Here is a 57,671-nt window from a genome sequence, read left to right on the forward strand (position 1 = left end):
CCACCTGCTCGTCCTCAAGGCCGTGCATGGCCACGCCTTCGCGGCCAATGGCGTACAGCACGGGAAATTCCAGCTGCTGTTCGTTGGCGTCCAGGTCGATGAACAGGTCGTAGATTTCGTTCAGCACTTCCTGCGGGCGGGCGTCCTTGCGGTCGATCTTGTTGACCACCACGACCACCTTCAGGCCTGCTTCCAGCGTCTTGCGCAGCACGAAGCGGGTCTGGGGCAGGGGGCCTTCCGAGGCGTCCACCAGCAGGATGGCGCCGCTGGCCATGGACAGGGCACGCTCCACCTCGCCGCCGAAGTCGGCGTGGCCGGGGGTGTCGATGATGTTGATCTTCACGCCCTGCCACGACACGGCGCAGTTCTTGGCGGCAATGGTGATGCCGCGCTCGCGTTCCAGGTCCATGCGGTCCATGACGCGGTCGTCCATCTGCTGGTCGGCGCGAAACACGCCGCTCTGGCGAAACAGGGCGTCCACGAGGGTGGTCTTGCCGTGGTCAACGTGGGCGATGATGGCGACGTTGCGCAACCTGTCGTTGTGCACTGCGGTGCTCAAGGGAGATTCTCCTGGCGGGATGGGCTTCGGCCACGGGCGGGGCAGGGCCTCTGGCCCGGCGCGGCTGGTGGCTTGTGGGGGAAGACGCGTTCCCGCATGCGGCGGGGAGGCGGGGCGGGGCGACAACGCGGTGCCCATGCGGCGGGCCCGGCGAGGGACAATGCCGGCCACGGCGTGTCGCGGACGGCATGCATACACCTACGCGGGCCGGGTGGCAAGCGTGTGTCGGGGGATCGGAATGATAAAGAAAAGCTGCGGCGAGGGGGGGCGGGACGTGACGCTGGAACGGTGGCGTAGGCGGTGAGGCGGCGATTCAGGGGGGAGACTCCCCGACCTTCTCATTACGCGAGAGGCCGTCTCCGGTTGGCATCAGGCATGGCTGTTTGCGGGGCAGCTGCCGTATTTTTTTTTGATTGCAGCAACACGTGCGAGCTACATCGTTTTGTTACGTCTGAACAACCCACGCGGATTGCGCCCGCCGCCGGAGATCGCCGCCGGAGGCCTTGCGAAGGGCGGAAGCTCCGGCGTAGCGGGTGCACCGCGAACCGACCGACGGTAAAGGCAGAACTCGGACCCTAGCCTGAACGACGAGAGCCGCGTGCGCATACGCATTGCGCCGGACAGATCACCCGAAGGCGCTTGCGCCGCAGGGAAGCTGTCCGGTGAAAATGCGGTGCAGGATACGCTGGGGGTCCAGGGGAGGCGAAGCCCCCCTGGAGCGCGGGGGTTGGCAGGGGGCCGCCGCTATGCGGCCCCTTGCCCCACGCCGGAGGCGACCCAAACTATGAATCAGTACAGCCTGTCATGAATGGCTAAACACCCGTATCACGACCACCAGCAAAGCGCACTCCCCTTACACCCTCTCCACCACAGCGGCCACCAGCCGGGTCAACTTGTCCCCGGCCTCCCCCGCAACGCGAATGACCTCTTCCAGCGGGGCTTCCTGCATGCAGTCGGGCAGGTTCTTGTTGGTCAGGCACGAAATGCCCAGCACCCGCAGCCCCATGTGGCGCGCGGCAATCACTTCCAGCACCGTGGACATGCCCACGGCGTCTGCGCCCATCTGGCGGTACATGCGGGTTTCCGCCGGGGTTTCCATCTGCGGGCCGGGCACGCCCACGTACACGCCGCGCTCCAGGCGCACGCCAAGGCGCGCCGCTTCTTCCATGGCGATGCGGCCCAGCGTGGCGTCATAGGGGGCGCTCATGTCGGGAAAGCGCGGCCCCCAGGCGTCGTGGTTGGGGCCGGTCAGGGGGCTGCGCCCGGTGAAATTGATGTGGTCGGTGATCAGCATCAGGTCGCCCGCGTCCCAGCGAGGGTTCAGCGCGCCCGCAGCGTTGGTGATGACCAGCATCTCCACGCCCAGGGCAGCCATGACCCGCACGCCCATGCACACGTCTTCCGGGGCGTAGCCCTCGTACAGGTGGCAGCGGCCCTGTTGCAGCACCACCTCTACCGTGCCGATGCGCCCGAACAGAAACCGTCCCTCGTGCGAGGCGACCGTGGATTGCGGAAAGCCCGGCACCCGCGAATAGGGCAGGGGGCGGGCGTCGGCCAGGGCATCGGCCAGGCCGCCCAGGCCGGTGCCGCACACCACGCCCACGCGGGGGCGGGGCGCGGGCCCGGTCTGTCCGGAGATTCCGGACAGGGCGGAAGTGATAACGGATGTCGCATTCTGGACATTTTCCGGGTTTTGCATAAGATCACCGACATTATTGATTGTGCGTGAACGGTGGGGGGGCCACCAGACCGGTCGTTCCGGTCCGCACTGCCCGCGCCCATGGGGGGGAACTGCGGGGCGAAGCACGGCGAACAGGCAGGATATTAGGCCGAACCTATGGATATAGCAACTTTTTTCGGGGTGCTCACGGGCTTCGGCCTGGTCATCAGCGCCATTCTCATGGGGCCGGAGCCGGGGAAATTCTTCGATATCCCCAGCGTGATGATCGTCTTCGGGGGCACCGCCGCATCCATCCTGGTCACCTTTCCGCTGGAGGAGGTGATGCAGGCGGTGCGGGGCGGCTGCAAGGCCTTTGGCACCAAGCGGGTGCAGGCGCAGGACGTGGTGAACACCATGGTCCGCATCGCCGAGATCAGCCGCCGCGAAGGGCTCATCGCCCTCGAGAACGTGCAGACCGAAAACGCCCTGATCAAGAAGGCCTGCCAACTCATTGCCGACAATGCCGACCCCGGCCTGATCCGCGGCACCGTGGCCATCGAGATTGCCTCCATGAAGCGGCGGCACAACGTGTCCATCGGCGTGTTCAACCGGCTGGCGGGGTATTCCCCGGCCTACGGCATGATCGGCACGCTCATCGGCCTCGTGCAGATGCTGGCCACGCTCAACGATCCCTCGTCCATCGGCCCGGCCATGGCCGTGGCCATCATCACCACCTTCTACGGGGCGCTGCTGTCCAACCTGCTGTTTCTGCCCATTGCCGGCAAACTGAAGGCGCGCAGCATGCAGGAGGAATTGCACCTGCTGGTCATCTTCGAGGGTGCGAAATGCATTCTTGAAAACAACAACCCCAGGCTGGTGTACGAGAAGCTTTCCTCGTTCCTGCCCCCCAAGGAGCGCAAGGATGGCAGATGACGACGACCTGGACATGGAATCCGAAGCCGACGAGCCGCCTCAGGAATGGCTGGCCACCCTTGCCGACGTTTCCATGCTGCTGCTGTGCTTCTTCATCCTGCTCTTTGCCCTGTCCACCATCGATAAGACCAAGATAACCGAAACGTTCGATTCGGTGCGCACGGTGTTCGGCGGCAAGGACAAGGAACTCTCCACGTCTGCCGTGCGCAGCGACGAATCCAGCGCGCTGCTGGAATCGGTGCGGCTGCAACGCCAGATCATCGAGGCCCAGCGCAACACCTATTCGGAAATGCGCACCTACCTCAACAAGACGGGGGTAGAGGGCATCATCGGTGCCGTGTTCGACGAAGGCGTCATAACCCTGCGTATTCCGGCGGAAGTCATGTTCGCCCCCGGCGAGACGGATTTGAGTCCCCAGGCCGAACGTTACCTGAAACCTCTGGCCGACCTGTTCGTGCGCAAGAAGGACCAGTCCATAAATATCCGGGGGTTTACGGATGACTCGCAACCTGGTCAAAACTCAAGATTCCGGGATAATTGGGAACTTTCTTCATTGCGCGCGGTGAGCGTATTACGCTATTTCCTGAAAGCGGGTATCGACTCCAAGCGGTTGACAGCCACCGGGCTTGGTGAGTTAGACCCCCTCTTCCCGAATACCACGGAAGAAAACCGGGCGCGCAACCGGCGCGTGGAATTCATGCTGGAACGCCGGGTGACAAAGTGACGTCGGCTGGCCAAGTGACGTCGGCTGGCCAAGTGACTCCGGACGTCCATGTGGCGCCGGACGGCCACGTGATGCGGGGGGGCCTGCACACAACCGGGGGGTGCCGGGGATGGCGATGACGACGCACGACGAATTCGACGATTTCAATTTCACGCTGCCCTCGGACGTAGAGGGCGAACGCCGGGCCTACCGCACGTCGGTGCCCGGCCTTGAAGCAAGCGTGGCGGGGAAGGACGGCACATTCCCCGTGGAAAACGTGAGCGCGGTGGGCATTGCCTTGCACGCCCCCGGCCACGCCTTTGCGGAAGGGGAGAACCTGCGGGTGGACCTGCTGATCATGGGCAGGTCCTACATCACCGAACTGCCCGCCAAGGTGGCGCGGTTGGGTGAAGGCGGCCTTGTCGGGTGCGAATTCGCCTCGCCGGACTTCTGGCAGGAAGCGCGCCTGGACAAGCTGGTGCTCGAGGTTCAGAAGCGGATGATCGCCCGGCGCAAGGCGGAATCCGAAAAACGTGATGCGCAGGCCGCAGGGCAGCGCCGCGAGGGCGGGGCTGCTTCCGACGCGTCTTCCGACGCGCCCGCAGGCGCGGGAGGCTCCACCGGGTTCACGGTGGACAGCGCCGCCGGGACGGGACTGGACGTCTGACGGCCCTGCGCGGGCATGAGGGTGCCCGTGCAGAGCCAGCGACGGTCCGTCGTCGCGGTGGCGTCGTGCGGCCCATGAAAATGTAACAACCATATCGAGGGACATTGGTGCAGACGAAAGACCATAAGGTGCTGGTGGCGAACAGAGGGGAAATCGCCATTCGCATCGTTCAGGCCTGCCGCAAGCTGGGCCTGGCTTTCACGTGCGTGTACACGGCGGAGGACGCCGCGTCGGGCCATGTGCGCATTGCCCGCGAACTGGGCGGCGACAAGAGCCTCTGCCGCGTCTCCTCCTATCATGATGCCAACGAACTCATGGCCGTAGCAGACGATGCGGGCGCCACCGCCGTGCATCCGGGCTACGGCTTTTTCGCCGAAGACTACCGCTTTGCCCGCCGCGTTTCCCAGCGTGACCGCAAGCTCATCTTCATCGGCCCTTCGTGGCGGGTAATCCGCGAACTGGGCGACAAGATCAATACCAAGCGCCTTGCGCGCAGCCTGGGCGTGCCCACCGTGCCCGGTTCCGACCGGCCCATCTACGACGAGATGGAAGCGGAAAAGGTGGCCCAGAGCCTGTTCGAATTCCAGGAACAGCAGGGCATCCGCAAGCCGCTGGTGCTGGTCAAGGCATCGGCGGGCGGCGGCGGCATGGGCATCGAAGAGGTGTACGACATCGACCTCTTCCGCTCCGTGTACCGGCGCATCCGCAACTATGCCCTGCGCCAGTTCAAGGACGAGGGCGTGCTCATCGAGCAGCGCATCCGCGACTTCAACCACCTGGAAGTGCAGGTGGTGTCCGACCGCAGCGGGCGCAACCCCGTGCATTTCGGCACCCGCAACTGCTCCATCCAGTCCACCGGCCTGCAGAAGCGCATCGAGATCGCTCCCGGTTTCGATCCTTCGTCCATCGAATACGGTTTCGACGCCGCCCAGGTGCTGCGCGACATCACCCAGCACTCGCTGACCATGGCCCGCAAGGTGGGCTACGACAACGTGGGTACCTGGGAATGGATCGTCACCCGCGACGGCCGTCCCTTCCTGATGGAAGTGAACACCCGCATCCAGGTGGAGAACGGCGTGTCGGCCACCATCGCCCGCGTGCGCGGGCAGAAGGGCGTGGACCTCATCGCCGAGCAGATCCGCATCGGCCTTGGCGAGCCGCTGGGCTACGGGCAGGAGGACGTCACCTTCGAAGGCGTGGGCATCGAATACCGCCTCATCGCCGAAGACCCGGACAACCGCTTCACCCCGTGGGTGGGCCGCGTGGACGGCTTCGGCTGGCCCGAGCGCCCCTGGCTGGCCATGCACACCCACGTGCCCAGCGACGACCCCTACGACATTCCCACCGAATTCGACCCCAACCTGGCGCTGGCCATCATCTGGGGCAAGGATCTTGCGGAAGCCAGGGAACGCGGCGTCGAATTCCTCGACACGCTGGTGCTGGAAGGCGCCAACAACGCGGGCGAGCCGCTGCGTTCCAACGTCCGGTTCCTGCGGGACAACACCGGGCGCATCCTCAAGTTCTAGGGGCTGCCCTTCCGTGGGCCTTTCGCCCGTCGGCATCGTGCCAACGACCGAAAGTCCCGCTTTGGAAACAGCCCCCAAGGCACGTTCTGCACGGTCAGTTCTGCCGGATGCACCCCCGGCCATCGCCGTCCGCCACCCACACCGGCGGACATGCGGCAGCCTTCGTCCGCCACGGCACCGGCGCACGGATGTCCGCCGCCAAGCATGCTACCCGAACCCGCCGGAACTGCGGGGAAGCGACATATGGATACCGAAAAGAGAACGCAGCACCTGGCCGAACGTCTGGGCTACATCCGCGACGTGTTCGGCGGAAAGCACAACGAGAACATCGCGCTCCTCGATTCCAAGTTGCAGGAATTCAACCTGCGGCTGTCCGAGGGCTCCATCAGCGACGAGAACGCCGCGCTGACCACCCTTGAAGACCTGTTCGACTTCGTGGAGCGCAAGCTGGAAGCCGAACTGACGCCCATGGACAAGGTGCGCATCGTGCGGCACCCGCAGCGCATCTGCCTGCGCGACATCCTGGAAAACGTCTACGACAACTACACCGAAATCGGCGGCAAGGACGAACACTCCATCGATCCTTCCATGCTCATCGCCCGCGCCTACATCACCCGGCGCAGCGGCAAGAGGACCATCAACCAGCCGGTTCTGGTCATCGGGCAGGAAAAGGGCCACGGAGAGGAATTCCGCAACGGCGGTTCGGTGAAGCCGTGGGGCAACGCCAAGGCCCTTCAGTACATGAAGGTTGCCGAAACCGAAGGCATTCCCATCCACACCTACGTCTTCACGCCCGGTTCCTACCCGGTGGAGGACTACCCCGGCGCGGCCCAGCAGATTGCCCGCAACCTGTACGAAATGGCGGGCCTGCGCGTGCCGGTCATTGCCGTGTTCTCGGAAGGCGGCTCCGGCGGGGCAGAGGCCATCGGCCTTTCCGACCGGCGCCTGATGCTTTCGCACGGGTACTATTCGGTCATCTCGCCCGAAGGGGCGGCGGCCATCGAAGGCCGCCTGCGCCACGGGCAGCGCGCCGCGCCCGAGCTGATCGAAAAGTGCGCCCAGCAGTTGCGCATCACGGCGGAAGACAACCTGCGCATGGGCTACATCGACCATGTGGTCACGGAACCGCCGCTCGGCGCGCGCCCGTACCATTACGACTTCTTCCGGGGCCTGCGGCAGGAGATCATCCGCGCCACGGACGAGGTGATCCTGGGCGTGAAGGGCTTTGCCCCGTTCCGGGCCATGGTGCTGCGTCGCCGCCGCGGCAAGGCCGAAACCATGGACCTCGACAACATGTACGTGCGCTGGAGCCTGTCGTCGTCCGCCAAGGACCGGCTGGTCAACCGTCGCCATCGCAAGTTCAACCGCCTGGCCCGCAACGCCGCGCGCGACAGGCGCCCCGTGCTGCGCAAGCTGTCCAACATGGGCTGGGACGCCTGGTGGGACATCTACTCCTACTTCAAGTACGACCTGCTGCGTAAGCACCAGCAGAAGATCGCCTACCTCATGGAAGAGGTGGAGGCCGAAGCACAGGTGCTCATGGAAAAGGTGGCCGCCCCGTGGCGCAAGATCACCTGCGCGCTGCCCGGCGGCGCGTGCCAGAGCAGCGAGCAGACCGAGCGCGAACTGACCACCCTGTCCGACTGGGACGAGGAAGGCCAGCGCAGCGGCAACTGGAGCTATGTCAGCCCCCGCGCCAAGGAAGACCGCGCCATCACCTGCCCCAACGCGGGCAGCCACGGCTGCCTCGACCTGTGGGCACCCGACCTGTTCGGCGAATTCGCCGGGGTGTGCACCTACTGCGGGCACCATTTTCCCATGGAATACCAGTGGTACCTGCACAACGTGTTCGATGAAGGCTCCATCTTCGAGTTCAACGCCGAGATCGAAGCGGGCAACCCGCTTGGTTTCGAAGGCTTCGACGTCAAGCTGGAGCAGGCCAAGAAGCAGACCGGCCTGAAGAGCGGCTGCGTCACCTTCGAGGCGCGCATCGACAACGTGAAGCTGGTGGTGGCCATGCTGGTTGCCCCGTTCCGGGGCGGCTCCGTGGGTGCGGCAGAGGGCGAAAAGTTCGTCCAGGCCGCCGAGCGCGCCAAGAAGAAGCGCTACCCCTTCCTGGCCTACGTGCACGGCACCGCGGGCATCCGCATCCAGGAAGGCACCAACGGCGTCATCCAGATGCCCCGCTGCACCATGGCCGTGCGCCGCTACATCGAGGCCGGTGGCCTGTACCTCGTGCTGTACGACACCAACTCGTACGCCGGGCCGCTGGCCAGCTTCCTCGGCTGCTCGCCCTACCAGTTCTCCATCCGTTCGGCCAACATCGGCTTCGCCGGGCCGGGCGTCATCAAGGAGACCACGGGCGTGGACATCCCGCCGGACTACCACCGGGCCTATCGCGCCCTGTCGCGCGGGCACATCCAGGGCATCTGGGACCGCCGCGACGCGCGCATGAACCTGAAGCAGGCCCTTCTGACCATGGGCGGCCGCAACCTCTACTACCGGTAGCCCGCGCCACGGCAAGGAACAGGTGAGACAGTGTTCGACATCACGCAATTGCTGGATGAGATAAAGGCGTCTCCCTACGAGGAGATCGTCGTCACCGCGCCGCATACCGGCGTGGTCACGTTCGCCGACGTGCGCGAAGGCACCCGGGTCATCGGGCCTTCCGGCACGTGGAAGGAAAAGAAGGGCACGCTGCTCGCCACCATCGAGCGCGAGCGCAACCAGAAGCCCATCCACGCCGTGGAAAAGGGCGAGGTCAAGGAAGTGCTGCGGCACCTGGAAGGCGCCTTCGTCGAGGCGGGCACCCCCCTCGTGCGGCTGCGCCACTTCCTGTCCAAGGACGAGGTGCTGGCCATCATCCTCAAGAAGGCCCTGCACCTCTTTGTCGCGCCGGAACGCGCCAAGTACTACTTCGCGCCCGACGTGGACAAGAAGGTCAAGGCCTCCGGCGCCAGCTCCGTCTCGCTGCACGAGGGCATGGACCTGTTCATCATGTCGCGCATGAAGCGCGAGGCCTCGCTGGCCTATTCCGGCCCCAGCGGCGTCATCTACGCCGTGTACTTCCAGCACAACGAAAACGTGGATGCGGGCCAGCCCCTCATCGGCGTGTGCCCGCCGGACCAGCTGTCGCTCATCGAGGACGTGGTTGCCCGCGTGCAGACCGAGTGGGAAGAACGGGAGTAAGCCATGGGCAAGGTGTTGCAGGTGCGCGTGTGGGCTTCCACCTACCGCGACGAGGACGTGGAAAAGGCCTGGCCGCTGCTGGTGGCCCTTGTCTGGCCCGAACCCTTTGTCCGGCCCGTGGCCGGACAGATGCTGGGCCCCGCAGACCGGCGCGGCGTGCTGGAACTGGTGCAGGCCCTTGACGACGGGCTGCGCTTTGCCGGGTGGGATGCCCCCGTGCGCGATGCCCTGGCCGACCGCGTGCCCGCCATCGTGGCCCTGCGCGACAAGCTGGACGCCGCCCTTGCCGAATGGGACGCCCGCACCGCCAACCGCATCACCGATGAACTGGAAGAAGCCCTGGACCAGGCCGAAAAGGCGCTGGTGAAGGCGAAGTAGAGATAGGGCCGCCACCTTTTGAAGAGGAAAGGCGGAAGAGATAACGGGGGAAGGGGAGGACACTTTGAAAAGTGTCCTCCCCTTCCCCCGACCCCTTCCCCTCCCACAAACTTTTTGGTTGGGGGTAGGGGACAGGCAGGGGAGAGTCGCAAGCATTCAGGCTGGTGTGCGGCCCCGCTCGGGCAGGGCAGATGATGACCAAGGCCCGCCTTCGCCGCGCATCACGGTTGCGACAAAATGCATCCCACGGTATCACCCCATAGGGATGGCGAACGCCGTCCCACCCCCACGCATACAAAGCAGACCATCGCAAGGAAATACGCATGCTCAACAAGGTCATGATCATAGGACGTCTCGGCCGCGACCCCGAACTGCGCTACGCCCAGAACGGCACCCCCATCGCCAACCTGCGCATCGCCACCGACGAATCGTACACCGACCGCGACGGCAACAAGGTCGACCGCGTGGAGTGGCACACCGTGGTGGTTTTTCAGCGCGCGGCGGAAAACTGCGCCAACTACCTCGGCAAGGGCAGCCTTGTCTTTGTCGAAGGCAGCCTGCAAACCCGCAAGTGGCAGGACCAGAACGGCCAGGACCGCTACTCCACCGAAATCAAGGCCCAGCGCGTCCAGTTCCTTGACCGGCGCGGCGAAGGCGCGGGCGCCCAGCCCGCCGAAGGCGGCGGCGCTCCCCGCCGGTCCTACCAGCAGCCCTCGGGTGGGCAGGGCGGCGGTCAGGGTGGTCAAGGTGGTCAGGGCGGGCAGGGCGGCCAGCGCCGTCAGGCCCCGCAGGGCGATCCCTACGGCGGCATGGACGACGACCTCGGACCGGCCTTCCCTTCCGAAGCCAGCGGCATGGACGACGTGCCGTTCTAGGCGCGACGGTATCTGGCCCGCAGCATCGAGTTTCCGGGGTCGCCTTGCGGCGGCCCCTTCGCATTTCCTTCCCCGGCGGCTCCCTGGAGCCTCCGGGATTTTTTGTGGTTTCGCGCCAACGTCGTGGAAGCATTCGAAAACAAGAGTGGGTGCACTTGCGGGGCGTTGGCGTGGTGTGTGTTACCATTTGGAAAAGCATGAGATTTTATCTCTTGCTTCAAAAAAATACTGTGCGTCGTTCCAAGATTTTTGTTGCCATGCCGCAGAAAGGTGACATATGTACGTTCTGTGAACAAAAGTGCCGGGCAGGCCGCGCGCCATGACGCAAGCCGGTGTTTCGCACCGCTTGCGGGCCAGCAACAGGGAACGCGCGCATGGTTTGCGGTACCACCTTCCGTCGCCGTGCGCGGCAGGAGACGCAGATGATGCACGACCCCATGGAACGCGCGCTGCTCAGCCGTATTGCGTGGGCCTATTACGTCGAGGGCATGACCCAGTCCGACGTGGCCGACTGGCTGGGCATCAGCCGGGTACGCGTCAACAGGCTGCTTCAGGTCTGCCGCGACGAAGGCTACGTGCAGATTCTGGTCAACGCCGACCGGGCCGTCTGCTACGAGCACGAGCGCCGCATGGAGGCCACCTTCGGCCTGCGCCGCGCCGTGGTCATACCCACTCCACCTTCGCAGAAATCGCTCAACCGCAATCTTGGCCACGCCGCCGCCCAGTACCTTTCCGGGGTGCTGCGCGACGGTTCGTCGCTGGGCCTCGGTTGGGGCACCACCGTTGCCGCCGCCGCCACCGCCGTGCCGCGCAAGCCCGCGCAGGGGCTTACCGTGGTTTCGCTGTACGGCGGCCTGCCCTACAGCGTGGTGATCAATCCGTATGAAATCGTGGCAACGTTCGCGCGGCGCCTGTGCGCCTCGCAGACCTACTACATTGCCGCGCCCATGTTCGCCCCCAGCCCGGAATCGTGCCGCCTGCTGAAGTCGCAGGAGCTGTTCCGCTCCGTGTACGCGCGGGCGGTGCGGGTGGACGTGGCGCTCATCGGCATTGGCCAGCTTGCCACCGACGCCACCAACGTGGTGCTCGGCGCCATAACCCAGGATGACGTGCGCTCGTTGCAGCGCACCACGGCCGTCGGCGAGGTGTTCGGCACCTTCGTCGACGCTTCGGGCGTGCCCGTCGAACACCCCATGAACGCCTGCTTCATGGGGCCAAGCCTCGACGAGGTGCGCTCCATACCGATGACCATCGCCGCCGCCGGCGGCGAGAACAAGACTGCGATCATAAGGGCGGCGCTTACCGGCGGCTTCGTCAACGTGCTGGTCACGGACGAAAGCACTGCGGTGCGCCTGCTCGATCGGGAACATGGAGGAGATGCATGAACAGGTCAGGGTTGCTGGAACGACTGAAGTCCGGTCGCGAATTCGATCTACTGGTGATCGGCGGCGGGGCTACCGGTTGCGGCGTGGCCGTGGATGCGGCAACGCGCGGGCTGGACGTCGCGCTGGTCGATCGGGCCGATTTCGCGCAGGGCACCAGCAGCCGCAGCACCAAACTGGTGCACGGCGGGGTGCGCTACCTGGAAAAGGCGGTGCTGCAATGCGACCGCGAACAGTTCGGCCTGGTGCGTGAAGGCCTGCGCGAACGCGGCTTTCTGCTGGCCAACGCCCCCCATCTGGCCCATGCGGTGCGCCTGCTGACGCCCGTGCCCACCTGGAAGGACGCGGGTTACATGTTTGCCGGGCTTACCCTGTACGACCTGCTGGCCGGGCGCCTTGGCCTCGGCCACAGCAAGTTCGTGGGCAAGCGGGCGGCGGAACGCATGTTCCCCACCCTGCGCATGGGTGACTACAAGGCCGCCGTCACTTACTGGGACGGCCAGTTCAACGATGCGCGCATGGCCGTGGCCCTGGCCCGCACCGCCAACGCCCACGGTGCCACCTGCTGCAACCACGTGGAAGTCACCCACCTGATCAAGGAAGGCGGGCGGCTGCGCGGCGCGGAACTGCGCGACATGCTGACCGGCGAAACGTGGACCCTGCGCGCCAGGGGCATCATCAACGCCACCGGCCCCATGGCCGACACCGTGCGTCGCATGGACGACCCCGGCGCGGATGAAATCCTCAAGGTCAGCTCGGGCATCCACATCGTGCTTGAGGCGGGCTTCACCCCGCCGGACCTTTCGCTGATGATTCCCAAGACCGAAGACGGTCGCGTGCTGTTCATGATTCCGTGGCAGAACCACGTGGTCTTCGGCACCACCGACGAGCACGCCAACCCCGAGCACGACCCCGTGCCCGACGTGGCCGACATCGACTACCTGCTGCGTTACGCCAGCAAGTACCTGTCGCGCCCCGTCACGCGCGGCGACGTGCGCGCGGTGTGGAGCGGGCTGCGGCCGCTGGTGTTCGCGCCCGGCAAGGGCAGTACCCAGGAACTGGCCCGCACCCACGTCATCGAGGTTTCGCCCGCCGGGCTGCTGACCATCGCGGGCGGCAAGTGGACCAGCTACCGCATGATGGCCCAGGACACCGTGGACCGCGCCGACGTGGCCTTCGGCCTGAACCTGACGCGCCCCTGCGTGACCCGCCATCTGAAGGTTGTCGGCGCGCGCGGGTTCATCCCCGGCGGGTACACCGAAATCGCGCGCGAATACGGCGTGCCGGTGGAACTGGCCAAGGCGCTGCACGGTACCTACGGCGACGAGACGGGGCAGGTGCTGACCATCGCCCGCGACGAGAACCTGGGCGACCGCGTGCACCCCGACCACACGCACATCATGGCAGAGGTTGCCTTCATCGTGCGCAACGAAATGGCCATGCGCCTGGTGGACGTGCTGGTGCGCCGCCTGCCCATGGGCCTGCTGGACGTGGAGCACACGCTTCAGGCCGCGCCGGGCGTTGCCCGGATCATGGCCGCCGAACTCGGCTGGGATGCAGCCCGGACCGACGCGGAACTGCAATACCTCGAAACGTATCTTTCGGGGTGGCGCGCGCCCAGGGATTAAGGTTTGCCACGCGGGGCGGGAGAAGGGATGAACCCTGCCCGCCCCGCGCTTCGGTTGATGCGTGCGGCGCACGGGTCGCCACGGGACAGTCACCGTGCCATGCCAGGCGGAATTTCCGGGCGGTTGTCCGGAACATGGCACGAGGGGCCCGCCCCGCCGCGCAAGCGGGATTTGAACCGTCAACGGATTCACCGGGTTGGTGCAGACCCGGCGTGTCGCAAGGAGGGACGCAACTCCCAGGCCCCCAACTCGCCCGACATCCTCGACATCGGACTTCACGGATGGACGAGGCGGGATGCGCACCCGCAAGGGTGCCGATCACCGCGCGGAGAACGCAGGGTGCTCCGCGCATCCAAGAGAGGGTGTACCATCAGGAGGATTCTATGAAGGAACTTTCGCTGGGACGGGAAATGGTGTCCGAATTCATGGGTACCATGGTCCTTATCATCTTCGGTGCTGGCAACGTGGCCATGACCGTGCTTTTCGGCAAGGGCCTGAACATTACCTGGGACAACATCACCTTCGGCTGGGGTCTCGCCGTGCTGCTGGGCATCATGGCCGGCCTGCCCTCGGGCGCGCACATCAACCCCGCCGTCACCGTGGCGCTGGCGGCCACCGGTCGCTTCCCCTGGAAAAAGGTGCTGCCGTACTCCGCCGCGCAGGTGGCGGGCGGCTTTGCCGGGGCGGCCATCGTGTTCATCGACTTCCACGCCAAGTGGGTCGGCGTCGATCCGCAACTGGCCAGCACCGCAGGCATCTTCTGCACCTTCCCGGCCATCACCACCTCCTACCTGCCGGGCTTCATCGACCAGATCATCGGCACCGCGGCGCTGATGTTCGGCATCCTCGCCATCGGCGACTTCGCGAGCAAGAACAACATCGGCTGGATCGGCGGCATCCTGGTGGCGCTGCTGGTGGTGGCCATCGGCATGAGCCTTGGCGCCATGCACGGGTACGCCATCAACCCCGCGCGCGATTTCGGTCCGCGCTTCTTCGCCCTGGTGGCGGGCTTCACCCAGCCCAACCTGATGGAACCCGGCATCGTGCTGGTGCCCATCGTCGGCCCGCTCATCGGCGGCCCGCTTGGCGCGTTCATCTACGATTGGACCACGGGCGCAGTGCACAAGGCCCAGTCTGCCTGATGGTGGTGCAAGCCGTCTTTTTTGCGCATGCCAGACAGTTGCCTTGCAGGCGGACAAAAAAACCGGTTTGCATTCGTTGAAAGTGTTCCCGGCGGGCGGCCGGGACGCATTCCCGCCGCCCGTGCCGCAATCCCCCAACCCAGGGAGTAGCACGACATGACCAAGTACGTTCTCGCACTTGACCAGGGCACCACCAGTTCTCGCGCCATCCTCTTCTCGCGCGAAGGCGACATCATCCAGATTTCCCAGAAGGAATTCACCCAGATCTACCCGCAGCCGGGCTGGGTGGAACATAACGCCAACGAGATATTCGACACCGAATCGTGGGTCATGCGCGACTGCCTGAAGCAGGCGGGCATTGATGGTTCTCAGGTGGTGGCCGCGGGCATCACCAACCAGCGCGAAACCACGGTGGTCTGGGACAAGGCCAGCGGCGCGCCGGTGTACAACGCCATCGTGTGGCAGGACCGCCGCACGGCGGGCTTCTGCGACGAACTGAAGGCGCGCGGCCTGGCCGACACCTTCCGCCAGAAGACCGGCCTTGTGCTTGACGCCTACTTCTCCGGCACCAAGGTGCGCTGGATCCTTGAAAACGTGCCCGGCGCCCGCGCCAAGGCCGAAAAGGGCGAACTGCTGTTCGGCACCATCGACACCTGGCTCATCTGGAACCTGACCAAGGGCAAGGTGCACGCCACCGACGAATCCAACGCCAGCCGCACCCTGCTGTTCAACATCAACACCGGCCAGTGGGACGACGAACTGCTGGGCATCCTGGGCGTGCCGCGCTCCATGCTGCCCACGGTGACCCGCTCGTCCGAAGTGGTGGGCGACATCCATCCGGAGTTCCTGGGCAAGGCCATTCCCATTGCCGGCAACGCGGGCGACCAGCAGGCCGCCACCTACGGCAACGCCTGCCTGAAGCCGGGCATGGCCAAGAACACCTACGGCACCGGCTGCTTCATGCTCATGAACACCGGCAAGGAAGTGCACGCCAGCAAGAACAACCTGCTGACCACCATGGCCTGGGCCACGCCTTCGGGGCGCTACTTCGCCCTTGAAGGCAGCGTATTCATCGCCGGTGCGGTGGTGCAGTGGCTGCGCGACGGCCTTGGCATCATCAAGGACGCCCCCGAGGTGGAACAGCTGGCCCTGAGCGTGCCGGACAACGGCGGCGTGTACCTGGTGCCCGCCTTTGCTGGCCTTGGCGCGCCCCATTGGGACCAGTACGCGCGCGGTACCATGGTGGGCATCACCCGCGGCTCCACCAAGGCCCACATCGCGCGCGCCGCGCTGGAATCCATCGCCCTGCAAACCCTGGACATCATGGATTGCATGCAGAAGGACGCGGGCATCAAGCTGGCGGCCCTGCGCGCCGACGGCGGCGCCACCCGCAACAACCTGCTGATGCAGTTCCAGGCCGACGTGCTGGGCGTGCCGGTGGAACGTCCCAAGGTGACGGAAACCACGGCGCTTGGCGCGGCGTACCTTGCCGGTCTGGCCGTGGGCTTCTGGAAGAGCGAAGAGGAAATCGAGGCCATGTGGCAGCTTGACCGCCGCTTTGAACCCAACATGTCCGCTGAAACCCGCGAAAAGCTGGTGTACGACTGGCAGCGGGCGGTTGAGCGGGCCAAGGCCTGGGCGCAGGACTAGGTGCAACACTCGGTCTGTTCGTTGCCCGGCTGCACATAGCCGGAAAAAAATGAACAGACGGTCATCTCACAACACATCCGATACAGGGCGGCGGGACAACCTGCCGCCCTGTCCTGTTTGCAGAAAACCCGAACTGTGCGCGGGGCGGGATGGGGCGTCCCGTCGTGCGGGTTCTTGCGTCGCGTCCAGCCGACTGTTAGCAAAAGCCCTGAATCCATCCTGCTGCTTGTCGTTGTCCGGGGCGGTTTTTCTTTTGGTCTCAACGTGGGCTTTTTCCAAGGGAAACGAATGTTGCCTGTTCTTGAGTGCGCCGACGGCGTGCGCCGTGCGCTGTCGCCCCGCATCGCCCCGGCGCGAAAATCTGCCCTGGGGCAGTTCATGACGCCCCAGAGCGTGGCCCGTTTCATGGCCTCGCTGTTTCCTGCCGCTGGTGGGGGCTGCCGTCTGCTTGATGCTGGGGCCGGGGTGGGGGCGTTGTCATGCGCTTTTCTGGACCGCTGGGTAGCGGGCGGGTTTGACTTTACCTCCGTGGCCGTCACGGCCTACGAGATTGACGCCACGCTGCGCTACCACCTTGCCCAGCACCTTGGGGCCTATGCCGCGCGCGGCGTTACCGCCGAAGTGCTCGCCGCCGACTTCATCGCCCAGGCCTCCGCCAAATGCCAGAACGGGGCGGGGGCCTTCACGCATGCCATCCTCAATCCGCCGTACAAGAAGATCAACAGCAACTCCCCGCACCGTCAGGCACTACGCCGTGTCGGTGTGGAGACGGTCAACCAGTACTCTGCGTTCGTTGCCCTGTCGTTGGAGTTGATGGCCCCCGGCGGGCACTTGGTGGCCATTCTGCCCCGCAGCTTCTGCAACGGCCCCTACTACCGGCCATTCCGCGAATTTCTGCTGTCGCGCGCGGCGCTGAAGCGCATGCACCTGTTCGAGTCGCGCAACCGGGCTTTCAAGGACGACGAGGTGCTGCAGGAGAACATCATCATCCTGCTGGAACGGGCCGGGGAGCAGGGGGATGTCGTGGTGTCCACTTCGACGGACGCCAGCTTCGCAGACCTTGTTGAACACGCGTACCCCTTTGCGGAGATCGTGCAGTCCGGCGACCCGGAGCGTTTCATACATGTGCCCACGGCCCCTGGCCCCAGTGCGCTGGAAGAGATGGGCGCGATCCGGTTCTCGCTGAAGGATCTGGGCATCGGCGTTTCAACAGGCCCCGTGGTCGATTTCCGCCTTGCGGCACATCTGCGCGAAAAGCCAGGCGAGGGCACGGTGCCGCTGCTTTACCCCGTGCATTTCAGGGAAGGCCGCCTGGAATGGCCGAAAGAAGGCAGCAAGAAGCCCAACGCCATTCTGCGCAACGGCGAGACGGAAAAGTGGCTGTACCCCAACGGGTTCTACTGCGTGGTCCGCCGCTTTTCGTCCAAGGAAGAGCGGCGGCGCATCATGGCCAGCGTGGTCAGGCCCGATGCGTTTCCCGGTGCGGAAGTGCTGGGTCTTGAAAACCACCTGAACGTGTACCACGAGGATAAGCGGGGCCTGCCGCCGGAGCTTGCCCACGGGCTTGCGGTCTACCTGAATTCCACGGCGGTTGATGAAAATTTTCGCCGGTCAAGCGGGCACACGCAGGTGAACGCCACAGACCTGAAGCGCATGCAATACCCCAGCCGGGCCGCGCTGTCGGCGCTGGGCACGTGGGCGATGGGGCGCGGCGAACTGACGCAGGAAATGATCGACACGCAACTGGAGGCGTTGACCCATGCCGAGTAAAGAAGAGCACCTGGCCGCAGCCGGTCGGATACTGATCGACCTCGGCTTTCCCCGTGCTCAACAGAACGAACGCTCCGCGCTGTGCCTGTTGGCTCTTCTGAACCTTACCCCGGCCAAAGGCTGGGCTGATGCGGAAAGCCCGCTCATGGGCATTACGCCGATCATGGATTGGGCGCGGACTTACTATGACAGGGACTACGCCCCCAATACCCGCGAGACGTTCCGCCGTCAGACCATGCACCAGTTTGTGGAAGCCGGGCTTGCGCTTTACAACCCGGATAACCCCGCCCGCCCTGTGAACAGCCCCCATGCTGTCTATCAGATATCCCCCGAGGCGCTGAGTCTGCTTCAAGCCCACGGAACGAGCGCGTGGGGCGAGGCGCTGAATGCGTATCTGGCGACCCATGGGACGTTGGCGGCGAAGTATGCCAAGGAGCGTGACCAAGCGCTGATTCCGCTGAAGATTGCCGAGGGGCAGGAGATTGCGTTGAGCCCAGGTGACCATAGCGCATTGATCCGCGACATCGTGGAGCAGTTCGCGCCGCGCTTCGCACCCGGCAGTGAACTGGTCTACGCCGGAGACACCGGCGATAAGTGGGGGTATTTCAATCAGGAGTTGCTGGAACGGCTGGGCGTTGCCGTGGATTCGCACGGCAAGATGCCCGACGTGGTGTTGTACTATGGCAAGAAGGGGTGGCTTCTGCTGGTAGAGGCCGTCACGAGCCACGGCCCCGTGGATGGTAAGCGCCATGCCGAGTTGGCGGCGCTGTTTAAAGACGCCGACGCAGGCTTGGTGTACGTGACGGCGTTCCCTGACCGAGCAACAATGGGGCGGTATCTTGGTGAGATAGCGTGGGAGACGGAGGTATGGGTTGCCGATGCCCCGTCCCATCTTATCCATTTTAACGGTGAAAGATTCCTCGGGCCGTATGAAGGCGCGGAGGAAGGGTAGCTTGGCCGGGGTGGTGCCAAGGTTTCGCGCGCATTGTGCTTGTGACGACCGGCATGGTGCCGGACTGCGCTGAGGCGCGTTGGCCTGAACAGGCTTGGCAGGAGAAGGGCAGTACGTGAAGCGGCCCGCATCTCGTGAGGAGTGCGGGCCGGTTTGCGAGCAAGCGCAAGGCCGTCGGGAAAGGGCAACTGCTCCCGACAGGTTCGCGTAGTCAGGATGGAGCGGGGAGGGACCTGCGGGACAAGGGACCTGCGAGACAGGAGACCTGCGAGACAGGGGACATGTGAGAAAAGAGGGCGGGCGCGACTATTCCCGCGCCGCAGGGCTGAAGAATTCCCCCGGTGTACGTCCCATCAACTGGCGAAAGGCGGCGATGAAGGCAGAGGTGGAGTCATAGCCCATCTCCAGCGCCACGGCGGTAACCCCGTGCCCGCGCTCCAGTTCCGGCAGGGCGGCCAGCATGCGCGCCCGCTGGCGCCATTCGCGCAGCGAAAGTCCCGTTTCGGCCCGGAACAACCTGGTCAGGGTGCGGTCGCTCATGCCCGCCCGCGCGGCCAGGCGCGGCAGCGAATGGTCTTCGCCGGGGGCGTCCAGCATGGCCTCGCACAGGGCGGCCAGCCGGGCATCGGCGGGTAGCGGCAACGACAGCCCGGCCTCCTGCAGGGCCACCAGTTCATCCAGCAGCACCCCCACCAGCCGCCCTTGCGCGCCGTGCTCGTCATAATCCCTGGGCAGTTGCGTGAAGGCCAGAACCAGTTCGCGGGCCAGCGGCGTCACCTCCACCACCCGGCAACGGGTGGGCGCGGTGCCCCACAGCGGGGCCAGCGCGGCTGGGTCGATGTACAGGCTGCGCTGCTGGGCAGGCCCGCTGGTCATCACCTCGTGCGGCAGTCCTGCCGGTATCCAGATGGCCCGCTGCGGCGGGGCCATGTGGCTGCCCTGGCGGGCGCGTATTTCCAGCACCCCGCGCACGGCGTAGCTGAACTGCACCCAGTCGTGGCTGTGCGGATGCGTCCATGATCCGGCGGACAGCGATTCCGCCCTGGCGAACACGGGGCGGGGCAAGGCGGCAATGTCCGGTATGGCGCGGGGGATGGTCATGCGGTGGTCCTCCGTCGGTACCGGTCGGTTGGGTCGGTTCCCGGTCGGCCTGGAGTCTGTCTGGTGATGGTTTGAGGCCAGTGCGCGTCCGGACTGTCGACACTAGGGCAGTCGGCCAGTCGGGCAGTCGGCAGTCCATGCGGACAGGCATAGTCGGTACGGGAATACCACGGTTTGGCGTATTCTCGATATATCTTGTCTCCATGTCGTTAGCAGGAAGGCGCGCGGGTGGCTAGATGTCTGGTGCGGGCGGCGCACTGGCCGCCCACCGACCCCCAGACTTCATGGAGAGACGACCATGTTTGCAAAGTACGCACGACGGATGGCCAAGGACTGGTTTCTGGCCGGCATGCTGGGCGCCGTGGCCCTGGCCACGCTGTTGCCCGGCCTGGGGGCCAGCGGCGGCACCCTGCATGCCGACATGCTGGGCAACGCGGGCATCTTCCTGATCTTCCTGTTCCACGGCGCGGGCATATCGCCCGAAAGCATGCGCCACGGCATGTCCCGCTGGAAGCTGCACAGCATGGTGCAGCTGACCACCTTCGTGGTGTTTCCGGTGCTGTGGTTCGGCTTCCGCTTTGCCTTCGACGACCTGGTCCCGGCGGACCTGATGCTGGGCTTCCTGTACCTGTGCGCGCTGCCGTCCACCATTTCCTCATCGGTGGCCATGACCGCCATCGCCCACGGCAACGTGCCGGGGGCCATCTTCAACGCCACCCTGTCCAGCCTGCTGGGCATCTTCCTGACGCCGGTCATCATCGCCCTTGCCGCCGGAACGCAGGGCGGGGCGCTGTCGCTTACCGACGCCATGATCAACATCGCCGGGCTGCTGTTCCTGCCCTTCGTGCTGGGCCAGTTGGCCCGCCCCTGGCTGGGCGCCTTCATCGCCCGTCACAAGAAGAAGGTGAACTCCTTCGACAAGGTGGCCATCCTGATCCTGGTGTACAACTCGTTCTGCGATTCTGTGCTGGGCGGCCTGTGGCGCGACCACGGCATGGATCTGCTGGCCCTGACCATCGGCGGTGCGGCCCTGTTCCTGCTGGTGGTGCTGGTGCTGAACACCGTGGTGGCGCGGGCGCTGGGCTTCGACAAGGCCGACGAGATCGCCGCCGTGTTCTGCGGTTCCAAGAAGACCCTGGCTTCCGGCGTGCCCATGGCCCGGCTGCTGTTCGGCGCGCATCCCGCGCTGGGGGTCATCGTGCTGCCCATCATGTTCTACCACCAGTTGCAGTTGTTCGTGTGCTCCATTCTGGCCGAACGCTACGCCCGCACCATGCAGCAACTGGAACGGGAGGGGCGCGACGCTGCGGCGGTGCAGGCGGAAGAGGGCGAGGCTGCTGCCCCCGCCGCAATGGAAGCCGTCAGCCGGTAGCAGAATACGTTCACGGACATTTGCCGGGGCCGTCTGGTTCCGGCACGGGGCGGGCTCGGGGAGAACCGCGCACAGCATCCTTGCGCGGCGTAGCCCGCCCCAACTTCACCGGCCTCGACAACCGGTGGCCATCGGCCCGTCGGTTACCCTGCCGCAACAGGCCGATGCTCCCTGCCTTCTCCCTCTGCCTCATCCCCTTGCAGTCCCTCCGCGTGCCCGCACGCGGAGGGACTTGCGTTTCCGCGCCGTCTGCCGCACAGCAGGAGTATGTGCGCCCGCCCCGCCATATCCGATGCCCCGCCCCGCACCCCGCAGGGCGATGCGGCCCCGAAGGAAGATGTATCCTGGATGGCCGCCTCGCGCCTGCCGGGGCTGGACCTGCTGCGCGCCCGCTACACGCGGCAGGTGTTCGCCCGGCACTTTCACGAGGGGTACGCGCTGGGCGTCATCAAGGGCGGGGCCTTGCGCTTCCGCTATCTGGGGCGCGACCACGTGGCCGTGCCCGGCGCGGTGAACCTGGTGGCCCCCGGAGAGACGCACGACGGACACGGCGTCGGCGATGCGGGCTGGGCCTATCGGATGTTCTACCTCGACCCGGACATCGTGCGCATGGCCGGTGAAGAGGCGGGCCTGCCGCACGGCGCGCTGCCCGATTTCGCCAGCGGCGTGCTGGACGACCCGGAACTGGCGGCGGCCATCGACGCCCTGCACCGCGACATGGAACGCGCCGGGCCGTGCATGCCCACGCTGGCGCAGGAGACGCGCCTTTCCGCCGTGCTCGCCCGCTGGATAACCCGCCACGCGGCCCAGCGCGCACCCGCCGCCCGTCCGCTGCGCACAGGGGGAGAACCGGCTGCGGTGCGCCGCGCCCGCGACTATCTGGACGCCCACTGTGCCGACGACGTGCGGCTGGCGGACCTGGCCGGGGTGGCCTGCCTCAGCCCGTTCCACCTTGCCCGCGCCTTTGCCGCCGCCGTGGGGCTGCCCCCGCACGCCTATCTGGTGCAGACGCGGGTGCGCCGGGCCCGGCAACTGCTGTCAGCGGGCGCCACCCCCGCCGAGGCGGCGGCAGCGGCGGGGTTTGCCGACCAGAGCCATCTTACCCGCGCCTTTCGGGCGCAGGTGGGCGTGACTCCGGCCAGATTCCGCAAGATGCTTCAAGACGCGCGCGGCACCTGGGCCGTAGCCTTTGTGGAAAACAGGATTTCCACGGAGGATTCCCATGACCACGCACGCACCGCGCCGGATGGCCGGGCAGGCGCAAACGTCTGCCGCCCGACTGGCGGAACTGGCGGAACTGGCGGCGATGGCGGAGATGGCGGAGATGGCGGAGGCAGTGCCACCCGCCGCTGAGTGCCCGACTGCGGACGCCGTCTCTTCCGGCGCCGTATCTTTGGGCGCCGCCTCGTCAGGCGCCGAATCGTCTGGCTTCCCCTTGTCTGGTGCCCCCCTGTCCGGTGTTCCCCAGTCTGGCTCTTCCCGGGCTGGTTCTCCCTTGCCCGGGACCGCGCCGCTTGCGACGCCCGAAGCCGTCGGGCCGGGCATGCCCCCGCATGCAGCGCCATCGGCCCCCACTCCCGCGGCCCCGCCCCGCGTCACCGTGCGCCTGCCGCAGCCCGCTGCCGGAACGCCACATGGTCCCGCATGGCGCGCGTATCTCGACCTTGCCGCCGCCATGGTCATCGTGGGGTCGTCGGTGGCGGCGGCGCGCTTCGTCTCGCTGACGCTGCCGTCCCACCTGGTGCAGGAACTGCGCTTTCTGGTGGCCGCATGCATCGCCGTGCCGCTGCTGTACCGGCGCGAAGGCGGCCTGCCGCGCCTGCCCGCGCGCGACTGGGGCGTGCTGTTCCTGCAGGCCGCCGCCGGAGCGCTGCTGTTCAATGTGCTGCTGCTGGCCGGGGTGGCCCGGCTGGATGCGGCGGCGGCGGGGGTGGTGACCAGCACCACCCCGGCGGTGATGGTCCTGGCCTCGCTGGTGCTGCTGCGCGAACGCCCCGGCCCGCGCACGCTGGCGGGCATAGCCTGTTGCGTGGCCGGGGTGCTGGTGTTGCGGCTTGCGCCCGTTCCGGGCGCTGCGGGCGGCGATGCCGCGCTTTCCCTTACGGCATCGGGTGTTGACGGCGTGGGCCTGTTGCTGGTGCTGGGCGCGGTATGCTGCGAAACCCTGTTCCTGCTGCTGGGGCGCACCTTGCGCACGCCCGTGTCGCCGCTGGCCGCATCCACGGTGTGCACCCTGTTCGGCGCGGTGCAGTTTCTGCCGCTGGCCCTGCCGCAGGCGCACCGCGTGGCCGAACTGGACGTCACCGGCTGGCTGCTGGTGGGCTACTACGGCGCGGTGATCACCGTGGCCGCGTACATTTTCTGGTTTCGGGGCGTGGCCCGCGTGAGCGCCGGGACGGCAGGGGCCTTCACCGCCGTGCTGCCGGTGAGCGCACTGGCCTTTTCCGCGCTGCTGCTGGGCGAACCGGTGGGCTGGGCACACCTGGCCGGGGTGGCCTGCGTGCTGTGCGGCATCTGGTGCGTGACGCGGCGTTGAGCCAGTGGAGGAGGGGGCGGCCCATGCGTCCCCATGCGCCGCTGATCCGCCTCATATCCTTTCCTGATCCGCCCCTGACGCCGTCCCCCCATGCGGCCCGATCCGCCTCCGATGCGGCCCCGATGCGGCCCCGACGCGGCCCCGATGCGGCCCCGATGCGGGCAGACGCAGTGCTGATGCGTTGTGCCGTGGCCAACGGCGAAGGATGCGGCCCGGCCCCGTCCATCCTTCGCCGCCGTCACCCGTGCCGCTCCGGCGTCGGCGTGCGCCGGTCTCTTGCGGAAAGATGGCGGCACGGCACGAAAATCCATTGCCGCTGGCGCCATCACGTCGTATAGAAAGAATAGGGAGAGTGCCTGCTTTCCCCCTGCGTCCGCGCCTGTTCCCTTTGTCACGAAGTCGGCCTGTCCTCTCCCGTGATTTCTCCTTCGCTGCTCTTTCCCGCCGACGCCCGCTCTGCCTGACGCTTCACGGACGCTTCCTCCGCTGCCACGCGTGCCGCCCGCTGGGGTGCGGCCCGCTTTGCCCGGAACGCCGGAACACCGGAAAGGAGGAGCCATGAAGATTCTCGTTGCCGTCGATTCGTCGCAGTTTTCCGAAAAGGCCCTGGCCAAGGCGGTGGAGCTTGCCCAGAAGGGCGGCGCGGAACTGATCGCCCTTGCCGTGGCCGAACAGCCTCTGGACATGGGCGAAATTGCCGTCCCCGTCGACCTTTCCACCCACTACAAGGCCGTGGCCTCCAAGGCGCTGGACAAGGCCGCCGAAATCGCCAAGGCCAAGGGCGTGACCCTGCGCCCGGTGCTGGAAGGTGGCAGTTCGCCCGCCGACAACATCATCGAACTGGCCAAGAAGGAAGGCGTGGACCTGATCGTCACCGGCAGCCGTGGCCGCACGGGGCTTGAAAAGTTCCTGCTGGGCAGCGTGGCCTCCAAGGTGGTGTCGCACGCCGTCTGCTCGGTTCTGGTCGTGCGCTGACGCGCATCCCCGGATCGGCACTGATGGTGCGCTGACGCGCACTTGCGTCAACCGTTTCGCATCGCCTCGGGGCGCGGGCAACACCGCGCCCCGTTCGCGTTTTGCGGCGGCAGGGGCGGGGCCGGGGCGCCTTTGCCACATCAGGCAATCCGGCACGCTGCCGTTGCCGTTCCGTCGTCATGCCGCGGTGTTGCCGGAACATGGTTTCGGACCGGGGCGCCATGCCCGCATCGGCGCTTGCCAAAAACGCCGCCGAAGCGTACCCGCGCAGTGGGGCCGTGCGCCGTGGCCCCGAAACCGCCGCAACAAGGGCAGGGCGCATGGCACAGCAACGCATTTTCGCCTCCGCGACCCGGCAGGAAGAACCCACCCGCTGGCTGGACGTGTTCGGCCTGCTGTTCGTGGCCGGGGCACTGGGCCTGGGCATCTGGTTTGCCCTCGCGCATCGCCATGCCGCGGCAGGGCCGGACATTTCCCTCGCCCCGGCCATGCTGCCGCGCTACGCCGCGTACTCGGTGGGCCGCATGTTCATGGCCTACCTGCTCTCCATGCTCTTTTCGCTGGGCTACGGCACGCTGGCCGCGCGTTCGCGCCGGGCCGGGCCGGTGCTGCTGGCCGTGCTGGACATCCTGCAAAGCGTGCCCATCCTGTCCTTCCTGCCCGTGGTGCTGCTGAGCCTTTCCGCCGTGCTGCCCCAGGCCGTGGCGGTGGAAGCGGCATCCGTGGTGCTCATCTTCACCAGCCAGGCCTGGAACATCACCTTTGCCTGGTATCAGGCCCAGACCACCCTGCCCGGCGACCTGCGCGAGGCCGTGTCGGGCTACCGCATGGGCGCGTGGCAGCGCTTTCGCACCCTGGACCTGCCCTTTGCCGGGGTGAGCCTGCTGTGGAACAGCATCATGAGCTGGGCGGGCGGCTGGTTCTTTCTCATGGCGGCGGAAATGTTCACCGTGGGCAGCCGCGACTTCCGCCTGCCGGGCCTTGGCTCCTACCTTCAGGAGGCCGCCGCCCGCGAGGACACCCCCGCCATCCTCATGGGCCTCGGCACCATGATGGTGGTCATCGTCACGCTGGACCAGCTGGTGTGGCGGCCCTTGCTGGCCTGGGGCGAGCGCTTCAAGCTGACCATGGTGGCCGAGGACGAGCAGCCTGAATCGTGGTTTCTCGACCTGCTGCGGGCCGCCCGCCGCATGGCCCCGGTGCGCGCGCTGCTGGAGCGGGTGCTGGCCCCGGCGGCGGAAGCCGTGGACGCGTGGCTGATCCGCCGCTTTCCCCCGTCGGGAGAGAGCATGGACGTGGTCCGCCACGATCCGTGGGCGGGCCGTCTGTTCGGGGTGTTGCTGTTCGGCTGCGTGGCCTTCGGCCTGTGGAAGGGCAGCGGCCTGCTGCTTCAGGTGGCCCCGGAAAGCTGGCGCGACATCGTCATCGGCATTGCCGCCACCTTTTTGCGGGTCATGGCGGCCATGGCCGTGGCCCTGGCCTGGACCCTGCCGGTGGGCGTGCTCATCGGCACCAATGCCCGCCTTGCGCGGGTGTTGCAGCCTGTGGTCCAGATCGCCGCGTCCATCCCGGCCACGGCGCTGTTTCCGGTGTTCCTGATGGTGCTGGTGGACGTGACCCACGGCCTGAACGCGGCGGCGGTGCTGCTGATGCTGCTGGGCACCCAGTGGTACCTGCTGTTCAACATCATTGCCGGGGCGTCTTCCATCCCGCGCGACCTCAAGGACACCGCCGCGCTCATCGGCCTTTCGCGCGCGCAGCAGTGGCGCACCCTGATCCTGCCCGCGCTGTTCCCGTACATCGTCACCGGGGCCATCACGGCCAGCGGCGGGGCGTGGAACGCCAGCATCGTTTCCGAGTACGTGTCCTTCGGGGGGCGCACGCTCAGCGCCACGGGCATCGGGGCCATCATCGCCCGCGCCACGGCCGAGGGCGACTTTCCCCTGCTGTTCGCGGGCACGCTGAGCATGATCGTCACCGTGGTGGGCTTCAACCGGCTGGTGTGGCGGCGCCTGTACCGCCTGGCCGAAGAACGTTTTCGCATGGAGTAGGGCATGCACGCACCTCTCGTCACCCTGCGCGGCCTTGGCAAGGCATACGGCAGCGGCGCGCGCCGCTTCACCGCCGTGTCCGGCGTCAACCTGGAAATCGCCGAGGGCGAATTCGTGGCGCTGCTGGGGCCGTCCGGCTGCGGCAAGTCCACCCTTTTGCGTATGATCACCGGCCTCATCGCCCCCACCGAGGGCGAGGTGCTGTACCGGGGCGGGCGGCTGGAAGGGGTGAACCCCCACGCCACCATCGTGTTCCAGACCTTTGCCCTGTTTCCGTGGCTGACCGTGCAGGAAAACGTGGAAGTGGTGCTGAAGGCGCGCGGCGTGCCCCCGCGCGTGCGCGCCCGGCGCGCCCTGGACCTGCTGGACAGGGTGGGGCTGGCGGGCTTCGACAACGCCTACCCGCGCGAGCTTTCCGGCGGCATGCGCCAGAAGGTGGGCTTTGCCCGGGCCATGGCCGTGGAACCGGAACTGCTGTGCCTGGACGAGCCGTTTTCCGCCCTGGACGTGCTGTCGGCGGAAACGCTGCGCGGCGAACTGCTGGAACTGTGGACCAGCGGCAAGATTCCCACCCGGGCCATCCTGATGGTGTCGCACAATATCGACGAGGCGGTGTTCATGGCCGACCGCATCGTGATCATGGACAAGGACCCCGGCCACATCGTGCGCGTGATGCCCGTGGACCTGCCCCACCCGCGCCAGCGCAAGTCGCCGGAGTATCTGGCCTTCGTGGACCGGGTATACGCCCTGCTGGCGGGCCAGACCCTGACCGAGGACGAGGAACTGGGCACCGCCCCCGGCCAGCCCGGCCACACCCGCCGCCTGCCGGACCTGACCATCAACGAGATCGCCGGCCTTGTGGAGCGCATGGCCGACCAGCCCTCCCACGGCGCGGACATCTACCGCCTGACCGAGGAACTGCACGTGTCGTCCGACTACCTGCTGAAGGTCATCGAGGCGGCGGAACTGCTGGGCTTCGTCACCATCCGCGCGGGTGACATGGAACTGACCCCGCTGGGCGAAACCTTTGCCGAGGCGTCCATCCTGGCCCGCAAGGAGATATTCGGTTCGCGCCTGCGCCGCCTGCCGCTGGTGGTCTGGCTGCTGGACCTGCTGCGGGCCAGCGGCAACCGCCAGATCAAGTTCGAGGTGGCGGAGACGGCCCTGTCGCTGGAATTTCCCCGGGCAGAGGCGGCTCGCCAGGTGGAGACCATGATCAACTGGGGCCGCTACGCCGAAATCTTGTCGTACGACGACAACAGCGAGGTCATCCTGCTGGAGCCGGAGGGCGGGGTGCATCTGGAATGACGACTGCCGCCGATTAACGCTTTACATCCCCCAGTGCCGGGGGTATTGATCGCTTATTCAGCTAGGGGAGCCCGTAGGGCTGAGAGTGGAGCACGCCTCCAGACCCTCTGAACCTGAAGCAGTTCACACTGCCGTAGGGAAGCTGAGCGTACCGCGCCCGAAATGCCGGAAACGCCCGTCCACCCTGCGACGGGCGTTTTTTTGTTCGCCCGCCGCAAGGATGCATGACAGGCCGCACGGCGGGCGCGCCATAACGCGAAGCTGGGGGAGCCCGCACGGGCTGAGAGGGAAGGGCAACCTTCCGACCCCGAGAACCTGATGCAGGTCATCCTGCCGTAGGGAAGCTTCCTCGCCTTCGGGCCATCAAAGGGGAGCTTGCCATTCGCAGGCTCCCTTCGCTTTCTCGAACGTCGCGGCAGCGGAGATTACGGCAATGACGATACGCGTGAACGGACAGCAGATGGAATGCGAAACCGGCACGACGCTGCTCCAGTTGCTGGAGCAGATGGCCCTGCGGCCCGAGGCCGTGGTGGTCGAGCGCAACCGCGCCATCGTGAAGTCCGGGGAGTACGGGGCCACCCGGCTCGATCAGGGAGACGAACTCGAACTACTGCACTTCGTGGGAGGGGGCTAGTGACGCACGACACGCACGACAATGACGCGCTGGTGATCGGAGGGACGGCCCTGACGAGCCGCCTCTTCATCGGCACCGGCAAGTACGGCACCGACTCCCTCATCCCTGACGTGGCCGGGGCCTCGGGCTCCCAGGTCATCACCGTGGCGCTGCGGCGCGTGGACCTGGCCAACCCCAGGTCCAACGTGCTGGCCCACATTCCGCCGCACATGCGGCTGCTGCCGAACACCTCCGGCGCGCGGACGGCCGAAGAGGCCGTCCGCATCGCCCGGCTGGCGCAGGCCGCCGGGTGCGGCAACTGGATCAAGATCGAGGTCATTTCCGACAGCCGTTTCCTGCTGCCGGACGGCTACGCCACGGCCCGCGCCACGGAAGCGCTGGCCAAGGAGGGCTTCGTGGTGCTGCCGTACATGAACCCCGACCTGTACGTTGCGCGCGACCTGGTCAACGCCGGGGCCGCCGCCGTCATGCCGCTGGGCGCGCCCATCGGCACCAACCGGGGGCTGCGCACGGCAGAGATGATCGGCGTGCTCATCGAGGAAGTCGACCTGCCGGTCATCGTGGACGCGGGCATCGGCAAGCCCTCGCAGGCCTGCGAGGCCATGGAGATGGGTGCCGCCGCGTGCCTGGTGAACACGGCCATCGCCACGGCGGGCAATCCGGTGGCCATGGCCCGCGCCTTTGGAGAGGCGGTGCGCGCCGGACGCGCGGCATACCTTTCGGGCGCGGGGCCGGTGGTCACGGCGACTGTAGACGGTGCCAGCGCCTCGTCGCCGCTGACGGGCTTTCTGGGGGAATAGCGGCGAAGGGGCGGGCATCGCGGCGGGGCGGCGACCAATACGGCCCCCGGGCTGCCAGTCGGACTGCCCGATCAGGCGGATTTGGCCGGACCTGCCGGACCTGGCGGACCTAGCGGACCTGCCCGGCCAGCCTGTCTGGCCTGCCTGTCCGGTCTGCCGGGCCTGTCTGCCTGACCCGTCTGTCTGGCCGTTTTGTTTGTTCCGTCTGTCCGGCCAGTCTGGTCGCCTTTATCCCGCGTTCGCTTTATTCCCGCACAAGGAGCAGGACATGAGCATGTACGACGTGGTCCGCGAATGGACCCCCCGCGTGGCGGACGCACCCCTGCGCGCCTTCATGGACGCCGCCACGCCGGACGACGTGGCCCGCGTGCTGCGCAAGGAACGCCTTTCCCCGCACGACCTGCTGACCCTGCTTTCCCCGGCGGCGTCCACCCGACTGGAGGCCATGGCCCTTCGCGCCCGAGATCTGACGGTGCGCCACTTCGGGCGCACCATCCAGCTGTTCACCCCGCTGTACCTTTCCAACCACTGCACCAACCAGTGCCGGTACTGCGGCTTCAACGCGCGCAACCACATCCCCCGCCAGCGCCTGACGGACGAGGAAATCCTGGCCGAGGGCCGGGCCATTGCCGCCACCGGGCTGCGCCACCTGCTGCTGCTTACCGGCGATGCGCGCCACGTTTCCGGGCCGGACTACATCGCCCACGCCGCACGCCTGCTGGCCCCGCTGTTCCCTTCGCAGTCGGTGGAGGTCTATTCGCTGTCGGACGAGGAATACGCGCTGCTGGTGGACGCGGGCATCGACGGCATGACCATGTTCCAGGAAACCTACAACGAGGCCCTGTACCCGGAACTGCACCCCGCAGGCCCCAAGCGCGACTATCATTTCCGACTGGACGCGCCGGAGCGCGCCGCCCGCGCGGGCATGCGCGGCGTGGGGCTTGGCGCGCTGCTGGGGCTGGACGACTGGCGGCGCGACGCCTTCTTCACCGCGCTGCACGGCCACTGGCTGCAACGCCGGTATCCCCATGTGGACGCAAGCTTTTCCGTGCCGCGCCTGCGTCCGCACGCCGGGGCCTTCCAGCCAGCGCACGCGGTATCCGACCGCGACCTGGTGCAGGTCATTCTGGCGTATCGCATCTTCATGCCCAGCGCGGGCATTACCGTTTCCACCCGCGAGCGGGCGGGCCTGCGCGACAACCTGATCCCCCTCGGGGTCACCCGCATGTCCGCCGGGGTGAGCACCGCTGTCGGTGGTCACGCCGGACATAAGGATACGGAAGGACAGGGAGATGGGGACGGCGCCACCCCGCAGTTCGAGATTTCCGACCCGCGCAGTGCCGACGAAATGGCCGCCGCCATTGCCGCGCACGGCTACCAGCCGGTGTACAAGGACTGGGAATCGGTGCTGGACGGCGGGTATGGGTGTGGGATAGCGTGCGCCGCGCGACGCACCCCGTCCGGTGAACCTGTTGGGGCACCTGCCCCGGCAGCCCCCCGCGCCACGGCCTGACGCCTTCCTTATAAGGCAGGGAGTGCGCACGGGACGGAAAAGACGGGGCATCCGCGCCGCAATCCCCCCTCTTCAGGAGCTTTCGTGAGCATTCTTTCCGATGGTCTCGCCCGGTATCTCGAACATGACCACCTTGAACGCCTGGCCGCGGCCCGCGTGGGCATTGCCGGGGCAGGGGGCCTGGGCTCCAACTGCGCCGCCATGCTGGTGCGCAGCGGCCTGCGCCGTCTGGTGGTGGCCGACCGCGACGTGGTCGAACCCTCAAATCTCAATCGCCAGCAGTACCAGCCGTTCCATCTCGGCAAGTCCAAGGTGGACGCGCTTGCCGAAAGCCTGCGCGTCATAGAGCCGCGTCTGGTGGTCACCGCCCGGCGTGTGGACCTGACCCCCACCAACGTGGCCGACGTGTTCGCGGGCTGCGACATCCTGGTGGAAGCCCTGGACGACCCGGAGGCCAAGCGCATGTTCGTGGAGGCCGCGCTGGAAATGGGCGCCTTCGTGGTGTCCGCCTCCGGCATGGGCGGCTGGGGCGGCCCGGCCATGCAGATGCGCCGCATGGGCGACCGCATGGTGCTGGTGGGCGACTTCACCAGCGAGGTGGGCCACGACCTGCCCCCGCTGGCCCCGCGCGTGACCATGGCGGCGGCCATGCAGGCGGATGCGGTACTGCACCACATACTCGGCCCCTGCCCCGGTTTTGTGTAATCGGCGTCAGGGCGGGCATATGCTGCGTCAAACAGGCTTTCCGCGCGGGTCACGTACCGAAGACGTACGCTCCCCTTGCGGAAAGCCTGTTTTCCTTGCCTCTACCCACCCTGACGCCGATTACAGGCGGGGTGCCGGTTCGCGGTGGGGCCATATGCAGCGTCAAGCCGACTTTCCCTGCCGCTGACCCCGCCGCGCGCGTTACGCAGGTTGCGCAGGGGCGGTAGGGGCAGGTGTTTTATGGACTTATAACTGGCTTTGATGACTTGGTATTCTGCGGAGCCCGAAAGCTCAGTTCTTCCCCAAAAAAGGAGCATCCCATGCCGCGCATCCTTCCCGGCAGCACGCCGGAAGCCGACATCTACTGCCTGACCGATGACGGGCTGTCGCGGGGGCGGTCCGCCGTGGACGTGGTGGACGCCATGCTGCGCGGCGGCGCGCGCATCGTGCAGTACCGCGAGAAGGACAAGCACGCCGGTGAGATGCTGCGCGAGTGCATGGAACTGCGCCGCATGACCCGCGAGGCCGGGGCCTGTTTCATCGTCAACGACCACGTGGACATCGCCATGCTGTGCGATGCCGACGGGGTGCACGTGGGGCAGGAGGACCTGCCCGTGCAGGCGGTGCGGCAACTGGTGGGGCCGGGGCGCATCATCGGGCTGTCCACCCATTCGCCGGAGCAGGCCCGCGCCGCCGTTGCAAGCGGGGCGGACTACATCGGCGTGGGGCCCATTTTCGCCACCAGGACCAAGAAGGACGTCTGCGCGCCCGTTGGCTTCGAATACCTGGACTGGGTGGTGGCCAACATTGCGCTGCCGTTCGTGGCCATTGGCGGCATCAAGCTGCACAACGTCGGGCAGGTGGCCGCGCACGGCGCGCGGTGCTGCGCGCTGGTCTCGGAAATCGTGGGCGCGGACAATGTTGCCGCCCGCTTCGCGGAAGCCCGTGCGGCCATGGGTGCGGCGCGGGGGTAGTCTGTCCCGACGCTCCGGCAGCCGCGCCGGGGCAGCCCGTTTCCTTCGGCACCCTGCGCTCCGGCATGTTTGCGTACCGTCTTGCCAAGGTCGTGCACCCTGCGCATTCTGGGCGTCCTGCTCAGCCTGCGGAGTGCCTCCTTCGTTTTTTCCTTCTTTTCGTATCCGCAATGCACGCAAAAACGCGGCGCTCCCGAAAGGGCAGCGCCGCGTTGTTCATTGCGTGCAGCAACGGTGCGGTGGCCACGACGGACAGGAAGCCCGCCGTCAGGTGACTTCCTCTTAGGCGATTTCTTCCAGCAGGCCGGAGACGCCAGCGGACGTGCTTGTCGCATCCGCAGTGGCGAACAGGCTGGCGAAGTCGAAGCCGCCCGCGCTGCCGTAGGCGTTCATGGCCCGACGCAGTTCGGCGGTGGAAGTGTCGGACCCGTTCTCGCCGCGCGCCAGGCGCAAGGCATCGGCGTAACCGGGGATGGCGGCGGCCAGTTCCTCGGTGGAAATCATGCCGTCCTTGTTGGTGTCCAGCTCGTCGTAGTCCTCGTCCTCGTCGTCCCCCGCATCCGAGCCCGTGCCCGACGCGCCGCTTGCGGCACCCCCCGAAAGAACGCCGGAGGCGGAGCCGGAGCCTTGCGCCGTCAGGCTGGAGTCCGTGGAGGACGTGGAGCCGCCCTTTAGCGCCGTGGTCAGTTCATCGCCGCTGATCACCCCGTCGCCGTCCAGATCGAACTGGTTGAAGGTGTCCTCTTCCAGCCCGGTTTCCTCGGCGGTCAGGCCACCACTCTTGTCGGTGTCGGCAAGGCCCATGATCATGGCCGAAAGCGAGGCATAGGCCTGCGCGGCGGCGTCGGACGCGGCAGTTGTGTCCACCGAAAGCGTGCCGTCGTCGCCGATGCTGGCCACGCCCGACTTCAGGGCGGCTTCAAGCTCGAAGCCGGTCACGGTGCCGTCGCCGTCGGTGTCCAGGGCGTTGAACGAATCCTGCTCCAGCCCCGATTCCTTCAGCGAAAGTCCGCCGTTGACGTCCTTGTCCAGTTGGCCCAGCAGCGATGCTGTCTGCGCGAAGGCAGTGCCCTGATCGCCCTCTTTCATCATGGCGATGAGCTTGTCGCGGTTGCTGAACAGCCCGCTTGCCTGGGTGGTGCCTTCATCGTCGTCCGACCCGCCGAACAGGCTGGCCAGTGACGATGTGGCGCTTTGGGTAATCTGCGACGTCTGGTCGCTGCCCCAGGACGCCAGCAATTCCTGTAGCGTGGAACTGCTGGAACTTATTCCCGATATGCTCATGAGTACCTCCTATCGTACCTCATGTGCGCAGCGCCGTGCTCGCCCGCAGCCCGAGGGCAGGAAAAGCGTGCCGCACCATGCGGCACGGCGCTGAAAAAGCAAGAATCGCACCAACGGCAAGGCTTGCCGGGCGGTGCGAAGGGCGCTGCGAAGGGCGGTGCGAAGGGCGCTGCGGGTAATGCCGGGCATGGCGGGCCAGCAAGCGCACCGGGCTAGATGGGCGTCTGTTCGCAAGGCTGGCCGGGGGCATGGCGTGATGGGCCGCAACAAGCCCCCGGCAAGCGATGTGTGTGCGAGGTGGCTGGCCAGTGCTAGGCGTTTCCTGCTGCCCCCGTGGCTGCCTGGGCCGCTTCGGTGGCGGCTGCGTCCGCCAGCACGTCTGCGATGTCGCCAACAGTGGAACTGTCCGCCGTGGCGGTGCCTGCGTCGCCCGATGCGGAACCGCCAGTTGCCGCAACGGCACCAGAGGTGTCGGTGGTGGTGCCCGTGCTGCCGGTGGGGGCGGTTTCGAACAGGGCGGTCATCAGGCCGCCCATGTTGCCCTCGTACCGTTCCACGGCTTCGCGCGCGGCCATGCCGTAGGCCTTGCGCCCGTAGTTGCTGCGCGCCACGGAACTCAGCGCGTGCAGGGCGCCCATGACGTCCAGCATCTGTTGCAGCGACCCGCCGAATTCATTGGCGGTGACGCTGCCGTCGCCGTCGGTGTCGAGCTGCGCAAAGCGGTTCTGGTCAAGGCCGGATTCCGACTGCGACAGGCTGCCGTTGTCGTCGGCGTCCAGGCGCTCCACGATGCGCAGGGCAATGCGCGAGGCCATGGCCCCCACCGTGCCCGCCTGGGTGGACGCGGTGTCGGCGGCTGCTGCCCCGGCGGCGGTGGTTGCCGTGGTGTCCGTGCCGCCATCGGTCGTGTCGGCGGTGCCGGTGCCCTGCAGGGTGGCGGGGGCCGTCAGGCGCACGGCCAGTTTGCCGTCCAGGGTGGCGGCGATGGCGCCCGCCAGCGCTGCGGTGGAAAGCTCGCCGGAAGAGAGCAGTCCGTCGCCGTCGGTGTCCAGGCTGGTGAACACGTCGCCCGCAAGGCCGGTTTCCGCGGCGGAGAGTGCGCCGTCGCCGTCGGCATCGCCCTTTTCGATGAGCAGCCCGGCCACCGCTGACGCCTGTTCCGCCGTTGGTCCTGTTGTCGCGGTGGGCGCGGGCGTCTCGCCCGTGCCGGTTTCGGTGCCGGTGTCCGACCGCATCAGGTCTATCAGTTCATCGCGCTTGCTGCGCAGCCCTGCGCGCAACTCGCGACTGCTGACCGCGCCGTCGCCGTTCTTGTCCAGGGCGGCGAATGCCGACTCGGACAGTTGCGACTCTGTGGCGGAAAGGCTGCCGTCGTCGTCGGCATCCAGTTCCTCCATCATGGCGCTGGCCAGGCGGGCTGTGGTCCTGCCCACCCCCCTGCCCCTGCCGTGCCACGGGTCCCACCCGCTGCTGGAGATTCCTCCGTGGTTCTCGATGTTCATGCGTCCTCCGTCTGCCCTCCCAGGTCTGCCCGGGGCATGGCCCCGGGTATCAAGCCGCAACACGAACGGCGGCGGAAGGTTTTGCCCGTTTTCCGGGCTGCGCGGCACAACGCAAGTTCTGTTCCGGGGGCGTTATTTTCCGTCCCGGGACAACGGCAGGCCCGTCGCGTCGCGCTGGTGGGCGCCTGCCGCGCGAATTGGCGGGAGAAGGGCGAAAGGGGCAGAAGGGCAACTGCCCGCGCATGCCACAGGGGCAATCCCGCCGGGTAGGCGGAGAGATGCATGTGCCGTTCAGCAGTCGTCGGATTCGTCCTCCGGCGTTGCGGCAGCCAGGCGCAGAGGAGTGCTGGCGGCGTGGTCGGGGAAGGCCCTGCCGATGAGTCTGCCCGGCGGCATTCCCATGGCCTCGGCAATGGCAAGGATGTTCAGCAGGCAGAGATTGCGCTCGCCTCGTTCCACACCGCCGATGTATGTGCGGTGCAACTCCACTCTTTCGGCCAACTGTTCCTGTGACCAGCCAAGTGATTCCCGAATCTGGCGAATTGTCGTTCCCAGTGCCATAAGTTGTTGTTTTTCTAGGGTAGAGTATCCTGGCATGGCTTCCTCCGTTGGCTGAAAGAATCCATTCAGGTTCTGCGTTGACGACTATAAGTCTACAGACTATAAGTATCACACACCGTCTTTGATTCATAAGGCCATGTATTCAAAATTCTATTGCAGTGGAGAGAGCGGAGCATTGATTTGTGCGCTCTGTCTGTAAGCATGTGTTTTTTGGATGATGCGTCCTGTGTATCTTTATCATTGGTTGTATGAAATTTTTTGTTGCGTGCGCAATATCCATGCACAAGTAGCAATGCGGCAAGGAATACTCATTTTTTTAGTGTTGATTAAGGATTCTGTGTATTTTTTTGATGCATGAAATTGTGCGTATACTTGATATCTATTTTATTTATAGGGATCGGACTAATTCAAAATATCTTTATGATCAAACGTGTTTTTGAATTTTTGCATGACATCGTATTGTTTGCTGCCAAAATGTATAATTAGGTGTTAGGGGCGTAGAAGGAGTGTGTTGGAAGACGTTTGGGAGTGTATCATGACGTTGAAGGGAAAGTTGATTTCAAGCTTTGCTGTTTTGATTGTTCTTATTGCTGGTGTTGGCGGGTATTCTTCTGTGCAATTACGTGAAATTTTTGGAGATGTTGTAGAGCTTACGCAAAACTGGATGCCCAGTATAAAGATTGTCGGAGATATCCGCGTCAACCTGAACGAAGTTCGGCGTCAGCAGTTGCAGCACGTCATTGCGCAGGATGACTCCGTCATGGAGGACATCGAGCGTAACCTGAAGGCCATCAATGGCCGGCGGCTGGCCAACAGCAGCATGTACGAGAAGCTGATCTCTTCGCCCGAGGAACGTGCGGCTTTTCGGGAGTACAACGCGAATTTCGAGCAGTACCTGTCCGGGTTGGACAAGATGATGGCCCTTTCGCGCCAGAAGCGTACGGAAGAGGCCATGGCCCTGGATGTGAAGGAATTGCGGCCCGCCTATGAAGCCGCCGCTGCCGCCCTGCGCCGTTGTGTGGAAATGAACGACAAGGGGTCCAAGGATTCCGGCGATGCCGCAGGCAACCGTGTTTCAACCACCCAGCAGGTCAGCATCGCCCTGGTTGCCGTTGCCCTGCTGATTGGCGTTGGGGCCGCCGTGTTCCTGATCCGCTCCACCCTCAACCAGCTTGGGGAAGACCCCGGCTACTTGCAGGGTGTTTCGACAGAGATCGCCGCAGGCAACCTGAACGTGAGCTTCCGTTCCGAACGGCACTTGTCCGGGGTGTATCAGGCCATGCAGGCCATGGTGGCCACCCTCAAGGGCAAGATTGCCGAGGCCGACGAGAAGACCGTGTTGGCCGAGGCCAAGGAACGCGAGGCCATGGTCGCCACCGCCGCGGCGGAAGAAGCCCGCAAGCAGGCGGAAAACGCCAAGCGCGAAGGCATGATCCAGGCCGCCCAGAAGCTGGAAGGCGTGGTGGAGGTGGTGTCCTCTGCCTCCGAAGAGCTTTCCGCCCAGATCGAACAGTCTGACCGGGGCGCGGAAGAGCAGTCCAAGCGCGTGGCCGAAACCGCCACGTCCATGGAAGAAATGAACGCCTCGGTGCTGGAAGTGGCCCGCAATGCGGGCACCGCCGCCACCTCGTCCGAAAACGCCCGCAACAAGGCCGAATCGGGCGCGGACATCGTGAACAGCGTGGTGCGCGAAATCTCGCAGGTGCAGCAGCAGTCCATGGACCTGAAGCGCGACATGGAAGACCTGGGCCGCCAGGCTGAGGCCATCGGCCAGATCATGAACGTCATCAGCGACATTGCCGACCAGACCAACCTGCTGGCGCTGAACGCCGCCATCGAGGCTGCCCGCGCCGGTGACGCCGGGCGCGGATTCGCCGTCGTCGCCGACGAGGTGCGCAAACTGGCCGAAAAGACCATGCAGGCCACCAGCGAGGTGGGCAGCGCCATCCGGGGCATCCAGCAGGGCGCCCAGAAGAACATGGACAACGTGGACCGCTCTGTGCGCGCCATCGAGGAAACCACCCGCCTGGCCCAGGACTCGGGCGCATCGCTGAAGGAAATCGTGGCGCTGGTGGATTCCGCCACCGACCAGGTGCGCGGCATTGCCACCGCCTCGGAGCAGCAGTCCGCAGCCAGCGAAGAGATCAACCGGGCAGTGGAGCAGGTCAGCACCATCTCTGCCGAGACGGCGCAGGCCATGCGCGAGGCGGCCAAGGCGGTGTCCGAACTGTCCAACCAGGCCCAGGTGCTGCGCCGCCTGGTCGAAGAACTGAAGCAGGCATAGGCGCGCCATGGAAGCTACCCAAGAAACCATCGCGTCCCTTGCATCGGGCATGTCCGGGGCATCCGGGCAATTCCGGCCGGGCGGGGGAGACGGCATGTTGCTGCAACTCGTCACCTTCACCCTGGGCGAAGAGGAGTTCGGCGTGGACATCCTGCGGGTGCAGGAGATCATCCGCATGATGCCGGTTACCCGCGTGCCCGCCGCGCCCTCGTTTGTCGAAGGCATCATCAACCTGCGCGGCAAGGTCATCCCCGTCATCGACATGCGGGCGCGCTTCGGCCTGCGGGCCGGGGCAGCGGACGAAAAGACCCGCATCATGGTGGTGGAAATGGAAGGCCGCGTGGCCGGGTTCATCGTGGATTCGGTGTCGCAGGTGCTGCGCCTGCCCGCCTCCACGGTAGAGGCCCCCCCTGCCGTCATCGAGGGGGGCGGCTCCGACTTCATTCGCGGCGTGGGCAAGCTGGAAGGGCGGCTGTTGCTGCTGCTCGACCTCGACCTGCTGCTGGGCGAAACCGAGAAGGCCGTGCTGGACGGCATCCGGTAGCAGGTTTCACTGACAGATTGCCTCGTGGGCGCGCCGTGAGAGCCGGTGCGCAAGCGATCCCCCGCCGTGCCAGGCGCGCGGCAACGCCCACGAGACATGTCGGACGCCGCCAGCCCGCCTTATTCCCCGACATGGCGGGTCCCCCCAAAGGCGGCGTACCGACCACGAGGGCGGAGCATAGGACATGCCCCGCCCTCGTGCCGTTTCGGGCGACGGATTTTCTTTTCGCGCCATGTGCCGCGAGCGCTCACGGTGACTGCGTCCGGGGCATGCGGCTGTGGCGCCCCGCGCAGGACGTTTCCGCCCCCGCCGCCCTGATTCCCCACCATGCCGCACACGATGGCAAGGCATTGCTGCTTGCGCCCGCCGGGACGTTTCTTGCGTGCCCGCTCCTTTCCCGCTGTCTTCTGCGTGGCGTTGCCGGGTTTCCTGCCGCACCGGCGTCGGACGCCGTTTCACGCCGCCCCACTGTTTCCGTGCATGACCGGCCCGGAGTACCGGGTGATGATTATTTTGCGCGGAATATTCGCGTTTCCTTGTAATCATCAGGGAGTATTTTGTAAGCTGGCAATAGTGTCCGCAGTGTCCATCGCGTGCCACCCGCAAGAAAGGGGCGCGCCGTGGACGACGCCTCCGGATGGTCCGCGGTGTGGGGTGGGTGTGGGGTGCAGTGCGCCAGCGTCGCCGCACCGGCGTGAATGATGCGTGTAGGTAGTGGCGTTTCACGGATTTTCGGAACGATGCGAGGTGGTCATGACGCTCAAGATGAAGATGATTCTGAACGTTGCCATGTTGCTTGTGCTGACGGTGGGGGTGGGTGGGTTTTCCAGCATGCAGTTCCGGAATATTCTGGGTAACGTGACGGAGTTGACGCAAAACTGGGTGCCCAGCATCAAGGCTGTCGGAGACATCCGGGGAAACCTGAACGAGGGGCGGCGGCAGTTTCTGCAACACATCATCGCCGAAGATCCTCGCGACATGGAGGAGATAGAGCGCAGCATACGCGTCATAGAAGGGCGCAGGCAGGCCAACGGCACCCTGTACGAAAATTATATCGACAACCCCGAAGAACGCGCGGCCTATGCGGAATACCTTGCGGCGTACACGCGTTACGTGCAGAGCCTGGAGAAGGCGCTTGCACTTTCACGGCAGAACAGGGCCTCCGAGGCTTCGCAGATCGACCGGAAGGAACTGAAGCCGGCATTCGACGCGGCAGTTCTGGCGCTGCGCCGTTGCGTGGACGTGAACCACGAAGGATCGAGGTTGTCGGGTGAAATCGCCGAGGGGCAGGTCAGTTCGGCCCTGTCGGTGAACATGGCGTTGATGGGCATGGCGCTGTTCATCGGGTTGAGCGCGGCCACCTACCTCGTCAAGTCGACGCTGCGGCAACTGGGTGAAGACCCCGGCTATCTGCGTGCCATATCGGCGGAGATCGCGGCGGGCAACCTTGACGTGGAGTTTCGTTCCGGGGGCAAGATGTCCGGCGTCTACCAGGCCATGCAGGCCATGGTGACGACGTTGAAGGGCAAGATAGCCGAAGCCGACGAGAAGACCCTTGTGGCGGAAGCCAGGGAGAACGACGCCCGGATGGCCATGGCGGCGGCGGACGAGGCGCGCGGGCGTGCCGAGGCGGCCAATGCCAGCATGCGCGAGGCGGCGCGCAAGCTGGAAGACGTGGTGCGCGTTGTTTCCGGCGCCTCGGAAGAGCTTGCGGCGCAGATAGAGCATTCCGACCGTGGGGCCGAGGAACAGTCGCGCCGCGTGGCCGAGACCGCCACGTCCATGGAGGAAATGAATGCATCGGTGCTCGAAGTGGCGCGCAATGCCGCCACGGCGGCCTCGTCCTCCGAAGAGGTGCGCGCCAAGGCCGAGGCCGGGGCCGACATCGTCAACAACGTGGTGCGCGAGATTTCGCAGGTGCAGCAGCAGTCCATGGGGCTGAAGCGCGACATGGAAGACCTGGGCCGCCAGGCGGAAGCCATTGGCCAGATCATGGACGTCATTTCCGACATCGCGGACCAGACCAACCTGCTGGCGCTGAACGCCGCCATAGAGGCTGCCCGCGCCGGAGACGCGGGGCGCGGCTTTGCCGTGGTGGCCGACGAAGTGCGCAAGCTGGCCGAAAAGACCATGCAGGCCACCAGCGAAGTGGGTGCTTCCATCAAGGGTATTCAGCTTGGGGCGCGCAAGAACATGGACAACGTGGACCGCTCTGTGCAGGCCATAGAGGAAACCACCCGGCTGGCCCAGGGGTCCGGTGCATCGCTGAAGGAGATAGTGCTGCTGGTGGATGCAACCACCGATCAGGTGCGCGGCATAGCCACCGCGTCGGAGCAGCAGTCCGCCGCCAGCGAGGAGATAAACCGCGCCGTGGAGCAGGTAAGCACCATCTCGGGGGAAACGGCGCAGGCCATGCGCGAGGCGGCGGGTGCGGTTACGGAGCTTGCCGGGCAGATATCCGTGCTGCGCGGGCTAGTGGACGACCTGAAGCGGGTATAGCCCCGAACAGGCAAGCTCGCCGGACAGACAAGCTCGCCGGACAGGCAAGCTCCCCAAGCAGGTTGCCTCCGGTGACAGGCATGGTCCCGGACAGGCATGGTCCCGGACAGGCATGGTCCCGTGGCTTGCCGCGTGCCCGACCGGTTCCGCCAACGTCAGACGGCGCGCTCCCAAGGGAGCGCGCCGTCGTTTTTGCCTGCTTTCCGTGGCAGGGCCGTCGCCCCGCCCGCTACACCTCGAACAACATCTCCAGGTCTTCGCGGGTCAGCGACTTCCAGGCTTCCTGGCCGGGGATGATGGCCTCGGCCACGCCGCGCTTCATGTCCTGCAACTTCAGGATCTTTTCTTCCACCGTGTTTTCGCAGATCAGCTTGTAGCTGAACACCTGCCGGGTCTGGCCGATGCGGTGCGTGCGGTCGGTGGCCTGGCTTTCCACGGCGGGGTTCCACCACGGGTCGTAGTGGATGACGTAGTCGGCGGAGGTCAGGTTAAGGCCCGTGCCGCCCGCCTTCAGCGAAATGAGGAAGATGGGAATCTCGGGCGTGTTGTTGAAGCGGTCCACCTGATCGAAGCGGTCCTTGCTGGTGCCGTCCAGGTAGCAGAAGGGAATGGCGTTGATCTGCAGCCACGAGCGGATGATGTGCAGCATCTGCACGAACTGCGAGAACACCAGCACCTTGTGGCCTTCCTCCACGATGTCGGTGATCATGTCCTTGAAGGCGTCGAACTTGCCGGAGGGCAGGTTGGTGGTCAGCCCCGGCATGTCCAGCTTCAGAAGGCGCGGGTGGCAGCATATCTGGCGCAGTTTCAGCAGCGCGTCCAGGATGGACATCTGGCTCTTGGCGATGCCCTTCTCGTCCACGTCGGCCATCACCTGCTCCTTCAGCTTGCGGGCAAGGGCGGCGTACAGTTCCGCCTGTTCTTCGGCCAGGGCGCAGTAGTAGGTGTTCTCGATCTTGGGGGGCAGGTCTTTCGCCACCTCGGACTTGGTGCGCCGCAGAATGAACGGGCGCACGCGGGTGCGCAGGTAGTCCAGGGTTTCGCTGTCGCCGTCCTTGATGGGCTTGATGATGCCCCGCTGGAAGGCGTGCTGCGAGCCCAGGAAGCCCGGCATCAGGAATTCGAACAGCGACCACAGCTCGAACAGGTTGTTCTCGATGGGCGTGCCCGACAGGCACAGCCGCATGCGGGCGTTGATGCGCCGCACGGAACGCGCCGTGATGGTGTTGGGGTTCTTGATGTTCTGCGCTTCGTCCAGGATGATCGAGTTGAACTCGTGCTCCTGCAATTCTTCCAGGTCGCGCCGCAACAGGGCGTAGGTGGTGACCACCAGGTCCGATTCGTCGATGCGGCGGAACATGCCCTCGCGCCGGGTGCCGTAGATGATCAGGCGGCGCAGGTCGGGCACGAACTTCTGGGCTTCACGGTCCCAGTTGGGCAGCACCGAGGTGGGCACCACGATCAGGTTGGGCCCCACTGCCCCGCGTTCCACCATGTGCTGGATGAACGACAGGGTCTGGATGGTCTTGCCGAGGCCCATTTCGTCGGCCAGGATGCCGCCAAAGCCGTATTCGCGCAAAAAGTTGAGGTACGACAGGCCCTGCTGCTGGTAGCCGCGCAGTGACGCCGTAAGCCCCTTGGGCGGATCGATGGGCCGTATCTCGCGGAAGTTGCGGATCTTGTCGCGCAGGCTGTTCCAGAACGGGTCGGTCTGGGCGTCGGGCAGGTCGTCCAGCAGGCTGTCCAGCACCGGGGCCTCGAACTGCTGGAACTGCTTCTGCGGCGGCTTTTCCGGGTCCAGGCCAAGAGCCTGCAACTTGTGGGCGATGCGCTTCAGCCAGGCTTCGGGCAGGCTGGTGTACGAGCCGTCCTTCAACTGCACGTAGCGCTTGCCCTGGGCCCACGCCTTCCAGATCTTGTCGATGGGCACCTTCTGGCCGTCGTATTCCACGGTGATGTCGAGGGAGAACCACTTGTCTTCCTCGCTCGTTTCCACCTTGGCCGTGATGACGGGCTGCGACAGGCGCACCTTGTAGCGCGACAGGGCCTTTTCGCCGTACACGCGGTACAGTTCCACCAGCTTGGGATAGGCGTCGAGCAGGAAGTTGATGGCCTCTTCCGGCTCCAGGAACCACATGCGGTTGCTGCGCGGCTGAAAGCGCATTTCGGCCAGCAGCGCGGTAAGCGATGCCTCTTCTTCCTGATGGCGGCGGATGAGGCAGGTATGGCCGTCGATGGTGTAGCTGCCGGTCTGGAAGTCGGGGTTGGGGCCGGGCAGGTAGAATTCGCCGTGCACCGTCTCGTAGATGTTCTGGATTTCCAGCGTCAGCAGGCTGCCTTCCTCGTCCAGGAACAGCTTGGGGTTGTACGTGGCCGGCTGGAAGATGGGTTCCATGTGCTTCAGGAACTCTTCCTGCCCGTACAGGTCGCTGGTGGGCAGCTTGGTCCACACCCGGTCGAGGAACTCGGAAATGTCTTCCTGCGGGATCATCGGGGGCTGGCGCACGAGATCCTGCACCAGTTGCGAGTTCAGGCTGGTGTGCACGGGGTAGAAGCCTTTGTTCCAGCACACCCACAGCGGCATCTGGCCGTGAAAGGTCACCTCGCTGCCGATGATGGAGAACGGCTGCTTGCCTTCGCGGTGCAGCATCACGTCGAACGACAGCCCGTCGTCGGTGAGTTGCGGCTTCAGCTTCAGGCGCATGGAGGTGCGCTCGATGCGGCAGGGCTGGTCGGTGTCGCCCCAGAACAGGTAGTATTCGTTGCGGATGGCCCACAGGAACCAGGTCAGCAGGCCGTCCGGCACCTCTATGCGGTGGCCGTAGTAGTCCACGATCTGGCCGATCTGCTGCGACACCTGCGCCAGCTGGGGCGAAAGTTCGCACCAGTCGGGGTTGCGCAGGATCTGTTCCAGCGTGATTTCATTGTGTACCGTGGACAGGCCCGACTTGTTCTGGCGGCCCCGGAACAGCGAAACCAGAAGTCGCCCCGGCTCGGGGTGAAAGCGGAAGATCAGGTAATGCTGGCCCGCTTCCGGCTCTATGGCGGTGGAAAAGAAGGCGCGGAAATTCTGCCGCCATTCGGTCTTGGGCCGGGCGGGTTCTTCGCCGCCGGAGCGCGTTTCCAGCGACGACAGCATCTTGAGGGCGGTGGCCCCCACGTGCCTGCACACGCCAGAGAATGAATCCGGGCAGTTGCAGTGGTAGGCGGTGGTGCCTTCGCCAAGGTTGATGGACAGCTTGGGCGAATATATCTGGAAGTCTTCCCCCTGGATGCTTCCTTCAACTTCCCAATAGCCGTCGGCCTTCTTCAGGCTCAGTTTCTGGACGCCGCCCTCGGCGAGAATGTCCTGCGATCCGTCCAGGATGTATTCCGGGATGGAATCATGGACGAAGTCCTGCAGGAGCGAACGGACGGATTGCTCCTCGTTCAGTTCCATATGCTCGTGTGCTCCTCTGGAGTCGCAACCGGAGGGGAGGCGCGCATGCCGGATGCGGGCGGGGCGCGCTTCGAACATGTCCCCCCGGACGAAGCGCAATTGACCAGATTAGTCCAAAATTGCACCATAATCAATAGCGGGGGCGTTTGCTCACGGCGCGGGACAATGATATCCAACGCGCTCGGGCGGAATCCGGCGCGCCACGCGCGGGGATACGCCCATGCTATCGTGAAATCATACCCCATCCACGGGAATAGGCAATAGCCGGAGGCAATCGCATGAACCGCACCGCTTCACCCGCGCCGCGCGCCACGCGCGCAGGCCTGTACCTTCTGGCGCTTCTGCTGTGCCTGTTGCTGGCCGCCTGCGGCGACTCCGCCCCCCGGGGCGACAAGGACGGCGGCCAGAACGGCACCACGGGTGCCGGGGGCAACGCCACCTCGGCCCAGGGGGGGCAGGCCGCCGCGCCAACGCCCGGAGAACCGGTCACCGGCGACAGGATCATTCTCGGCACCATCGGAGAACCGTCCAACCTGCTGCCGTTCATCGCGTCCGACGCGTCGTCGCACGAGGTCAGCGACCAGATTTTCGTGGCCGCGCTGCGCTACGACAAGGACCTGAACATCGAGAAGTGGGCCGCCGCCTCGTACGAGGTGCTGGAAAACGGCACCCTGCTGCGTTTCACCCTGCGCGACGACATCCGCTGGGAGGACGGCAAGCCCCTGACCGCCGACGACGTGGAGTTCACCTACAAGCTGATGGTGGACCCCAAGACCCCCACCCCCTACGCCGAGGACTACCTGGCCATCCAGGAATTCCGCAAGACGGGGCCGCTGTCGTTCGAGGTGCGCTACGCCAGGCCCTTTGCCCGCTCGCTGATTACCTGGATGCACGGCATCATGCCGAAGCACCTGCTGGAAGGGCAGGACCTGATGAACACGCCCTTCTCGCGCAAGCCCGTGGGCGCCGGACCGTACCGGCTGAAGGAATGGGAGGCGGGCACCCGCCTGACCCTGGAGGCCAGCCCCAGCTACTTCCTGGGCCGCCCCTACATCGACGAGGTGGTCTACCGGATCATCCCCGACCTTTCGACCATGTTCCTGGAACTGAAGGCCCAGCGCCTGGACATGATGAACCTGAGCCCGCAGCAGTACCTGCACCAGACCAACGGGGCCGAATGGGACATGGCCTGGCGCAAGTTCCAGTACCTGTCCTTCGGCTACAGCTACCTTGGCTACAACCTGTCGCTGCCCATGTTCAGGGATGTGAAGGTGCGCCAGGCGCTTACCTGCGCCATAGACCGCAAGGCGCTGGTGGCCGGGGTGCTGCTGGGGCAGGGCATGCCCACCGTGGGCCCGTACAAGCCGGGCACCTGGGTATACAATGACAAAATTGATGATTATCCGTATGATCCTGCCAAGGCCAGGGAACTGCTGGCGCAGGCAGGCTGGGCCGACACCAACGGCGACGGCCTTCTGGACAAGGACGGCGCGCCCTTCGCGTTCACCATCCTGACCAATCAGGGCAACGACCAGCGCATCAAGGCCGCCACCATCATCCAGAGCCAGCTCAAGTCCGTGGGCATCGACGTGAAGATACGCACGGTGGAGTGGGCGGCCTTCATCAAGGAATTCGTGGACAAGGGGCGCTTCGACGCCGTGCTGCTGGGCTGGAACATCCTGCAAGACCCCGACCTGTACGACGTGTGGCATTCGTCCAAGGCCGTGCCCGGCGGGCTGAACTTCGTGGGTTACAAGAACCCGGAGGTGGACGACCTGCTGGAACGCGCCCGTTCCACCTTCGATCAGGCCGAACGCAAGAAGCTGTACGACCGGTTCCAGGAAATCCTGCACCGCGACCAGCCGTACTGCTTCCTGTACACGCCGTATTCGCTGCCCATCGTCAGTTCGCGTTTCCAGGGGCTGGAACCCGCTCCGGCCGGGCTGACCCACAACTTCACCCGCTGGTGGACCCCGAAGGAACAGCAGCGGTATCGCATGCAACAGTGACGGGTTGACTCCGGAGTCCCTTCGGAAACAGCCTCTCTTGGGAATGTAACCCCAGCTTTTCCCACCGCACCCGGCCCCGCCGCCGGGTGCGCGCGATTTCGCGGCAGTGACCGGCGGGACCACACAGCCAACTCCGGCCATGGCGCTGCCCGCCCTGGCCGACGTACACGGGCCATAACCGCATGATCCGCATCCAGGACGTCCTCGACAAGGTGGCGTCGGTCAACAAGAACGCCGACCTTGCCCTCATACAGAAGGCCTACGTGTACGCGGCCGCCGCGCACGCTGGCCAGACGCGCCTTTCGGGCGAGCCGTACCTGTCGCACCCGCTGGCGGTGGCCTATTCGCTGGCCGAAATGCGCTTCGACGAGGCGGCGATAGCCGCCGGGCTGCTGCACGACACGGTGGAAGACACCACCGTGAGCATCGAGGACATCGACACCCTGTTCGGCGAAGAAGTGGCCGACGTGGTGGATGGCGTCACCAAGATCAGCCAGATGACCTTCGAGAGCAAGGAAGAGGCCCAGGCCGAGAACATCCGCAAGATGATCCTGGCCATGGCGCACGACATCCGGGTGCTCATCGTCAAGCTGGCCGACCGCCTGCACAACATGCGCACCCTGGGCTTCCAGAAGTCGCACAAGCAGAAGCTGATCGCCCAGGAAACCATGGACATCTACGCCCCGCTGGCCAACCGGCTGGGGCTGCACCGCATCAAGCTGGAACTCGAGGACCTGAGCTTCCGCTACCTGAAGCCCGACGTCTACGCCCAGATCGACGAATGGCTGGACACCAACCAGGTGGTGGAACGCCACTACATCGAACGGGTCATCACCCGCATCCGCGAGATACTGGAGAAGAACGAGATCAAGGGCGAGGTGCGCGGGCGCATCAAGCACAAGTACAGCATCTACAAGAAGATGGTGCAGCAGGACCTGACGCTGGACGACATGCACGACATCATCGCCTTCCGGGTGATCGTGGGCGACCTGCGCGACTGCTACGCCGTGCTCGGCCTGATGCACGCCCAGTGGAAGCCGGTGCACGGGCGGTTCAAGGACTACATCTCCATGCCCAAGGCCAACGGGTACCGCAGCCTGCACACCACGGTCATCGGGCCGGAAGGCGAGCGCATGGAGATACAGATCCGCACGGAGGAAATGCACCGCCTGGCGGAACACGGCGTGGCCTCGCACTGGCTGTACAAGGAAGGCAGCCGGGTGAATCCGCGCGACCTTGAGCAGTTCACCTGGCTGCACGAGATTCTGGACCGCCAGAAGATGGAGACCGACTCCAAGGAGTTCATGCAGTCGCTGCGCCTCGACCTGTTCAAGGACGAGGTGTACGTGTTCACCCCGCGCGGCGACGTGAAGGAACTGCCCGAAGGGGCAACCCCCATAGATTTCGCCTACCTGATCCATACGGAAGTGGGCAACCACTGTGCCGGGGCCAAGGTCAACGGCAAGCTGGTGCCGCTGGGCACCGCCCTGAAAAGCGGCGACACCATAGAGGTCATTACCGACAACAGCCGCCGCCCCAGCCGCGACTGGCTGAAGTTCGTCAAGACGGCCAAGGCCCGCAGCCGCATCCAGCACTACATCCGCACCGAAGAGCGCGAACGGTCCATCGCGCTGGGGCGCGAGATGCTGGAAAAGGAAGGGCGGCGCATGGGCATCAACATCACCAAGGCCCTGCGCGACGGTGACCTGCTGCCCGTGATCAAGGAACTTTCGCTGGGCAGCGTGGAAGACCTGCTGTCCAACGTGGGCTACGCCCGCTACACCCCCAAGAAGGTGCTGAAGCGCCTGCTGCCCAAGGACGAGGAGGCCGCGGCGGAAGAAGCCGCCAAGGCAGCCGAGGCCAGCGCCGCCAGCGCCGCCACGCGAGAGGCCAACCGCCGGGCGGACAGCGTGAGCATCAAGGGGGTGGACGACATCCTGGTGCGCTTCGCCCGCTGCTGCAACCCGCTGCCGGGCGATCCCATCATCGGCTTCATCAGCCGGGGGCGCGGGGTGACGGTGCACACCTCCGACTGTGCCAACGTGCAGACCATGGAGCCGGAACGGCTCATCTCGGTGTTCTGGGACGGGCAGGAGGACAAGCCCTACCCGGCGCGCATCCACCTGGTGTGCCGCAACGAAAAGGGCGTGCTGGCCCAGATTACCGCGCTGCTGGCCGAAGAGAACGTCAACATCGACTCCGGCAACATGCGCTCCATGGTGGACGGCAAGTCGGAAGTGGACTTCACCGTGGAGGTGCGCGACGTGGCGCACCTGTACCGGGCGCTGGACAAGCTGCGCAAGCTGCCCACGGTGGTGGAGGTGCTGCGCTCCACCTCGACCATGGAATAAGGGGAATAAGGGGGAGCAGGGGCGGATGCGCAAGTGGGGAACCCCCGCCCGAACATCACCCGCATTTCACGCAACATGCGCGACAAAAGAGGGGCCTCCGCAAGGAGGCCCCTTTTGCTGGCGCTTGTGAGTGGAGAGGCTGGCCGTTTCCCTTGGGTGTTTGCCCGCGGCCCCGGCGTGGTCTGGAAGTCTTGTCGGGATTGACGGTGTCCTTGTCTTTCCCCTGCGTGCTACGTGCCCAACAGGTTCAACGCGAGACGGGGCAGCGAGTTGGCCTGTGAAAGCATGGCCACGGCCGACTGGGACAGAATCTGCTGGCGCACAAATTCGGTCATTTCCATCGACACGTCCACGTCCGATATGCGTGATTCGGCGGCCTGAAGGTTTTCGGCCTGGATCTGCAGGTTGCTGATGGTGTTTTCCAGACGGTTCTGGAGGGCGCCGAGCGAGGCGCGGATCTTGTCCTTGGAGATGATGGCGTTGGTCAGGCCTTCCAGGGCCGCCTGCGCCGCCGACTGGGTGGAGATGGACTTGCCCTTGCCGTCGGCGGCCTGGGCGCCCACACCAAGGGCGGACGCGGTCGCGTTGCCGATCTTGATGTAGTAGTAGTCTTCCGCGCAGTCGTTGGCCGAGCCGAAGTGCACCTTGAGCTTGCCCGTGGCTTCGATGCCCGAGCCGTCGTGTGCGCCCGAAAGGTGCCCGTTCAGCAGGTGCACGCCGTTGAAGTCGGTGGAATTGGCGATTCGGGTGATTTCCGAGGCCATGGCCTGGTATTCCGAATCGATGATCAGGCGCTGGTCCGAGGTGTAGGTGCCGGTGGCAGCCTGTTCGGCCAGTTCCTTCATGCGGATCAGCTTTTCGTCGATGACGCCCAGGGCGCCGTCGGCGGTCTGGATCAGCGAGATGGCATCGTTGGCGTTGCGCGCGCCCTGATTGAGCGACGCGATGTCGGCACGCATCAATTCGCGGATGGCGAGACCGGCGGCGTCGTCGGCAGCGGTGCCCACGCGCAGGCCCGAAGAGAGCCGGCGCACCGAAGTGGCGAGCTTGCCGTACGACAGGCTCAGGTTGTTGGTGGCGTTCATCGCCATCAAGTTGTGATTGATAACCAGTGACATGACCATTCCTCCTTGAATGTGTCGTCACGACTTCCCTTGCCAGATCGGGGGACGCGGCCTTGCGCCTGTGGCGCGGAATCACCTCCGGTTGGCCGTAGATTCTCCCCTCCCCACTCGCCGTTCGTATCGGCGCCTATAAAAAACGCTTTAGGGCTGCGTGGGCAGTTTTTTCATCTTTTCTTGAATTTTTCATGTATCATGCTTGAATTAAACATGTTGTTTGCAGTGTTATTTTTTGCCTGAGCTGCATGGGGCAAGGCGGGCAGGGCAGGCCCATGCCCGGCGTTGCCGGTGGCATGACCCGCCCGCCTGCACGGTAGGCACGCGGATGCCCGACGTGGCAATGCAGGCGCGCTGTTGTCCGGGCGCGTCGTCGTTCAGGCGCAGCAAGGCCCGCGCGGCGGGTGCCGAACGGGCCGGGGCGGGTGGAATCGAAGCAGGCAGGGGGGGAAGGGAGCGGCGCCGAAAAGGGGGCGCGGCGTGCGCGGCTACTTCAGGAATTCGGCCAGTGCGCCGTTGCGCTCCTTGAGCAGGCGCAGGGTCTGTTCCTGCTGGCGCAGGCGGCGCACGGCCCGCAACGATAGCCACGCTCCCAGCACCAGCAGGACCAGGTTCAGCGTGCCCACCGGCAGCAGGAAATGCAGCACGTCTTCGGTGTCGTAGTAGCGCGAGGTGGCGATGAGGAAGGTGGTCAGCGACATGGGCAGCGCCACGATGGCAATGCCCGTGCGCAGCGCCGCCAGCGAGGTGCGCTTTTCCGCCAGCACCAGTTGCGCCTCGTTGATGATGATGGGGGCGGGGGGCGGCGGGCAGGTCGGTTCGTCGTGGTCAGCCGGTGGTGGCGGGGCAACGGCCTGAAAGTCCATTGGGGCAGGCTGGAGGGAGGATGGCGCGGATTGGCCCGTGGGCACGCTGGCTGGCGACGCGGCGTGGCCGTCGCTGTGGCCGGATTGGCCGGTGCGCGAAGGCAGGCCAGATTGAGAAGGCTGGCCGGATTGGTCGGGGTGTGCGGGCTGGGTCATGGTGCGTCCGGCGGGTGCAGGCGTGGCGTGTGAAAGGGTTCTGGTCCGGCGGCTGACGGGGTCAGGAACGGGAGGTCTTGCCCACGCTCACGTCGTACTGGCCGCGCGAGCGCACGACACAGCCCGGCGCAAGCGCAAGGGCCATCGCCAGCACGCAGACCAGCACCAGCCGGAGCCAGCGCGCACAATGATCGGGCTTCCCGGCCCCGCGGCACGGGCCGCAGGGCGATGCCGGAGCGGCGCCGGACACGCGGCCAGGCATGCGACCGATCGTGCCGGTGGAAGCGGGCAGGGTTGCCATGAAAGACCTCTGGCCGTTGCGGTGACGGTTGCGACTTTTGAATAGTAGCGCGCATGGAAAAAATGGCAACCCCGCGCGTTGTCCGGTGGTGGCGGCCCTTCGTGCGTCCTCCAGCCGTCGCCCTTGCGGGTTCCATGGCGGTTCTGCCGGTTTCCGTGGGGCGGGGGGCAGACTGCCGGGTAGCAGGCGGGAACGGGCCGGGGTTCGCATGATCCGGCGGGTCAGCTGGAGAAATGTCCTTGCGCGCCCCCTGCTGCCCCTAACGACCGGCGTAGCGGATGCGGTAGATGGCCCCGGCGTAGTCGTCGGCCACCAGCAGCGAGCCGTCCGGCAGCATCAGCAGGGCGGCGGGCCTGCCCCATGGGCCTCCGCCGCGCAGCCAGCCTTCGGCAAAGGGTTCATAGGACACGGCGCGCCCCCCTTCCAGCCGCACCAGCGTCACCCGGTAGCCGATGCGCGTGGAGCGGTTCCACGAGCCGTGCTCCGCGATGAACACCTGCCCTCGATACGCGGCGGGGAACTGCCGCCCGGTGTAGAAGATCATCCCCAGCGAGGCCACGTGCGGTCCCAGGTTGCGGGCCGGGGGCGTGGCGGCGGCGCAGGCGCCAAGGTCGCCGTACTCCGGGTCGGCAATGGTGCCGCCGTGGCAGTACGGAAAGCCGAAGTCCAGCCCGGCCACGGGGGCGTGGTTCAGCTCGTCGGGTGGCAGGTCGTCGCCCAGCCAGTCGCGCCCGTTGTCGGTGAACCACAGGTCGCGGGTTTCCGGGTGCCAGTCGAACCCCACGGTGTTGCGCACCCCGCGCGCGAACACTTCTTCGCCGGTGCCGTCGGGCCGCATGCGCAGGATGACGCCGTGGCGCGGCCCGGTGCGGCAGATGTTGCACGGCGCGCCCACGGGCACGTACAGCATGCCGTCCGGCCCGAAACCCAGCACCTTGGCGCCGTGGTGCATCTCCGACGGCAGGTCGGCGCGCACGATGGCCGGACGGGGCGGAGAGGCTGCGGTTCCGGGAGGCTGCGTTGCGTCGGCCCGGGCATGTGCCCATTCCTCCACCCGGTCGTAGCGCAGCAGGCGCGACACGGCAGACACGTACAGCGCCCCCTCGTGAAAGGCCACCCCCGCGGGCAGCGTCAGCCCTTCCGCAAGCCGCAGCACGCGCAGGGGGCGCAGCGTGTCATCCAGGGGAAGGGCATGCACCATGCCCGCGCGCATGGACCCCACGAACAGGGTGCGCGTGCCAAGGGCCATCTGTCGGGCATTGGGCACGCGGGCGTACAGTTCCACCGTGAAGCCCGGCGGCAGGCGCAGTTCGCCCAGAGGCAGGTCGTCGGGCACGGCCAGCGCGGCTGGGGCCGGGGGCGCCACGGAAAGGGCCACCACCGCACGCGGGGCGGCAAGGGAGGTCACTGGCTGGGGAGGAACGGAAACGGCGGCGGCGTGAACCGGCAAGGCCAGCAGGGCCAGCCACAGCAGCGCGAACATCCGGAAAGGGGCGGCGGGCATTGCGCCGATGTACCGGGCCAATCGGACAGGCCGGGACAGTCGGGCTGGTCGGTCAGGTAGGGCGGGGGCGGTATTCCGGGCCGGGGGACTGGCGGGATGGGTGCGTGATGGGGTGGTCACGGTGCGCATGCGGCCTCCCTGCGGTATTGCTCTGTGGCCTCGCTGCGGCTTGCTGCTGTCACGTGGAGGCCCTGTTGTGGAAAGGTCGTGGAAAGGTCGTGGAAATGGCGCGGAAATTTCGCGGCCATGTCCCGTCCATGTCCCGTCGAGGTCGCGTTCAGGTAAGGGGTGACTGGTGCGGTGCGCGAACGTGATACGCGAACGTGATCGGGGGGAATCCGGCGCAAAGGGCAAAAAGGAGCGGCCCGGCGCGGGAAACCGGTCGATTTTGCCACTGTTGCAGGGCCGCGTGGAAATGGCAAGAGAAGGCCGCCCGCAGCCGTGGCCGTGTGCCCATGGTTGCCGCTGACGCAGGTGGGGCAGGGGAAAACGTGTGGCCGAGGCATGCCGCGCCTCTGCGCCCCCTTGCGCCCCCTTGCGTCGGTTGCCGTGCACCGGCATGCCTTGTCCTGCAAGTGGGATAACGGTCAGAGGCAGGGGGGCGCAGCAGGAACGGGCCGCGTGGGGCGGAAGCAACACGGGGCGTTTCCGCGTTGCAAAGGGACGGGGTGGGGCGCGTCAGCGTTGCAGCGGCAGGGGCCGCCACCAGAAGTCGGTGCCCGGCAGGGCCGTGTAGCCGATGCGCTGATAGAACTTGGTCAGGCTGGCCAGCGAACGCTTGGGGTCCACCCCGATGCACTGGGGGCCGATGAGCGCCAGGTCTTCCGGGCGCAGCCAGTCCAGGCAGAACTGCAAGGGGCACGGGCGCAACAGCGTGGCACCGCAATCGGCATGCAGCCACGAGCGCTCCAGCATCTGGCGGGCCAGGCCGTAGCCCCGGTAGGCGGGGGCCACCAGCAGCACGTCCACGTAGGAGATGGGCGCGTCGTGGGTGGCGGCCATGGCAAAGCGCACGGCGTCCACGGCCTCGCGCAGGTCGTCGTGGTTCAGGCCGGCCAGCGCGGCCACGCCTTCAACGTTGTGGTATTCAAGAACAAAGCCCCGGAGCCGCCCCACCACGCGCCCGTTGTGCAGCGCGTCGATGGTGTAGGGATGGATTTCCGGATCGGCGACGGGTTCTACGGTCAGTTGGGTTACGCAGCTTGCGTGTGTCGGGTGCATGGGAGGAAGGGTTTTGGTTGCGGGCGGCGGATGCCGCGCGGTTTCGGCGTATCAGAGCATGGCCCGGCCTGCAACAATTTGGGGGGGCGACGGGGATGAAAGGCGGATCGGGTGCGGCTGCGCACGGGCGTGGCGCGGGCGCGCCACGGGGCAGGCCAGGTGGGAGCGAGTCGGGGGCACAACCGGGTGACGAGGCATGGTGACAAGGCGGCGTGACGGGCCCGGGGGCAAATCAGGCAGCGCGATGGGGGCGAGGGTGCGAGGGGAAAGGGCCGCGGTGCCCCCCCCCAAAAAAAAACGAACGCGCCGGGCAGGCCCGGCGCGCAGGGATACGGATTGAAGGGCGGCGTGGCTAGAACACGCGCTTGGCCCCGGCCCACTGGTTGCACCACGGCTTGGCGTCCAGCTTCGAGATGACGACGCCGTCGGACGAACTGCTGTGGATGAACTTGCCGTCCTCCAGATAGATGCCCACGTGGTGGATGCGGCGTTTCTTGTTGCGCTTGAAGAACACCAGGTCGCCGGTTTGCAGTTGTTCCCGGCGGATGGTGCGCCCTTCCAGAAACTGCGACTGCGAGGTGCGCGGCAGATCCACGCCCATGTTCTCGTACACCCAGCCGGTAAAGCCGGAGCAGTCGAACCCGGTTTCGCCCGAGCCACCCCGGCGATAGCGGGTGCCCAGCTTGGACATGGCCACGTTGACCAGCCGCATGCGGGAGTCGATGGCGCTCATGTCGTCGTCGACTTCTTCCGTCTTGGGGTGGTGGTCGCCGGATTCATCCATGGCGGCCAGAGCTTCGTCCAGTTCGGCAATGTCGCTGAGTACGCCGTCGGCAAGGGTGTCGTCGCCGTCTTCCTCCTCCTCGGCAAACCGGGAATCGGAGCCGTCGGCATGGGCCGAGGCCTCGTAACGGGACGCGATTTCGCAGGAAGCCCCGGCCCCTTCATTGGGGATGGGGGACGCTGCCGTGGCGGCGGGCTGGTCCGCGCCCTGCGCGATCCTGTCGGACGGGCCGGGCTGCGAAGGCTGGCGAACACAGGCGGGACCGGCCAGAGCCAGGGCGAGCAGTAGCGGCAAAAGGCGGGCGCAGGCGCGGAACAGCGGCGACGGTCCGTGTTTTGTCGTCATGTGCATGGCGGCTTCGGGGGGGGTGGCGGTGTTGATGAATGGGAGGAGAATGCGCCGTGCGTGGCGGCATGCCCTGCATTACTGGGGCCTGCGGCCATCCGGCGTGCTGTGGAATGGGACCAGATCAGGCGTTCGTGAGTGGCGACTGGAAACGGATGTTCCATGCCGACGTTTCCTTGGTGCCAAGAAAACGACGTTTTGGCAACCCGCTCGTGACGACGGGCGCAAGTGACAATCTGGCTGCGCTGCCGTGTCAAATGTCGCGCGCGTACAGAGCAGCCTGAAAACGAGTCTCCCAGCGACTGCAAATCGTTGGGGGCCTCGCGTTTTGGATTTGGTGCCAAGCAGGCTGTTCCGTCCTGTCAAATCCTGCGCACGGGTGCACCTGCTCGCCGGGCAGCGCCCAAACGAAAAAGGGCTTGTGGTGGTAACCACAAGCCCTTCGACCATTCTGGTCGGGATGAGAGGATTCGAACCTCCGGCCTCAGCGTCCCGAACGCTGCGCTCTAGCCAAGCTGAGCCACATCCCGTCGAGGAAGAGGTGTTTAGCGCGGGTGGAAGGGAATGGCAAGCGTTTTTATGGGCGGTTGTCAAAAAGAGTGCGTTCACCTATTGTACATACGGCCAAGTTTGCTGGCGGTTTCGGGGCCCAGAGGCGCGTTGCACGGGGGTATCGCCCCGAACGTGCCATGACGGAGCGTTTCATTCCGGAGCGCGCCGACACGTCCGCCTCGTCTGGTCGCGTAACCGCGCCGTCGCGCAGTCCCGCGCCCGCCGGGCATCGCCCGCCAGCCTGGCCCATGGTACGGATAGCCACTGCACATCGCACGCGAGTTCCGGGGCCGGAACCCTTGTTCCGGTAGAGGGAGGAACCCGATGCCCGGACGTTCTTTAGGAGACTCGAGTGATCACGGTTGTCGTTGTTGATGATTCCGCCTTCATGCGCAAGGCGCTTTCCAGCATGCTCGAAAAAGACCCCGAAATCAGCGTGGTGGCCGTGGGCCGCGACGGTGAGGAAGGGCTTGAACTGGTGCGCAAGCACAACCCGGACGTGGTGACCCTGGACATCGAAATGCCGCGCATGGACGGGTTGACCGCGCTGCGCCGCATCATGATGGAAATGCCCCGCCCGGTGCTGATGGTCAGTTCGCTGACCACCGAAGGGGCCGAATCCACCCTGAAGGCCCTGGAACTGGGCGCCGTGGACTTCATTCCCAAGCAGCTGTCCAAGGTCTCGCTCGATATCGTGCGCATAGAGGATGAACTGCGCGAGAAGGTGAAGGAAATTTCGCGCCGCAAGTTTCTGCGCACTCCCCGTTCGTTGCGCGCCCCCCGCCCCGTGGGCGACGGGGGCGCTTTCACCTCTTCTTCCTCGGGGGCAACGGGATACGGGGGGGCTGGGGGAACTGGCGGCGGTGCGCCATCCGGCGGCGAAGGTCCGCGCCCGGTGCTTACCCCCCGCGCGGGGCGCCCGGTGCGCGACATAGTGGCCATCGGCGTTTCCACCGGCGGGCCGCCCGCCGTGCAGAAGGTGCTGTCGCAGCTTCCCGCGGACTTTCCCGCCAGCATCCTCATTGCCCAGCACATGCCCGCCGCGTTTACCGGCCCCTTTGCCAAGCGGCTGGACGGCGTGTGCCGCATCACGGTGAAAGAGGCGGAAAACGGCGAGCGCCTGCGCCCTGGCACCGCGTACATCGCGCCCGGCGGCAAGCATTTGCGGGTGGATCAGAAGATCAGCATGGTGGAAGTGGTGGTTACCCCCGAACCGGCAGAGGCGCTGTACAAGCCTTCGGCCAACGTGCTCATCGAATCGGTGGCGCAGGCCATGGGCCGCCGCACCCTGGGGGTCATCCTTACCGGCATGGGCAGCGACGGCCTGGAAGGCGTGCGCGTGCTGAAGCAGAAAGGCGGCAGGGCGTT

Annotated in this window: 44 protein-coding genes, 1 tRNA gene and 2 riboswitches (2 of these 47 only partly in view); of the genes, 31 read left to right on the forward strand and 14 right to left on the reverse strand. The window is 65.9% G+C overall.

Features of this window, described 5'->3' with window-relative positions:
• A protein-coding gene (typA, locus tag K6142_RS12595) for a translational GTPase TypA (protein WP_190244965.1) crosses the window boundary here: on the reverse strand, positions 1-559 show its start. Its footprint begins 1,280 nt before the window's first position; 559 of the gene's 1,839 nt are visible here — the first part of the coding sequence; it begins with the start codon at positions 557-559; the stop codon falls past the left edge of the window.
• 853 nt (positions 560-1,412) lie between these two features.
• Complete coding sequence (locus tag K6142_RS12600) at positions 1,413-2,258, reverse strand: purine-nucleoside phosphorylase (protein ID WP_190244964.1); 846 nt, start codon at positions 2,256-2,258, stop codon at positions 1,413-1,415.
• Between the two features lie 138 nt (positions 2,259-2,396).
• On the opposite strand from K6142_RS12600, the gene K6142_RS12605 reads away from it, so the two are divergent.
• The 14 genes from K6142_RS12605 to K6142_RS12670 all read left to right on the forward strand — a co-directional run bounded on the left by K6142_RS12605 (position 2,397) and on the right by K6142_RS12670 (position 19,014).
• Positions 2,397-3,152 carry a motility protein A gene (locus K6142_RS12605; protein WP_190244963.1) on the forward strand — a complete coding sequence of 252 codons (756 nt, stop codon included), beginning with the start codon at positions 2,397-2,399 and terminating at the stop codon, positions 3,150-3,152.
• Positions 3,142-3,876, forward strand: a complete 735-nt coding sequence (locus K6142_RS12610) for a flagellar motor protein MotB (RefSeq protein WP_012611967.1) — start codon at positions 3,142-3,144, stop codon at positions 3,874-3,876. Before K6142_RS12605 ends, K6142_RS12610 begins: the two co-directional genes overlap by 11 nt.
• A gap of 115 nt (positions 3,877-3,991) precedes the next feature.
• Complete coding sequence (locus tag K6142_RS12615; RefSeq protein ID WP_190244962.1) at positions 3,992-4,522, forward strand: PilZ domain-containing protein; 531 nt, start codon at positions 3,992-3,994, stop codon at positions 4,520-4,522.
• A gap of 107 nt (positions 4,523-4,629) precedes the next feature.
• Positions 4,630-6,048: a biotin carboxylase N-terminal domain-containing protein gene (locus tag K6142_RS12620; RefSeq protein WP_190244961.1), complete on the forward strand. Its 1,419-nt coding sequence runs from the start codon at positions 4,630-4,632 to the stop codon at positions 6,046-6,048.
• 243 nt (positions 6,049-6,291) lie between these two features.
• Complete coding sequence (locus K6142_RS12625; protein ID WP_190244960.1) at positions 6,292-8,556, forward strand: acetyl-CoA carboxylase carboxyl transferase subunit alpha/beta; 2,265 nt, start codon at positions 6,292-6,294, stop codon at positions 8,554-8,556.
• 30 nt (positions 8,557-8,586) lie between these two features.
• Positions 8,587-9,237: a biotin attachment protein gene (locus K6142_RS12630; RefSeq protein WP_190244959.1), complete on the forward strand. Its 651-nt coding sequence runs from the start codon at positions 8,587-8,589 to the stop codon at positions 9,235-9,237.
• A 3-nt stretch (positions 9,238-9,240) separates the two neighbouring features.
• Positions 9,241-9,615 carry a hypothetical protein gene (locus K6142_RS12635; protein WP_190244958.1) on the forward strand — a complete coding sequence of 125 codons (375 nt, stop codon included), beginning with the start codon at positions 9,241-9,243 and terminating at the stop codon, positions 9,613-9,615.
• Positions 9,616-9,938: 323 nt separating this feature from the next.
• The gene (locus K6142_RS12640; protein ID WP_190244957.1) at positions 9,939-10,490 is read left to right on the forward strand and encodes a single-stranded DNA-binding protein; all 552 of its coding nucleotides are present in this window, start codon (positions 9,939-9,941) and stop codon (positions 10,488-10,490) included.
• A 422-nt stretch (positions 10,491-10,912) separates the two neighbouring features.
• Complete coding sequence (locus tag K6142_RS12645) at positions 10,913-11,875, forward strand: sugar-binding transcriptional regulator (protein ID WP_012611960.1); 963 nt, start codon at positions 10,913-10,915, stop codon at positions 11,873-11,875.
• On the forward strand, positions 11,872-13,500 hold the full coding sequence (locus K6142_RS12650; protein WP_190244956.1) for a glycerol-3-phosphate dehydrogenase/oxidase: 1,629 nt from the start codon (positions 11,872-11,874) through the stop codon (positions 13,498-13,500). Before K6142_RS12645 ends, K6142_RS12650 begins: the two co-directional genes overlap by 4 nt.
• A gap of 383 nt (positions 13,501-13,883) precedes the next feature.
• Positions 13,884-14,642, forward strand: coding sequence for an MIP/aquaporin family protein (locus tag K6142_RS12655; protein ID WP_012611958.1), 759 nt, complete (start codon positions 13,884-13,886; stop codon positions 14,640-14,642).
• Positions 14,643-14,798: 156 nt separating this feature from the next.
• Entirely contained in the window at positions 14,799-16,292 is a 1,494-nt protein-coding gene (glpK, locus tag K6142_RS12660) for a glycerol kinase GlpK (protein ID WP_190244955.1), read from the forward strand.
• 288 nt (positions 16,293-16,580) lie between these two features.
• Positions 16,581-18,062 (forward strand): Eco57I restriction-modification methylase domain-containing protein, encoded by a 1,482-nt coding sequence (locus tag K6142_RS12665; RefSeq protein WP_190244954.1) that lies wholly within the window; start codon positions 16,581-16,583, stop codon positions 18,060-18,062.
• Positions 18,052-19,014 (forward strand): BsuBI/PstI family type II restriction endonuclease, encoded by a 963-nt coding sequence (locus tag K6142_RS12670; RefSeq protein WP_190244953.1) that lies wholly within the window; start codon positions 18,052-18,054, stop codon positions 19,012-19,014. Before K6142_RS12665 ends, K6142_RS12670 begins: the two co-directional genes overlap by 11 nt.
• A gap of 306 nt (positions 19,015-19,320) precedes the next feature.
• Here K6142_RS12670 and K6142_RS12675 read toward each other — a convergent pair whose 3' ends face one another.
• Complete coding sequence (locus tag K6142_RS12675; protein WP_190244952.1) at positions 19,321-20,115, reverse strand: AraC family transcriptional regulator; 795 nt, start codon at positions 20,113-20,115, stop codon at positions 19,321-19,323.
• Positions 20,116-20,413: 298 nt separating this feature from the next.
• Between K6142_RS12675 and K6142_RS12680 the strand changes: the two genes are divergently transcribed.
• From K6142_RS12680 to thiE, 11 genes are all read left to right on the forward strand, one after another.
• A complete protein-coding gene (locus tag K6142_RS12680) occupies positions 20,414-21,487 on the forward strand; it encodes a bile acid:sodium symporter family protein (protein ID WP_190244951.1) in 1,074 nt (357 codons plus the stop codon).
• 267 nt (positions 21,488-21,754) lie between these two features.
• Positions 21,755-22,840, forward strand: coding sequence for an AraC family transcriptional regulator (locus tag K6142_RS12685; RefSeq protein WP_223380868.1), 1,086 nt, complete (start codon positions 21,755-21,757; stop codon positions 22,838-22,840).
• A gap of 190 nt (positions 22,841-23,030) precedes the next feature.
• The gene (locus K6142_RS12690; RefSeq protein ID WP_223290341.1) at positions 23,031-24,023 is read left to right on the forward strand and encodes a DMT family transporter; all 993 of its coding nucleotides are present in this window, start codon (positions 23,031-23,033) and stop codon (positions 24,021-24,023) included.
• Positions 24,024-24,581: 558 nt separating this feature from the next.
• Positions 24,582-24,998: a universal stress protein gene (locus K6142_RS12695; RefSeq protein ID WP_190244820.1), complete on the forward strand. Its 417-nt coding sequence runs from the start codon at positions 24,582-24,584 to the stop codon at positions 24,996-24,998.
• 320 nt (positions 24,999-25,318) lie between these two features.
• Positions 25,319-27,049: an ABC transporter permease gene (locus K6142_RS12700; protein ID WP_190244819.1), complete on the forward strand. Its 1,731-nt coding sequence runs from the start codon at positions 25,319-25,321 to the stop codon at positions 27,047-27,049.
• A 3-nt stretch (positions 27,050-27,052) separates the two neighbouring features.
• On the forward strand, positions 27,053-28,357 hold the full coding sequence (locus tag K6142_RS12705) for a nitrate/sulfonate/bicarbonate ABC transporter ATP-binding protein (RefSeq protein ID WP_012611950.1): 1,305 nt from the start codon (positions 27,053-27,055) through the stop codon (positions 28,355-28,357).
• Positions 28,358-28,410: 53 nt separating this feature from the next.
• Positions 28,411-28,514, forward strand: a riboswitch (TPP riboswitch).
• Positions 28,515-28,610: 96 nt separating this feature from the next.
• A riboswitch (TPP riboswitch) is annotated at positions 28,611-28,716 on the forward strand.
• Positions 28,717-28,790: 74 nt separating this feature from the next.
• Complete coding sequence (thiS, locus tag K6142_RS12710) at positions 28,791-28,991, forward strand: sulfur carrier protein ThiS (protein ID WP_012611949.1); 201 nt, start codon at positions 28,791-28,793, stop codon at positions 28,989-28,991.
• A complete protein-coding gene (locus K6142_RS12715) occupies positions 28,991-29,791 on the forward strand; it encodes a thiazole synthase (RefSeq protein ID WP_190244818.1) in 801 nt (266 codons plus the stop codon). Before thiS ends, K6142_RS12715 begins: the two co-directional genes overlap by 1 nt.
• 268 nt (positions 29,792-30,059) lie before the next feature.
• Complete coding sequence (gene thiH, locus K6142_RS12720; RefSeq protein ID WP_190244817.1) at positions 30,060-31,304, forward strand: 2-iminoacetate synthase ThiH; 1,245 nt, start codon at positions 30,060-30,062, stop codon at positions 31,302-31,304.
• Between the two features lie 84 nt (positions 31,305-31,388).
• A complete protein-coding gene (gene thiF / locus K6142_RS12725; RefSeq protein ID WP_012611946.1) occupies positions 31,389-32,009 on the forward strand; it encodes a sulfur carrier protein ThiS adenylyltransferase ThiF in 621 nt (206 codons plus the stop codon).
• Positions 32,010-32,329: 320 nt separating this feature from the next.
• Positions 32,330-32,983, forward strand: a complete 654-nt coding sequence (gene thiE, locus K6142_RS12730; protein ID WP_190244816.1) for a thiamine phosphate synthase — start codon at positions 32,330-32,332, stop codon at positions 32,981-32,983.
• A 282-nt stretch (positions 32,984-33,265) separates the two neighbouring features.
• Here the strand turns inward: thiE and K6142_RS12735 are convergent, their stop codons facing one another.
• The 3 genes from K6142_RS12735 to K6142_RS12745 all read right to left on the reverse strand — a co-directional run bounded on the left by K6142_RS12735 (position 33,266) and on the right by K6142_RS12745 (position 36,366).
• Complete coding sequence (locus tag K6142_RS12735) at positions 33,266-34,267, reverse strand: calcium-binding protein (RefSeq protein WP_190244815.1); 1,002 nt, start codon at positions 34,265-34,267, stop codon at positions 33,266-33,268.
• Positions 34,268-34,578: 311 nt separating this feature from the next.
• Positions 34,579-35,769 (reverse strand): EF-hand domain-containing protein, encoded by a 1,191-nt coding sequence (locus K6142_RS12740; protein ID WP_190244814.1) that lies wholly within the window; start codon positions 35,767-35,769, stop codon positions 34,579-34,581.
• Positions 35,770-36,060: 291 nt separating this feature from the next.
• A complete protein-coding gene (locus K6142_RS12745; RefSeq protein WP_190244813.1) occupies positions 36,061-36,366 on the reverse strand; it encodes a helix-turn-helix domain-containing protein in 306 nt (101 codons plus the stop codon).
• 499 nt (positions 36,367-36,865) lie between these two features.
• On the opposite strand from K6142_RS12745, the gene K6142_RS12750 reads away from it, so the two are divergent.
• The 3 genes from K6142_RS12750 to K6142_RS12760 all read left to right on the forward strand — a co-directional run bounded on the left by K6142_RS12750 (position 36,866) and on the right by K6142_RS12760 (position 41,657).
• A complete protein-coding gene (locus tag K6142_RS12750; protein WP_190244812.1) occupies positions 36,866-38,614 on the forward strand; it encodes a methyl-accepting chemotaxis protein in 1,749 nt (582 codons plus the stop codon).
• 49 nt (positions 38,615-38,663) lie between these two features.
• On the forward strand, positions 38,664-39,158 hold the full coding sequence (locus tag K6142_RS12755; RefSeq protein ID WP_012611940.1) for a chemotaxis protein CheW: 495 nt from the start codon (positions 38,664-38,666) through the stop codon (positions 39,156-39,158).
• A 753-nt stretch (positions 39,159-39,911) separates the two neighbouring features.
• Entirely contained in the window at positions 39,912-41,657 is a 1,746-nt protein-coding gene (locus tag K6142_RS12760; RefSeq protein ID WP_190244811.1) for a methyl-accepting chemotaxis protein, read from the forward strand.
• 229 nt (positions 41,658-41,886) lie between these two features.
• Here the strand turns inward: K6142_RS12760 and K6142_RS12765 are convergent, their stop codons facing one another.
• Positions 41,887-45,096, reverse strand: a complete 3,210-nt coding sequence (locus tag K6142_RS12765; protein WP_190244810.1) for a DEAD/DEAH box helicase — start codon at positions 45,094-45,096, stop codon at positions 41,887-41,889.
• Positions 45,097-45,374: 278 nt separating this feature from the next.
• On the opposite strand from K6142_RS12765, the gene K6142_RS12770 reads away from it, so the two are divergent.
• Positions 45,375-47,105 carry a peptide-binding protein gene (locus K6142_RS12770; protein WP_190244809.1) on the forward strand — a complete coding sequence of 577 codons (1,731 nt, stop codon included), beginning with the start codon at positions 45,375-45,377 and terminating at the stop codon, positions 47,103-47,105.
• Positions 47,106-47,287: 182 nt separating this feature from the next.
• Positions 47,288-49,456 carry a RelA/SpoT family protein gene (locus K6142_RS12775; RefSeq protein ID WP_012611936.1) on the forward strand — a complete coding sequence of 723 codons (2,169 nt, stop codon included), beginning with the start codon at positions 47,288-47,290 and terminating at the stop codon, positions 49,454-49,456.
• Between the two features lie 230 nt (positions 49,457-49,686).
• On the opposite strand, the gene K6142_RS12780 is transcribed toward K6142_RS12775, so the two are convergent.
• From K6142_RS12780 to K6142_RS12810, 7 genes are all read right to left on the reverse strand, one after another.
• Positions 49,687-50,574, reverse strand: a complete 888-nt coding sequence (locus K6142_RS12780; protein ID WP_012611935.1) for a flagellin — start codon at positions 50,572-50,574, stop codon at positions 49,687-49,689.
• A gap of 488 nt (positions 50,575-51,062) precedes the next feature.
• The gene (locus tag K6142_RS12785; protein WP_223290340.1) at positions 51,063-51,596 is read right to left on the reverse strand and encodes a DUF202 domain-containing protein; all 534 of its coding nucleotides are present in this window, start codon (positions 51,594-51,596) and stop codon (positions 51,063-51,065) included.
• A 61-nt stretch (positions 51,597-51,657) separates the two neighbouring features.
• Positions 51,658-51,897 carry a hypothetical protein gene (locus tag K6142_RS12790; RefSeq protein ID WP_223380870.1) on the reverse strand — a complete coding sequence of 80 codons (240 nt, stop codon included), beginning with the start codon at positions 51,895-51,897 and terminating at the stop codon, positions 51,658-51,660.
• 259 nt (positions 51,898-52,156) lie between these two features.
• Entirely contained in the window at positions 52,157-53,401 is a 1,245-nt protein-coding gene (locus K6142_RS12795; RefSeq protein WP_223290339.1) for a PQQ-dependent sugar dehydrogenase, read from the reverse strand.
• A gap of 678 nt (positions 53,402-54,079) precedes the next feature.
• Positions 54,080-54,622, reverse strand: a complete 543-nt coding sequence (locus tag K6142_RS12800) for a GNAT family N-acetyltransferase (RefSeq protein WP_012611931.1) — start codon at positions 54,620-54,622, stop codon at positions 54,080-54,082.
• A gap of 352 nt (positions 54,623-54,974) precedes the next feature.
• Positions 54,975-55,757, reverse strand: coding sequence for a C40 family peptidase (locus K6142_RS12805; RefSeq protein ID WP_190244807.1), 783 nt, complete (start codon positions 55,755-55,757; stop codon positions 54,975-54,977).
• 446 nt (positions 55,758-56,203) lie between these two features.
• Positions 56,204-56,281 (reverse strand) — tRNA-Pro (locus K6142_RS12810).
• A gap of 374 nt (positions 56,282-56,655) precedes the next feature.
• Here K6142_RS12810 and K6142_RS12815 point away from each other — a divergent pair.
• Positions 56,656-57,671, forward strand: the 5' portion of a protein-coding gene (locus K6142_RS12815; RefSeq protein WP_190244806.1) for a chemotaxis response regulator protein-glutamate methylesterase. Its footprint extends 127 nt past the window's final position; 1,016 of the gene's 1,143 nt are visible here — the first part of the coding sequence; it begins with the start codon at positions 56,656-56,658; the stop codon falls past the right edge of the window.

It is taken from the genome of Nitratidesulfovibrio sp. SRB-5 (genome assembly GCF_019931275.1).
Lineage (GTDB): Bacteria > Desulfobacterota > Desulfovibrionia > Desulfovibrionales > Desulfovibrionaceae > Cupidesulfovibrio.

What these genes read in the sequence shown, in the direction of transcription:
- K6142_RS12600 (WP_190244964.1), bottom strand. Translation starts at nt 2,258, where the DNA reads ATGCAAAACCCGGAAAATGTCCAGAATGCGACATCCGTTATCACTTCC.
- K6142_RS12690 (WP_223290341.1), top strand. Translation starts at nt 23,031, where the DNA reads ATGCCCCCGCATGCAGCGCCATCGGCCCCCACTCCCGCGGCCCCGCCC.
- K6142_RS12635 (WP_190244958.1), top strand. Translation starts at nt 9,241, where the DNA reads ATGGGCAAGGTGTTGCAGGTGCGCGTGTGGGCTTCCACCTACCGCGAC.
- K6142_RS12625 (WP_190244960.1), top strand. Translation starts at nt 6,292, where the DNA reads ATGGATACCGAAAAGAGAACGCAGCACCTGGCCGAACGTCTGGGCTAC.
- glpK (WP_190244955.1), top strand. Translation starts at nt 14,799, where the DNA reads ATGACCAAGTACGTTCTCGCACTTGACCAGGGCACCACCAGTTCTCGC.
- K6142_RS12675 (WP_190244952.1), bottom strand. Translation starts at nt 20,115, where the DNA reads ATGACCATCCCCCGCGCCATACCGGACATTGCCGCCTTGCCCCGCCCC.
- K6142_RS12655 (WP_012611958.1), top strand. Translation starts at nt 13,884, where the DNA reads ATGAAGGAACTTTCGCTGGGACGGGAAATGGTGTCCGAATTCATGGGT.
- K6142_RS12745 (WP_190244813.1), bottom strand. Translation starts at nt 36,366, where the DNA reads ATGCCAGGATACTCTACCCTAGAAAAACAACAACTTATGGCACTGGGA.
- K6142_RS12685 (WP_223380868.1), top strand. Translation starts at nt 21,755, where the DNA reads ATGTGCGCCCGCCCCGCCATATCCGATGCCCCGCCCCGCACCCCGCAG.
- thiE (WP_190244816.1), top strand. Translation starts at nt 32,330, where the DNA reads ATGCCGCGCATCCTTCCCGGCAGCACGCCGGAAGCCGACATCTACTGC.
- K6142_RS12705 (WP_012611950.1), top strand. Translation starts at nt 27,053, where the DNA reads ATGCACGCACCTCTCGTCACCCTGCGCGGCCTTGGCAAGGCATACGGC.
- K6142_RS12775 (WP_012611936.1), top strand. Translation starts at nt 47,288, where the DNA reads ATGATCCGCATCCAGGACGTCCTCGACAAGGTGGCGTCGGTCAACAAG.
- K6142_RS12605 (WP_190244963.1), top strand. Translation starts at nt 2,397, where the DNA reads ATGGATATAGCAACTTTTTTCGGGGTGCTCACGGGCTTCGGCCTGGTC.
- K6142_RS12765 (WP_190244810.1), bottom strand. Translation starts at nt 45,096, where the DNA reads ATGGAACTGAACGAGGAGCAATCCGTCCGTTCGCTCCTGCAGGACTTC.
- K6142_RS12790 (WP_223380870.1), bottom strand. Translation starts at nt 51,897, where the DNA reads ATGGCAACCCTGCCCGCTTCCACCGGCACGATCGGTCGCATGCCTGGC.
- K6142_RS12695 (WP_190244820.1), top strand. Translation starts at nt 24,582, where the DNA reads ATGAAGATTCTCGTTGCCGTCGATTCGTCGCAGTTTTCCGAAAAGGCC.
- K6142_RS12770 (WP_190244809.1), top strand. Translation starts at nt 45,375, where the DNA reads ATGAACCGCACCGCTTCACCCGCGCCGCGCGCCACGCGCGCAGGCCTG.
- K6142_RS12700 (WP_190244819.1), top strand. Translation starts at nt 25,319, where the DNA reads ATGGCACAGCAACGCATTTTCGCCTCCGCGACCCGGCAGGAAGAACCC.
- K6142_RS12750 (WP_190244812.1), top strand. Translation starts at nt 36,866, where the DNA reads ATGACGTTGAAGGGAAAGTTGATTTCAAGCTTTGCTGTTTTGATTGTT.
- thiS (WP_012611949.1), top strand. Translation starts at nt 28,791, where the DNA reads ATGACGATACGCGTGAACGGACAGCAGATGGAATGCGAAACCGGCACG.
- K6142_RS12680 (WP_190244951.1), top strand. Translation starts at nt 20,414, where the DNA reads ATGTTTGCAAAGTACGCACGACGGATGGCCAAGGACTGGTTTCTGGCC.
- K6142_RS12640 (WP_190244957.1), top strand. Translation starts at nt 9,939, where the DNA reads ATGCTCAACAAGGTCATGATCATAGGACGTCTCGGCCGCGACCCCGAA.
- K6142_RS12650 (WP_190244956.1), top strand. Translation starts at nt 11,872, where the DNA reads ATGAACAGGTCAGGGTTGCTGGAACGACTGAAGTCCGGTCGCGAATTC.
- K6142_RS12800 (WP_012611931.1), bottom strand. Translation starts at nt 54,622, where the DNA reads ATGCACCCGACACACGCAAGCTGCGTAACCCAACTGACCGTAGAACCC.
- K6142_RS12740 (WP_190244814.1), bottom strand. Translation starts at nt 35,769, where the DNA reads ATGAACATCGAGAACCACGGAGGAATCTCCAGCAGCGGGTGGGACCCG.
- K6142_RS12670 (WP_190244953.1), top strand. Translation starts at nt 18,052, where the DNA reads ATGCCGAGTAAAGAAGAGCACCTGGCCGCAGCCGGTCGGATACTGATC.
- K6142_RS12760 (WP_190244811.1), top strand. Translation starts at nt 39,912, where the DNA reads ATGACGCTCAAGATGAAGATGATTCTGAACGTTGCCATGTTGCTTGTG.
- K6142_RS12785 (WP_223290340.1), bottom strand. Translation starts at nt 51,596, where the DNA reads ATGACCCAGCCCGCACACCCCGACCAATCCGGCCAGCCTTCTCAATCT.
- K6142_RS12615 (WP_190244962.1), top strand. Translation starts at nt 3,992, where the DNA reads ATGACGACGCACGACGAATTCGACGATTTCAATTTCACGCTGCCCTCG.
- K6142_RS12645 (WP_012611960.1), top strand. Translation starts at nt 10,913, where the DNA reads ATGATGCACGACCCCATGGAACGCGCGCTGCTCAGCCGTATTGCGTGG.
- K6142_RS12780 (WP_012611935.1), bottom strand. Translation starts at nt 50,574, where the DNA reads ATGTCACTGGTTATCAATCACAACTTGATGGCGATGAACGCCACCAAC.
- K6142_RS12795 (WP_223290339.1), bottom strand. Translation starts at nt 53,401, where the DNA reads ATGCCCGCCGCCCCTTTCCGGATGTTCGCGCTGCTGTGGCTGGCCCTG.
- thiH (WP_190244817.1), top strand. Translation starts at nt 30,060, where the DNA reads ATGAGCATGTACGACGTGGTCCGCGAATGGACCCCCCGCGTGGCGGAC.
- K6142_RS12805 (WP_190244807.1), bottom strand. Translation starts at nt 55,757, where the DNA reads ATGCACATGACGACAAAACACGGACCGTCGCCGCTGTTCCGCGCCTGC.
- K6142_RS12735 (WP_190244815.1), bottom strand. Translation starts at nt 34,267, where the DNA reads ATGAGCATATCGGGAATAAGTTCCAGCAGTTCCACGCTACAGGAATTG.
- K6142_RS12610 (WP_012611967.1), top strand. Translation starts at nt 3,142, where the DNA reads ATGGCAGATGACGACGACCTGGACATGGAATCCGAAGCCGACGAGCCG.
- K6142_RS12665 (WP_190244954.1), top strand. Translation starts at nt 16,581, where the DNA reads ATGTTGCCTGTTCTTGAGTGCGCCGACGGCGTGCGCCGTGCGCTGTCG.
- K6142_RS12755 (WP_012611940.1), top strand. Translation starts at nt 38,664, where the DNA reads ATGTCCGGGGCATCCGGGCAATTCCGGCCGGGCGGGGGAGACGGCATG.